The organism is Deltaproteobacteria bacterium (assembly GCA_019310525.1).
In the GTDB taxonomy this organism is placed as follows: domain Bacteria; phylum Desulfobacterota; class DSM-4660; order Desulfatiglandales; family HGW-15; genus JAFDEE01.
The window spans coordinates 1-50030 of record JAFDEE010000005.1 but is presented as its reverse complement, the minus strand read 5'-3'; the positions used below and the strand labels follow the sequence as shown (position 1 = coordinate 50030).

At 54.1% G+C, this 50030-nt stretch carries 42 protein-coding genes; 24 read left to right on the top strand and 18 right to left on the bottom strand.

All coding sequences use genetic code 11. From position 1 onward, the window contains the following. Nucleotides 1-173: 173 nt before the first annotated feature. The 3 genes from JRF57_01390 to JRF57_01380 all read right to left on the bottom strand — a co-directional run bounded on the left by JRF57_01390 (nt 174) and on the right by JRF57_01380 (nt 3833). Nucleotides 174-1523, bottom strand: coding sequence for a phosphoglucosamine mutase (locus tag JRF57_01390; GenBank protein ID MBW2302345.1), 1350 nt, complete (start codon nt 1521-1523; stop codon nt 174-176). A gap of 52 nt (nt 1524-1575) precedes the next feature. Further along, nucleotides 1576-2808 carry a UDP-N-acetylglucosamine pyrophosphorylase gene (locus JRF57_01385; protein MBW2302344.1) on the bottom strand — a complete coding sequence of 411 codons (1233 nt, stop codon included), beginning with the start codon at nt 2806-2808 and terminating at the stop codon, nt 1576-1578. A 155-nt stretch (nt 2809-2963) separates the two neighbouring features. Next, nucleotides 2964-3833, bottom strand: a complete 870-nt coding sequence (locus JRF57_01380; GenBank protein ID MBW2302343.1) for a B12-binding domain-containing radical SAM protein — start codon at nt 3831-3833, stop codon at nt 2964-2966. Nucleotides 3834-4154: 321 nt separating this feature from the next. Here JRF57_01380 and JRF57_01375 point away from each other — a divergent pair, with 321 nt between their 5' ends. The 4 genes from JRF57_01375 to JRF57_01360 all read left to right on the top strand — a co-directional run bounded on the left by JRF57_01375 (nt 4155) and on the right by JRF57_01360 (nt 9523). Continuing rightward, nucleotides 4155-6338, top strand: coding sequence for an Ig-like domain-containing protein (locus tag JRF57_01375; GenBank protein ID MBW2302342.1), 2184 nt, complete (start codon nt 4155-4157; stop codon nt 6336-6338). Nucleotides 6339-6741: 403 nt separating this feature from the next. Continuing rightward, a complete protein-coding gene (locus JRF57_01370; GenBank protein MBW2302341.1) occupies nt 6742-7467 on the top strand; it encodes an MBL fold metallo-hydrolase in 726 nt (241 codons plus the stop codon). Between the two features lie 86 nt (nt 7468-7553). Beyond that, complete coding sequence (locus JRF57_01365) at nt 7554-8318, top strand: ABC transporter ATP-binding protein (GenBank protein ID MBW2302340.1); 765 nt, start codon at nt 7554-7556, stop codon at nt 8316-8318. Continuing rightward, nucleotides 8297-9523 carry a SufD family Fe-S cluster assembly protein gene (locus tag JRF57_01360; protein MBW2302339.1) on the top strand — a complete coding sequence of 409 codons (1227 nt, stop codon included), beginning with the start codon at nt 8297-8299 and terminating at the stop codon, nt 9521-9523. Before JRF57_01365 ends, JRF57_01360 begins: the two co-directional genes overlap by 22 nt. 71 nt (nt 9524-9594) lie before the next feature. On the opposite strand, the gene JRF57_01355 is transcribed toward JRF57_01360, so the two are convergent. The 4 genes from JRF57_01355 to JRF57_01340 all read right to left on the bottom strand — a co-directional run bounded on the left by JRF57_01355 (nt 9595) and on the right by JRF57_01340 (nt 15147). Next, nucleotides 9595-11367, bottom strand: a complete 1773-nt coding sequence (locus tag JRF57_01355; protein MBW2302338.1) for a chemotaxis protein — start codon at nt 11365-11367, stop codon at nt 9595-9597. Nucleotides 11368-11606: 239 nt separating this feature from the next. Continuing rightward, nucleotides 11607-12077 (bottom strand): cache domain-containing protein, encoded by a 471-nt coding sequence (locus JRF57_01350; protein ID MBW2302337.1) that lies wholly within the window; start codon nt 12075-12077, stop codon nt 11607-11609. A 257-nt stretch (nt 12078-12334) separates the two neighbouring features. Next, on the bottom strand, nt 12335-12775 hold the full coding sequence (locus JRF57_01345) for a response regulator (protein ID MBW2302336.1): 441 nt from the start codon (nt 12773-12775) through the stop codon (nt 12335-12337). 248 nt (nt 12776-13023) lie between these two features. After that, nucleotides 13024-15147: a PAS domain S-box protein gene (locus tag JRF57_01340; protein MBW2302335.1), complete on the bottom strand. Its 2124-nt coding sequence runs from the start codon at nt 15145-15147 to the stop codon at nt 13024-13026. Between the two features lie 474 nt (nt 15148-15621). Here JRF57_01340 and JRF57_01335 point away from each other — a divergent pair, with 474 nt between their 5' ends. The 12 genes from JRF57_01335 (at nt 15622) to speD (ending at nt 29822) form a co-directional block, all read left to right on the top strand. Beyond that, on the top strand, nt 15622-16335 hold the full coding sequence (locus JRF57_01335; GenBank protein ID MBW2302334.1) for a GntR family transcriptional regulator: 714 nt from the start codon (nt 15622-15624) through the stop codon (nt 16333-16335). Between the two features lie 253 nt (nt 16336-16588). After that, nucleotides 16589-17140, top strand: a complete 552-nt coding sequence (locus JRF57_01330; GenBank protein MBW2302333.1) for a 2-oxoacid:acceptor oxidoreductase family protein — start codon at nt 16589-16591, stop codon at nt 17138-17140. Nucleotide 17141: 1 nt separating this feature from the next. Then, nucleotides 17142-18884, top strand: a complete 1743-nt coding sequence (locus JRF57_01325) for an FAD-dependent oxidoreductase (GenBank protein MBW2302332.1) — start codon at nt 17142-17144, stop codon at nt 18882-18884. Next, entirely contained in the window at nt 18881-20035 is a 1155-nt protein-coding gene (gene porA / locus JRF57_01320; GenBank protein MBW2302331.1) for a pyruvate ferredoxin oxidoreductase, read from the top strand. The genes JRF57_01325 and porA overlap by 4 nt, the downstream gene beginning before the upstream one ends. Beyond that, the gene (locus JRF57_01315) at nt 20035-20919 is read left to right on the top strand and encodes a pyruvate synthase subunit beta (GenBank protein ID MBW2302330.1); all 885 of its coding nucleotides are present in this window, start codon (nt 20035-20037) and stop codon (nt 20917-20919) included. Before porA ends, JRF57_01315 begins: the two co-directional genes overlap by 1 nt. Nucleotides 20920-21057: 138 nt before the next feature. Next, the gene (dctP, locus tag JRF57_01310) at nt 21058-22062 is read left to right on the top strand and encodes a TRAP transporter substrate-binding protein DctP (GenBank protein ID MBW2302329.1); all 1005 of its coding nucleotides are present in this window, start codon (nt 21058-21060) and stop codon (nt 22060-22062) included. Between the two features lie 35 nt (nt 22063-22097). Further along, entirely contained in the window at nt 22098-22655 is a 558-nt protein-coding gene (locus JRF57_01305) for a TRAP transporter small permease (protein MBW2302328.1), read from the top strand. Nucleotides 22656-22657: 2 nt separating this feature from the next. Then, nucleotides 22658-23971, top strand: coding sequence for a TRAP transporter large permease (locus JRF57_01300; protein ID MBW2302327.1), 1314 nt, complete (start codon nt 22658-22660; stop codon nt 23969-23971). Nucleotides 23972-25434: 1463 nt separating this feature from the next. Continuing rightward, nucleotides 25435-26724: a nickel-dependent lactate racemase gene (larA, locus tag JRF57_01295; protein MBW2302326.1), complete on the top strand. Its 1290-nt coding sequence runs from the start codon at nt 25435-25437 to the stop codon at nt 26722-26724. A gap of 412 nt (nt 26725-27136) precedes the next feature. Further along, a complete protein-coding gene (locus JRF57_01290; GenBank protein MBW2302325.1) occupies nt 27137-28210 on the top strand; it encodes a branched-chain amino acid aminotransferase in 1074 nt (357 codons plus the stop codon). Between the two features lie 19 nt (nt 28211-28229). After that, entirely contained in the window at nt 28230-29282 is a 1053-nt protein-coding gene (gene mtnA / locus JRF57_01285) for an S-methyl-5-thioribose-1-phosphate isomerase (protein MBW2302324.1), read from the top strand. Nucleotides 29283-29432: 150 nt separating this feature from the next. Continuing rightward, complete coding sequence (gene speD / locus JRF57_01280) at nt 29433-29822, top strand: adenosylmethionine decarboxylase (protein MBW2302323.1); 390 nt, start codon at nt 29433-29435, stop codon at nt 29820-29822. 293 nt (nt 29823-30115) lie between these two features. Here the strand turns inward: speD and tilS are convergent, their stop codons facing one another. After that, nucleotides 30116-31510, bottom strand: a complete 1395-nt coding sequence (gene tilS, locus JRF57_01275) for a tRNA lysidine(34) synthetase TilS (GenBank protein ID MBW2302322.1) — start codon at nt 31508-31510, stop codon at nt 30116-30118. Between the two features lie 266 nt (nt 31511-31776). Here tilS and JRF57_01270 point away from each other — a divergent pair, with 266 nt between their 5' ends. Then, nucleotides 31777-32031, top strand: a complete 255-nt coding sequence (locus JRF57_01270) for a hypothetical protein (GenBank protein MBW2302321.1) — start codon at nt 31777-31779, stop codon at nt 32029-32031. A 2-nt stretch (nt 32032-32033) separates the two neighbouring features. On the opposite strand, the gene JRF57_01265 is transcribed toward JRF57_01270, so the two are convergent. Further along, the gene (locus JRF57_01265) at nt 32034-33092 is read right to left on the bottom strand and encodes a hypothetical protein (GenBank protein MBW2302320.1); all 1059 of its coding nucleotides are present in this window, start codon (nt 33090-33092) and stop codon (nt 32034-32036) included. 393 nt (nt 33093-33485) lie between these two features. On the opposite strand from JRF57_01265, the gene JRF57_01260 reads away from it, so the two are divergent. The 7 genes from JRF57_01260 to JRF57_01230 all read left to right on the top strand — a co-directional run bounded on the left by JRF57_01260 (nt 33486) and on the right by JRF57_01230 (nt 38358). Further along, the gene (locus JRF57_01260) at nt 33486-34019 is read left to right on the top strand and encodes a DUF177 domain-containing protein (protein ID MBW2302319.1); all 534 of its coding nucleotides are present in this window, start codon (nt 33486-33488) and stop codon (nt 34017-34019) included. 57 nt (nt 34020-34076) lie between these two features. Further along, nucleotides 34077-34259, top strand: coding sequence for a 50S ribosomal protein L32 (gene rpmF / locus JRF57_01255; GenBank protein ID MBW2302318.1), 183 nt, complete (start codon nt 34077-34079; stop codon nt 34257-34259). 1 nt (nt 34260) lies between these two features. Further along, complete coding sequence (gene plsX, locus JRF57_01250; GenBank protein ID MBW2302317.1) at nt 34261-35253, top strand: phosphate acyltransferase PlsX; 993 nt, start codon at nt 34261-34263, stop codon at nt 35251-35253. Between the two features lie 208 nt (nt 35254-35461). After that, entirely contained in the window at nt 35462-36208 is a 747-nt protein-coding gene (gene fabG, locus JRF57_01245) for a 3-oxoacyl-[acyl-carrier-protein] reductase (GenBank protein MBW2302316.1), read from the top strand. Nucleotides 36209-36260: 52 nt separating this feature from the next. Beyond that, on the top strand, nt 36261-36503 hold the full coding sequence (acpP, locus tag JRF57_01240; GenBank protein MBW2302315.1) for an acyl carrier protein: 243 nt from the start codon (nt 36261-36263) through the stop codon (nt 36501-36503). 57 nt (nt 36504-36560) lie between these two features. Beyond that, a complete protein-coding gene (gene fabF / locus JRF57_01235) occupies nt 36561-37802 on the top strand; it encodes a beta-ketoacyl-ACP synthase II (GenBank protein ID MBW2302314.1) in 1242 nt (413 codons plus the stop codon). 82 nt (nt 37803-37884) lie between these two features. Beyond that, entirely contained in the window at nt 37885-38358 is a 474-nt protein-coding gene (locus JRF57_01230) for a cytochrome c3 family protein (GenBank protein ID MBW2302313.1), read from the top strand. Between the two features lie 175 nt (nt 38359-38533). On the opposite strand, the gene JRF57_01225 is transcribed toward JRF57_01230, so the two are convergent. The 9 genes from JRF57_01225 to JRF57_01185 form a co-directional block, all read right to left on the bottom strand. Further along, nucleotides 38534-39337, bottom strand: a complete 804-nt coding sequence (locus JRF57_01225; protein ID MBW2302312.1) for an ATP-binding cassette domain-containing protein — start codon at nt 39335-39337, stop codon at nt 38534-38536. A gap of 42 nt (nt 39338-39379) precedes the next feature. Further along, nucleotides 39380-40276, bottom strand: coding sequence for an ABC transporter permease (locus JRF57_01220; GenBank protein ID MBW2302311.1), 897 nt, complete (start codon nt 40274-40276; stop codon nt 39380-39382). 104 nt (nt 40277-40380) lie between these two features. Then, nucleotides 40381-41379 carry an ABC transporter substrate-binding protein gene (locus JRF57_01215; GenBank protein ID MBW2302310.1) on the bottom strand — a complete coding sequence of 333 codons (999 nt, stop codon included), beginning with the start codon at nt 41377-41379 and terminating at the stop codon, nt 40381-40383. 445 nt (nt 41380-41824) lie between these two features. Next, the gene (locus JRF57_01210; GenBank protein MBW2302309.1) at nt 41825-43402 is read right to left on the bottom strand and encodes a response regulator; all 1578 of its coding nucleotides are present in this window, start codon (nt 43400-43402) and stop codon (nt 41825-41827) included. Continuing rightward, nucleotides 43366-44046, bottom strand: coding sequence for a sigma-54-dependent Fis family transcriptional regulator (locus JRF57_01205; GenBank protein MBW2302308.1), 681 nt, complete (start codon nt 44044-44046; stop codon nt 43366-43368). Before JRF57_01205 ends, JRF57_01210 begins: the two co-directional genes overlap by 37 nt. A gap of 54 nt (nt 44047-44100) precedes the next feature. Beyond that, the gene (locus JRF57_01200) at nt 44101-44481 is read right to left on the bottom strand and encodes a flagellar protein FlaG (protein MBW2302307.1); all 381 of its coding nucleotides are present in this window, start codon (nt 44479-44481) and stop codon (nt 44101-44103) included. Nucleotides 44482-44606: 125 nt separating this feature from the next. Continuing rightward, a complete protein-coding gene (fliS, locus tag JRF57_01195) occupies nt 44607-45047 on the bottom strand; it encodes a flagellar export chaperone FliS (protein ID MBW2302306.1) in 441 nt (146 codons plus the stop codon). Between the two features lie 102 nt (nt 45048-45149). After that, nucleotides 45150-48206, bottom strand: coding sequence for a flagellar filament capping protein FliD (fliD, locus tag JRF57_01190; GenBank protein MBW2302305.1), 3057 nt, complete (start codon nt 48204-48206; stop codon nt 45150-45152). A gap of 347 nt (nt 48207-48553) precedes the next feature. Continuing rightward, on the bottom strand, nt 48554-49696 hold the full coding sequence (locus tag JRF57_01185) for a flagellin (GenBank protein MBW2302304.1): 1143 nt from the start codon (nt 49694-49696) through the stop codon (nt 48554-48556). Between the last annotated feature and the right edge of the window lie 334 nt (nt 49697-50030).

Here is a 50030-nt window from a genome sequence, read left to right as displayed (position 1 = left end):
GGGGAAAAGGGGCATTTATGGATGGACACGAAATAACCAGGCCGTGATACTCGGGAACGAGGAAAATATCTTCATGCCCCTTCAATCTAATTCGGCGAGTACTTCAATTTGATACCAGCCTCCAAAAGGGGCCATCGGTCCAGGCTCGAACCTTCCGTATCGGAGGCCAGCCTTCAGGCCAAGGCCTTTTCCACGACCCGGGCAATGCTGCGGCAAAGGGATTCGACCTTATCCTCCGTGGGTCCCTCCACCATGACACGGCAGAGATCCTGGGTGCCGGAATACCTGACAAGGACCCTTCCCCGGTCCCCCAGTTCGGCCTCGGCGCCGCGTATGACCTCTACGATCTCCGGGATCGAATTCAAGTCGGGCTTGGATCGGACCTCCACATTTACCAGTTTCTGTGGAAAGACCTCCATCCACTTAGCAAGTTCAGAGAGGGGGCGTTTCTCCCGGACCATGACCTCGGCCAGGCGCAACCCTGCAAAGATCCCATCTCCGGTGGTATGGGCGTCAAGAAAGATCAGGTGGCCGGACTCCTCTCCTCCGATAACGGCTCCTAATTTCCTCATATCCTCGAGCACGTAACGGTCTCCGACCCCGGAGGCGTGGTGCTTGATGCCGTGTTTTCGGCAAGCCGTCCTGAGCCCCAGGTTGCTCATGACGGTGCTAACCAGGAGGTCGTTTTTCAATTCCCCCCGGTTTTTAAGGGATAGTGCGCAGATAAAGAGTATCTGATCTCCGGTCAGCCGGTTTCCTTTTTCATCCACGGCGATGAGCCTGTCTCCGTCACCATCGAATGCAAGGCCCATGTCTGCGCGTTTTTCTATGACCTGCTCCTGTAAACCTTCCGTGAATTGGGAGCCGCAGTGATCGTTGATGTTCACGCCGTCGGGTTGATCGTTGATTACATGGACGTCGGCTCCGAGTTCTGAGAACACGGCCGGCGCAACCCCGAAGGCCGCTCCGTTTGCGGTATCCAGGACCAGACGCATACCTTCCAGGGAGAACCTGCGGGGCAGGGCCTGTTTGAGGAATTCCACGTAGCGCCCGGCGGCGTCTTTGAGGCGGGATTGCTTTCCGAGATTTTCCGGGGAGGGCACCCTTTCCGGGAGGGTTCCACCCAGGATGAGGTTCTCGATCTTCTCCTCCATATCGTCAGGGAGCTTGAATCCTTGTCCGGAAAAGATCTTGAGGCCGTTGTCCTCGTAAGGATTGTGGGAGGCCGAAACCATTACGCCTGCATCAGCCCTGAGACTGGTGGCGAGGTAGGCGATGCCCGGAGTAGGCAGGACTCCCACCTGCAATGCATCCCCTCCCATGGAAAGGATGCCTGCCACCAGGGCACTCTCCAGCATGGGCCCGGAGATCCTGGTATCCCTTCCAACGATCACCTTGGGCCTTGGTCCTGGCCCACCAAGGATATGGGTTACCGCCTGGCCCAGTGAGAAGGCCAGCGTGCCGTCCATGGGGTACTGATTGGCCTTGCCCCGGATGCCGTCCGTGCCGAAAAGTCTACCCATTCGTCTGATCTCCTTCAGGATGGTGATTACTACGCGGGATCCGGCCTTCGGTTCAGGATTCCAAGATGGCCAGGGCGCCCTGGTAAAGTGAATTCACAGTCTCTTCCAGCCACCGGGTCCCTTCCTGGGTGATATGCCGGGGGAGGGCCTGGATGGCGTTGATATAATCGTCCTTCAAGGCTCCTTTCCTGTGTAGGGCTTCGAGGAAACGATCCCGGAATTCCTTTCCCGCCGTCCAGGTCCGATCCAGGGTAAAATACTCGAAGATCTCTTCAGCCTTTTTGGAGAAATTCTCTTTGAGGGAGGAAAGGGAGCCCTCTTCCTTCCTGTCTTTTTGATCGGCCCCGATTTTCTCGGCCATGATTCGAAGCCGCTTGATTCTTTCCGCTACCCCGAGGGCAAGGTTCCGACGTGCGCCCTCCCACAGGAAGGAGCCGTGTTCGGTGCGGAGGAGAAAAGGTTTCCTGACGTGAAGGTACCACTGGTCCAGGGCGAGAATATTCGCGATATAGAGAAAGTTGTTTTTAAGGATACGGCCAAGCCCCCCGTAACCGCCCGGCGAATAATCAAGCACAGCTCCCCGGTGGGGCCTTGGGATGATGAGTTTGCCTCCCTGGGTGAAATCCCGCCGGAGGATTCCCCCTGCGGCCACCACGTTGCCGTACCCCATGCGGAGCGGGCCTACCATCCCCCCCTGTCCTCCAAGGAAAATGGGTGGCTGGTTGATCATGACCCCGCGGGGGACATCCCCGATTAGAGACGGAGTGGTCTTGTCGCCCTCGGGAGTGAAATTGAAATGAATATACGAACTTCCCACCTCGCTGTGGTTTTTTCGGTGAGTGCCGCCCGCCATGAGGCAGTCGCAGAAATTGATCAGGCTTCCAAGGGTCACAAAAGGGAAAAGTATCGTTTGTTTGAGCCCCACACAGTGGGCACCGCCGGACTGCTCCTCAAGGATGCAGCCTTCCCGTACATGGGCCCCCAGGCCCATGTGGGCTCCATCCAGGAACACGGATTCCTTGAAATACCCGCCCTTGAGATGGACCTTCGGACCCACCTGACAGTTCTCGATGGTCACCGGGCCCTCCAGGCCGATTTGGGCCCCTTCACAGATAACGGTCTGCGGTCCATAGAGCCTGCAACCGGGGTAGATTGTGACCCCTGCGGGTGAAATGCGAGAGACTTCAACCTCGTCCCCGATATCCAAGGTTAGGGGATTGGGGATCTTGACCCCCTTCTTGAGCAACGCCACAACCTTGTCGTATCCCCTGGGTTTTAATTCCAAGATTATCCCTCCTGGGTCCTTTCCGGTAACAGCTCGAATCAACCCGGGTCACCTGATCCTTTTGTGCCAAGTATAGCGGGAATAGTCCATCCGCCTTTCCGAATCCACGGCGAAGTGGGTAACTGCAGGCTGATTTATTGCCGGAAAGGACTCTCTCACAATGCCCGCATCCATTCCGGTCTCAGGCCGATTTCCCCCCGAAGGGCGCGGTCGATCAGGTCCAGGGCCTCCTGTTTTCCCCCGGGTAGCCTGGCCTTTACAGGAAGGTAATTGGAGGCATGGTTGGAAAAGAAAAGCCCCCTCGTGAGATTGGTATGGGCGATCATCTCCCTGAGTTCTAAGAGGAGTTCGTGTTCATCGGGCAGCACGAACTCACCCCTGCGGAATTCATCATAAAGCTGGGTTCCGGGGTAAAGCATCACCGTCAAGGCCCCGACGTAGTCGGGATCCATGGCGCTCAAGAGCTCTCCGGTGGCCCGGGCGTGTTTCAGTGATCCTTCGCGCCCGCCTATCCCCAGCAAAACCGTAACGGAAAGCTTCATGCCGGCTTCTTTCACCTTCCGGCCCATCTCGATGCAAGTCTGTGCCGAGGATCCCTTGCGGATCCTCTTCCGGAGCTCGTCGTCCCCGGTCTCCACGCCGAGGTAGAGGATCCCCAGACCCCTGGCCTTGAGTTCCTTCAGTTCTTCAGGGGTCTTCATCTTGATGCCCTTCACATTGGCGTAAGCCCCGACGCGCCGCACCCAGGGGAGATGCTCGTTGATTCGGTCAAGGATCCACAGGAGCCTCTTTTGGGGGATGATGAGAGCGTCGCCGTCCATGAGAAAGACCCTGTCCTGGCGGCGCATGTACTTGGATGCAAAAAGGATATCCTTCAGGATCATTTCGTTGTCCTTGATCCTGAACCGCTTGTCCTTGTATGTTCCGCAAAAGATGCACTTGTTGTGGGAACATCCGACCGTGACCTGTAGCAGGATGCTGTAAGCCTCGCTGGGCGGCCGGATGCAGTTCCCTTCATAATGCATGCCTTCTTCTTCCTTAAGGCTCGGATTTGTCATGTTTTCCCTCTTCATCGGGGTTTGTTTTCCATTGACAGGCTCTTACCCAGATCATTATAAGTAACCTCAAGGGAATGTCAAATTTCCCCGGCAGCCGGGGAGGGTTATGGGCTGTTCCCGGGCGCTGGCCCTCCTTTACTTTTCTGTGAATTTGTACTAGATTACATATCTTTGGATCGGCGTAAATGCATGTTTTTGCCCTGGGTGCGGTGAAAGGGGTTTTCAGATTCTTGGCGCCTGTGAATGTGTTTTTTAAGGTGCACATGATGGAATAAAGGAGGAGTTTTTATGTGCTTAACCGTGCGGACCGCCATTTTTTCGCTGCTCGTGTTTTTTGTTTCAATGTCCCAATGCATTGCCGCTCCTAGGGTTATCCGTGTTGATCTGGGGGCCGCAGTTAATGTGGACACTTATGCCGTTGTTTTTGACAATGACAAGAGCGGAAACGGGATCTGGATAAATCCCGGTTCAACGTCGGGCACATCCGTTTCGGCGATCGATCCTCCTGCAAGTTCCGATCCTCCGAGCATAACCCCTGCGGCCGCGGATATGTTCGGCGACAGTTCGGGATACGGCCAAATGTTGTTCTCCGTAAGCGCCGTTTCCCCGCAAATCCTCACCGAATTGAGCAACCTTACTGTTAATTGCCCCACTAACGCCAATTCCACCGTCTTCTCGGGCACGACGGGTCCAGTAAACAAGGTAAACGTTGATGCTAACAGGGCCGTCCCCTCGGGAACCACGGTTACTTTCACGGTAGACATGAACGGAGAACCTCCCCATTTGGTGAGTGTCCTTGGCGGGAGCATCCCAACGGTTACATATAATTCGGGTACGAGCATCCTGACCGTTAGCACCACTACCACGGGAACGACCAATGAGGCAGGCGAGGCGTTTCAGTCTATTGCGGGCCTGATGATTTTTACCAACACCACCACCTTCGGGAATGATCCCTTGAGGATTATCGGGCAGACCAACCATTGGCCGGGAGATATCTTTTCTTTGCTTCCCGGTTTTGATTCCAATGCTGCTACTTCCAATATCGGGGGGACCTCCGGGACAACGACTGCAAAATGCGGTCTGACGGTATATGGGCCATCGGGGGAACAGAGAGACATCAATATATTCTTCCCGGACGCGAGCGTTTCAAGCATCTTCGGATCAGGCGCCACAATTGCGTCCCTGGCGGCATATGTGAACAGCACTGAGGATACGAGCGCAACAATTACCACCGGGCAGAACAATTTCGGGGTTACCGGAACCCTTGCCCAGTTTAACTTCACCTTTGCATCCCCAAAGGACGGGAGCGTCGGGATAGAGACGACCAATCCCACGGTAACGGCCACAAGCCCTTCCGATGGAGATACGAACGTGGCCTTGAACAGTACCGTAAACGTCACGTTTTCAGAAGACATGGATCAGTCCACAATTACAACGAGCACCTTTTCCCTTTCCGGTGGAGGCAGCCCCGTTGCGGGCAGTGTTTCCACAACAAGCACTACGGCCACTTTCACCCCATCGGCTAATTTGCAAGACAACACCACCTATACCGTAACTCTTACAACCGGTGTCAAGGACCTGGCAGGGAACGCCTTGTCCGGGACCTGCACCTGGAGTTTTTCAACGGGGGGGACGGTTGATACGACGGCGCCTACGGTTTCTTCTGTCAGCCCAAGCAACGGTGCCGTGACCGTGGGTGTGGATTCTTCCATTTCGGTCACCTTTTCAGAATCCATGAGAAGTTCTACTATTAATACCAATACATTTACCCTTACCTATTCAGGCGGTACGGTATCGGGCACTGTTACGTACAGCGGGAAAACCGCCACGTTCACCCCTTCCGGGAATCTTGCATTCGACACACAATACACCGCTACCATTACGACAGGCGTAAAGGATGAGGCCGGAAATCCCCTGGGATCCAATTATTCGTGGGTGTTTACGACCGACAAGGATTCGGACGGTGACGGTGTGGGTGACAATATCGATGTTGTCCCGAGTGATAACACCAAGGCAAGCCCTGAGTCAAGCACCGGCACAGGAAAGATTACGGTGGATGTGGGGATAAATACCAGGGGCACCCTATCCGGTGTACGGGCGGTTTCGGATACGGCCTCCGAGATCAATCAGGCGGGGAAACCTTCTGGTTACACGTTTACCCACGGGCTCGTGGATTTCAATATCAATGACCTGTTGAACGGGGAAAAGGTGAGAGTGAAATTGACGTATCCGTCTGAGATAAAGTGGGGGAGTAAATTGTACAAGGTGGGCTCAGACGGGTTTACCGAGGTGGATTGCAATATCGTGGGTAACTCCGTTTATTACACGGTAACGGATGGTGGCGATAATGACGCCGACAACACGGAGAATGGATCGATTGACGATCCCGTAGGTATTGCAGAGCCTGATGAAGATGTCCCCCAATCAACAGAAAGCATCGGTGGTTGCTTTTTAGATTCTCTTCTGAGGTGATACGTGGAAATAATTGAATAATCGGCTGGGAAATTTAAGGGATTCAAGAAGGTCGGCAGGGATTGCCGGCCTTCTCTTTTGGGCCGATTTTGGCGGAAATGAATAATAGCATTTGAGGCGGTATCCAACTGCTTGATGGAAAAACCCCCTCTTTTCTTAAGGGGGCCCTGTAAAATCCAGTGAAATCCCAACACAATGACAAATTATTGAATCGAACCGTGTCTCAACCAAGCTGTCCGTCGATAGTGCCTCCTCCCCCTGTCTTGGCCGCTGGACAGTTTCAGGTCCCTGGAAAAATTTTGAATACCCTTGAATATCCGACCCCATTGCCCTATGGTTGATTGACGGACCCCGGTGTATCCAATGGGGCTGGGGAAGGTAAATCTACTATAAGGAGCTGCATATGCCCACAGTGACAAAAGGAGTGTATTTCATTCCCGGCCAAGATGAATTGATCCCTGATTCCCATGTCTACCTTATTGGGAAGCCGGAGACAAAGGACCTTTCCCTTGTTGATGCGGGACTCATGGGAAAAGGGGATTACAAGGTCCGGAGCATCCGGGATGCCGGTATCGAACCGGAAGATGTCAAGAGAATCATCATGACCCATACCCATCTGGACCATATCGGCTGTTTCAAGGAGATCAAGCAGGAAATGCCCTGGCTGGAACTCTGGGTCCACGAGGTGGAGGCCGCACCCCTCGAGGGTGGAGACGAGAGAACGGTTTACGGTATGGATATGTTCAAAGCGATGGTTGTGGCCCAGTACAATTTGAAGCCGGGGGATTTTACCTTTAAGGTGGACAGGATGCTCAAGGAAGGAGACCAGCTTGATCTCGGAGGCATGACCTGGGAAGTCCTCCATGTCCCGGGGCATTCCGCAGGATCAATCGCCCTCTATGAACCCAAGGATAAAATCCTCATCCCCGGGGATACCGTTTATGCCGATTTCGCCATTGGTCGGTTTGACCTCCATGGTGCCGATGCCGCCGCCTTGAAGAACTCCCTGTTGCGGCTTGCAGATCTGGAGGTGGAAATACTTCTGCCCGGGCACAACCGGATCATGAAAGATGTGCCTGGAGGCTATATCGCTGAAACGGCCAGGCAGTGGGAGGCCTATCTGGTCTGAAGACGCGACGAGTGAGGGTGGCGGGGTCGGGCGGGATGATGAAATCCGTCTCTCGAATCCTCAATACCCGGAAGGAGGTTAAAGGGATGCTTCTCATTGAAGACTTGAAGGTGAAACTGGGGGACCGGATCCTGTTGAAAGACATTCATCTGGAGATTCAGCCGGGTGAGACCCATGTCCTCTTTGGTCCCAACGGTTCCGGAAAGACATCCCTCCTGATGACCATCATGGGGTACCCCCAGTATCAGGTGCTTTCCGGAAGGATTCTTTTCAAAGGAGAAGACATTACCTATATGCCCGTCCACGAACGGGCCCAGCTTGGGATCGGCATGTCCTATCAGCGCCCTCCGACCATAAACGGCTTGAAGACGCGCCAGATGGTCAAGATATGCGCCAGGGGCGAAGTGGATGAGGAGGCCCTTGCGGCCCGGGTTAATTTCACCGAATTTCTCGATCGGGACGTGAATGCCGGTTTTTCGGGTGGAGAGATCAAGCGTTCGGAACTGCTGCAGCTCATGGCCCAGGATCCGGACCTGATGCTTTTCGATGAACCTGAATCCGGCGTGGACATGGAAAACATCTCCCTTGTGGGCAAAACAATCGCGGAATTACTACAGAAAGATCTGTCCGTGAACCACACCAAGTCCAAGATGCAGAAGAGGATGGAACGGACCAAGATGGGTTTGATCATCACCCACACGGGATACATCCTGGATTATGTGACCGCGGATAAGGGCCAGGTGCTTTACGACGGGATGCTCAGTTGCGTCAGCAATCCCAGGGAGATCCTGAGTTGTGTGGCGCAATCGGGATACAAGGAGTGCGTGAGATGTATAACAGGGACGAACTAAAGGAGAAGGCCCTCAAGGCTGTGAATAAAAAGCCGGCCATCGGGTCCGACGTGGATCTCGAGGAATTTGATGCGGCCCCGGTACCCCATTCTTATCTGGCCGATGAAGACCTTTGCGCCCTCCCCGAGGAGGAGCAGAAACAACTCATCATGTCCGGACTGGACGTCACCAAGCGTGAGCGGAGCGGGACCTTTTTCCAGAAGGATACCACGGTGATTCACTGCCATGCCCCCCGGGACGGAATCGAGGTGATCCCTATCCGCAAGGCCCTGGAAACTTACGACTGGGTGGACAAGTATTACTGGAAACTTGCGGACGTGGAAACGGACAAGTTCACCGCGGCGGCCGAACTGGAACTCCACGACGGGTATCTCATCCGCGCCCTTCCTGGAAGCAGGTCCGTCTATCCCATACAGACATGCCTGTATCTGGACAAAGAGGGCCTCCAGCAGAATGTGCATAACATTATCGTGGCCGAAGAGGGTTCCGAGCTTCACGTGATCACGGGGTGCGCCACCTCTCCCCACATGAAGCGGGGCCTCCATGTAGGCGTATCGGAGTTCTATGTCAAGAAGAATGCCAGGATGACCTTCACCATGATACACAACTGGGCGGAGGACATGGTGGTAAGACCCCGGTCGGTTGCGAGGGTGGAGGAGGGCGGACTTTTCCTGAGCAACTACATCTCTATGAAACCCGTTAAGTCCGTTCAGATGTATCCCACCACTTACCTGGTAGGGAAAAATGCGGTGGCCAGGTTCTACAGCATCATAGTCGGGAACCCCGGTTGCGAGATCGATCTTGGGGGCCGAATTTACCTCAGGGAAGAAGGGGACCGGGCGGAGATCGTGGCACGAACCATCAGCAACGGTGGCAACATCATAAACCGGGGCCATCTAATCGGCGAGGTGCCCGGGATCAAGGCCCACTTGGAATGCAAAGGGCTGCTGCTGAACGGAGGCATGATCCACGCTATCCCTGAACTGGAAGGGCACGCCGACGGGGTGGAGATGTCGCACGAGGCGGCCGTGGGGAAGATCGCCCAAGAGGAGATCCATTATCTCATGAGCCGGGGCCTGAGCGAAGAAGAGGCTACGGCCACGATCGTTCGGGGCTTTTTGAACGTAGACATCCCAGGGCTCCCGCCCCAACTCCAGGCGGAGATTGATCGGGCCGTAAGGGAGAGCGACAAGGACGTGATGTAGCCCTTCATTCCCTGGTTTTCCCAAGCCCCAAGGAATATGGCCCACGGCTTGTGTGGGGATACAACAATCTTTTAGAAGTTTTGAAATCCATCATCATCCATAGGGATGATCTGTTTCGGAGATTTTTTTTCTTCCTTCAGGTGGGTAACCTTTCGTTTTTCAAGGCCGGCGGCATTTTTTAATGGGAGAAAGGATGCCTCCTGTGTTGCCAGCTTCCTCTCTTTTGAGGAATTACCACCTCCTCCCACAAGGGCAATGAGATCATCGACTATTGATTTCATCTGTTCGGCCTGAGCGTTCATCTCCTCAGAGGCTGAAGCAGATTCTTCCGCATTGCCTGCCGTTTGTTGAACTACCCTATCCATCTCGGCGACAGCCTTATTGACCTGTTCGATCCCTCGGGCCTGTTCCGTTGATGCTGCAGCTATCTCTGCAACAAGCTCTCCCACCTTGGATGCATTTCCGGCGACCTCCCCGAATGCGGAATTGGTATGGGTGACGATTTCAGAACCTTGTTTGATCTTCTTGACGGTCCCTTCAATCAACCCGGCCGTATTCCGGGCCGCCTCGGCCGCACGCATGGCCAGGTTCCGCACCTCGTCGGCCACCACGGCGAATCCGGCCCCCGCTTCTCCAGCCCTCGCTGCCTCAACCGCCGCATTCAGGGCTAGGAGATTGGTCTGGAAAGCGATCTCGTCGATGGTTTTGATGATCTTTTGTGTCTCTCCACTGGCTTTGGAAATCTCTTCCATTGAATCGGTGAGTTCTTCCATGGATCGGGTAGCGGTACCCACCACTCTATTGGTCTCCTTCATGAGGTCGTCGGCTTCTTTGGCGTTCTCGGCATTCTGCTTCGTCATTGAGGACATTTCTTCCAGTGAAGAGGAGGTTTCCTCGATGGAGGCTGCTTGCTCTGATGCACCTTCTGCAAGGGATTGGCTGGCGGTTGAAATCTGCTCGGAGGCGGAGGCTACTTGTTCAGCTCCTTCTGAAAGCATTCCGATTTGCAATTTCAGGGATCGGTTAATCGACTTGGTAATAAAATAGCCTGGTATGAGAAGAAAAAGAATGCCTCCAAATACCGACATCAAGGAGGCCTTATTGCTTAACTTGTTGGTCCGTGTAATTCTATCTTTTGCGGTTTCGGCAATCTTTGCCGCCAATTCCGCGATTTCGTCCCCAGTCCTTTTCAGTTCAGGCGTGATTCGCTGATTTTTGCCCCATTCTAGGAATAACAGATTTATATCTTTGCCGATTTTTTCCGCTCCTGTTTTTGCGAAACGCCATTTTTCAAGGAATTCATCTGATTTTATATTCTCAAGGAGTGTTTCGATATTTTCTTGGGCGAGCTTCATTTTTTTTGAAAGCTCGCCGTTGCGTTTCTTGAATTTTTCGACATCCCTGAACAAAAACAGATTCTGGATATTTAGGGCATCTTCATCAACCAACATGCGGAAGTCGTTTAGTTCCTTTCGGAGAGAACTTTTGTTTTCGTCAATGGTATCTCCTTCCATGACAAGTTCGGCTGCCTCTGTATCTATCGAATCTATTACGGATTCAAGGGTTTGATTTACCTTTTGGACGTTTTTCAATAGGGAGAGCTGGCCCCCGTCGATTTGATTGATATTAACGGTCAATTCTCTGAAGAAGCTATCATGGGACCTTGATGCTTTTTCAATGTTTTCAAGAAAGGCCTTTCCGTTTATGTCTTTTACCACCTTCCGGAGGGACTCGAGGTTCCTTCTCAGTACTTCCTGCTCTTTCTTGTGTTGTTTAAGCAAGGCGCTGTCATGGAAGGCGATGAATTCCTCTTCAATATTCATAAGTCTGAGCACTTTGTTCATCGCCTCTCTACTGTCCGAACCGATCTGATGGGCCTGCCTGATGGATTGGTTTAGGTACCAATTCGTACCCGCCAGGAATACGATTCCGAGAATCCCCAGAAAGGGAAGAAGAAACACTCTGGATCTAATGGTAAATTTGTTAAACCGACTGATATTAAACATTTTCAGCCTCCAGGAAGCGAATATGAAAAGGGCGGCGGGCCCGCGGGGTTACGTGCCGGACCGTCCGCCCTGTAGGCCTATTCATATATTCCCGCCAACAGGGCCACTGATAATCCGGGAACTCTGTATACATACGTTTTTTTCGGGGAAGGCTTCTTTTCTCCCGGTTTCGGCCACATATAGCTTACCCATCCCTCACCACTCGATTTGGCGATCTTCAGGAATTCCGCAAAAAACATTTTACCATTAACATCTTTGATGCCCACGAGCTTTTTGCCAATCAACTTTGGCTTAATGGGATGAGCAATGACGGTTCCCTTATCGATATCGATTGCAAAAATATAGGTGTCTTTCCAGACAAAAGGGCCGTGTCTCTCATTTATTTTTACAAGGGTTGCATCCAGTCCAAGCTGGTTAACCATTTGTGCCCCCTCTTTGCACTTTGCAACACACTCATCCGCCGTGGCCTTGGTTTCGGCCATGGCGCTTCCTGAAAAACCAGTTCCAATGACCAAAAAAAGGGAAAAAACAAACATTTTTATTCTCATGATTTCCTCCTTTTTTTCGTACTTGGGTTCTTTCCCCGCTACGCTGCCATTTCAAGTAGTTTCCATCCATAAATGGCTCCTTTTGTCCGCGTTTCGCTTGGACTCTTCACCCTTCGGTTGGGTCCCAAGGTTCCTTGATCTCGTGAAAAACAGCTCTTTTCTGGATTGGAAACTTGCAAGTGCCCAAAATACATTTGTGGATGGGCACTAAGTAACGACATCCTTGAAAAGAACCTTGTCAATTTCGAGCATGATATTCACCCCCTTTCATTCTCGCTATCATTGAATATGTTGCCATTGTTCACGGATGAGATGAAGGAGGGAGTTTTCGGCTCTTTTTTCAACCTGTTGTTCATATGGTCGACGATCCTCTTCAGGTCTTTCAGGCTCAAGGGTTTGATGAGGTAAAAAGAAATGCCCTCCTGCCTGACCTCCAGTTCAAGTTCCCTTGAATTGGACCCGGTCATGGTGACGATTCCAATATCATGATTCAGGGCCTTGAGGTGGGGGATCAGTTGATGTCCCTTGCCGTCCGGCAGAAAGATGTCGAGGATTGCAAGATCGAATCTTTTCTCTTCCGCACGGTTCAGGGCCTCCTTGCAGGTATTGATGGCCTCCACGTGATGGTTCCACTTTTCCATGTTGGATTTCAGGGCGGAAGCGGTCCAGGCATCATCTTCCACGATCAGGATATCCATATCCCTTTCACCTCTTGAAATTTAAAAGCGTTCCCGTTTCTCCATTCATAAAGGCAATAGGTATGCCAGGTCGATGGAAAAGCGGATAATGCACTGAATTTATAGGATAAATATTTAAGAAGGGATATCGGGCGACAGTTAAATCAAGTCCTTGATTTCGGCCGGTTTTGACCGGATTGAGCAGGGGTGAATTGTATAACTTTTGGAAATAAAAGGGGAAATTGACGATCGGTCAAAAGTGGCCGGGATTAAGACGATATCAGCCTGAATTTTTTCATCTTCCTGTGCAAAGTCCTTGGGGGAATACCCAGCTCTGCTGCGGTCTTTCCCCGGTGCCACCGGTTTTTCTCCAAGGCCCGCTCAATACACGACTTCTCAAAGAGATCCAGGGCCCGACGGAGATTCCGGGGGTAGGTCGGAGAACCATGGGCCCCGCCTTGAGATTTGGAAGGAGAGGGAGACGGGCGTTTTCCGGTAAGGTCCAGTCGTCTGACCGTGAGGTAGCGGTTGAGAACGTTCTGAAGCTCTCTCACGTTTCCCGGCCAGTCGTAGTTGCAAAGGGCATCCATAATCTTTGCCGGAATAGGGAAAGAACTTCCCTTATATCCGCTCGACTGAATGAAATGTTCCACAAGAATAGGAATGTCCTCCTTCCTCTCCCTGAGGGGGGGGAGGTGGATGGGGATGATATGGATCCGGTAAAAGAAGTCTTCCCTCATCAGACCCTTTAGGACGTATTCATACAGGTCACGGTTGGTGGCCGCCAGTATACGGAAGCGCGCCTCTTTGAATTGGTTGCCTCCAACTGGCATGTATCCTCCGCCGTCGATGGCCCGGAGAAGTTTGGCCTGCATGGCAAGGGGCAGTTCCCCGATCTCGTCCAGAAAAAGGGTGCCTCCCTGGGCCAGGTCGAAGTACCCGTGCTTGTCGGCCACAGCCCCTGTGAAGGCACCTTTCCGGTGCCCGAAGAACTCGCTTTCGAACAGGGATTCAGGGATGGCCCCGCAGTTTACAGGCACGAAGGGCTTCTCCCGGGCCTCGCTCATCCGGTGTATGGTTCGGGCCACGAGTTCTTTACCGGTGCCGGATTCCCCGTAGATCACTACATTGACGTCTGAAACCGAGCATTTGAGAATAAGTTCATAGACCTCCTGCATGGCGGGGCTCTTGCCGATGATGTCACCGAACCTGAAGCGGTCCTTGAACCCGTTTCGGAGTCTGGCGTTTTCCTTGCGCAGGAACTCTGTTTCCTGGATCATCTCCAATTCCCGCTGTCTTGTTTCCGTAACGTCACGGATAGTGGCAAGAACAGCCGGCCGACCTTCCCAGACGATCCGGTTCAGATGCTGCTCAGTCCAGATCTCCGTCCCATCGACACGAATTGCGGGAGACTGAAACGGCGGAACATGGGTCTCCTTGCCCACCGCGAAAAGAGCGCCCTCGAATTCTTTCCTGTATTCTTCCCGTATCAGGTGGACCGGATCCATGGAAAGGAGATATTCTTTTTCGTATCCGAAGATCTCCACCATGGCGTCGTTTACGTAAGTGAACCTGTCATTGACCAGGACAGCGACCCCGTCGGCCACGTTTTCAGCGAGGATTCGGTAGCGCTCTTCGCTGCTCCTGAGGGCCTCTTCCACACGCTTGCGTTCGGTTATGTCCCTCACAATACCTTGAACGATCTGCTTTTCAGGCACAATGACACGGGAGCTGATTTCCAGATCAACCGGTGTCCCGTCCTTCCGCAGCCACTGGGTCTCGAAGACCATCGGGGCCCCGGACTGGATGGAAATGAGCCTTTGACGGGATTCAATGCGGTTTTCTTTTGCGTGAAGCTCAGGGATGCTCATCGAGAGGAGTTCCTGCTTGGTGTAACCCAGCATCTCGCAGGTTCGGTGATTTACTTCCAGGATTTGTCCCGCCCGGTGAATGATCACGCCGTCGTTGCACTGCTCGAAGAGTTGCCTGAACCGAATCTCACTTTGCCGGAGCCGCTCGGCGTTCTCCTGCCTCTCGGAGATATCCCTGATGATGCTGACCTGAATCGTGGATTTGCCTTCCAGGTGGATAAAACTCGTGTTGACTTCCACAGGAATGCGGCGGCCGTCCTTGGTGAGGTGATGATAGAGATGAGGACCCGTATGTCGGGATTCCCGGAGGTTTCTGAGCGCTCTCTCCCTTTCTTCCGGAGGATGGAGATCTAAGGGTGTCATCCGGAGGAATTCGTCACGGGAGTATCCGTATCGAATCAGCGCTTCGCTGTTGCAGTCAAGGATCCGCCCCGAATCCGAATCGACGAGGAAGACCGGGTCAGCGAACTGATCATAGATCTTCCTGAAATCGATTCCTATGTCAAACAGTGGACGTTTCATGTCTCGAGTTTTGGAAAATGGGCCTTTCCCGGTTTTCATCCTGACAGGCCGAAGGATCGGCCTTCAGTAAAATTGCCTGAATTTATAGACGGAGACAAAAAAAACTAATTGCAGAAAATGTGCCGGTTTTTTAAGAAAGGGTGAATTTTGCCGCACCTGTTTCACGGTGCCCTGAGAAAGGGGTCCTGGAAATTTCGATCTTCGTGGGACACACGGTTTTTTGATATGCGTCAAAAAATTGACTGAAATAACGTCCCCTGCTTTAAGCGGCATACCCTGTTTTGACCAAAAGTCTCAAAAAATCTTGTTTGAGGCGCCTGTTTTTTCCCTTGACAGGTGTTGAGAGGGTTCTGTAAATTGGGGTACAGTATACATAATTGCCTTTCTTTGGAATAATCCGATTCCATCAGGAAGGCTGCTCAAGGTCTTTAACCCCCCGAAACCTATATCTCAAAGAAAGGCTATACCCTGGTCTTGGAAAACACACTGAAAATCTCGATCCAAAACCCTGTATCTATCCGTGAAAAGGTATACCGGGTCATTCGGGACGAGATCCTTAACGGCAACATTGCACCCGGCGCCCGGTTGATAGAGACGCGCCTTGCAAAACAGATCAAGACCTCGAGGACCCCTGTGAGGGAGGCCCTTCACCTGCTGGAAAGGGAAGGCCTCCTTGTGGCTATTCCCCGCGTGGGATACAGGGTGAAGCAGCTCAGTTGGGACGAGGTCGAGGAGATCTGTGAAATTAGGGCCGTAAACGAGACCCTTGCTGCCCGCTGGGCCATCAAAAGAATTACCTCCAAAAATATTCGAGCGTTGGAGAAGAACATCGAAGAGGCTGAAAGGGAGGTGAAAGAGGGCAACCCAAAGGCCTTCGTGGAACGGGATGCGGAATTCCACGAGATCCTGGTCCGGGCGAGCGGCAGCGAACGCTTGATGGAACTGTGCGAGCAGTTACGCCGCCACATGCTGCGTTACCGGATCGAGAGCCTCTACCTGGCCGAGACGGCTCTTGCGGCCATTGAAGGACACAAGGGCATCCTGGAGTGTCTTAAGAAACGGGACGAAAAGCGGATCGGCACCGCGGTGCGAAGGCACCTGGAATTTGCCAAGAGGAGTATCCAGGAACACGCCTTTATAGAGAACCGAGGAAGGGTAGGGGTGCCTCCGGGGAAGAACGGGAGATAGCGGTAAGGGAAGAGAGAAGGCGAGGGACTCAAACGGGTCGTTATCGGCGGCCTGGAACATTTCCGTCATCAAGGCCTATGACACGGTTTGTCTGCAGGCCGTGCGGTAAGAGATGGAAAGGGAGCCTGGAAACGTTTGTGAAGAAAGTTTTTAGGTATTTTACTGGGGTACAGTATTCCATGATAAGGTGAAAAAAGGTCTTTTTAAGCGTTATAGGGGATGGGGCCCAAGCGCGTAACGAGGTCGCTGGAGAATGAAGGAGATCAAGCTGCACGGACGGGGAGGTCAAGGTGTCGTCATGGCCTCTCAGATGCTCGGCATGGCTTTTTTTAAGGCCGGGATGTACCCCCAGTGCTATTCCCTTTTCGGCGGCGAGCGACGAGGGGCGCCCGTTGTGAGTTTTCTCAGGGTGGATCGGGATCCCATCTTACTGAAATGTGACATCAAGAACCCTGACGAACTCCTCTATTTCGATCAAAGTCTCCTAGACGCCGAGGATCTTTCCTCCGTCGCGGGCTCTGGGTCCGGGATCCTCATCAATACACCCCGAACGGAAGCGGCTATTCCCGGTCTTGTTGGATTTCGCCTGGGACTCATCGATGCCACCGGGATCGCCGAGGAGGTCGGACTGGGGCATGTGATCAACACCACGGTACTGGGGGCCTATTGCCGTTTCAACGACGAGCTTCCTCTGGAACACGTGATCAGGGCGGTGGAGGAAATGGTCCCGGCCAAAAGGGAGATGAATCTGGCAGCCCTTGAGCAGGGATACGAGAAACTCGAAATCTTCGAACCGGAGGCATGAGATGACCTTGAGGCGATGCGTGGATCCCGAGTTGATCATCCCCATATCCCGCCACAGTTCCAAGGTCAACAAGACGGGAACCTGGGGAATCCGCAGGCCCCGGCACGAAGAGAAGGCTTCTCCCTGCCGGGTGGCCTGTCCTGCGGGGAACAACATTCCCGCGGCCCTTTACAGGGCCTCTCTTGGGGATTTTGACGGCGCCCTGGCCGCCTTTCTCGAAGAGAACCCCCTGCCCGGCACCTGCGGCCGGGTCTGCTACCATCCCTGTGAAGGGGAGTGCAACCGGGGAGAGTGGGACGGGGCGGTCCATATTCGGGCCCTGGAAAGGGCCGCATCGGATTGGGGAACGGCCCGGCCTGTCCCCCTTACGGATGCGGGGAGAGATCTTCCGGTAGCCGTCGTGGGTTCCGGCCCTGCCGGACTCTCTGCTGCTTACCATCTGGCCCGGATGGGTCATCCCGTTACCCTGGTGGAAGCGGAGGAATCCCTGGGAGGGCTTCTCCGGTGGGGAATCCCCCGCTACCGGCTTCCCTTGGAGGCCCTGGAGAAGGATCTGGAGCGGATTCTTTCTCTGGATATTCAGGTAAGGACCGGGACCCGCCTGGACCGCCTCCTGCTGGAAAAACTCTGTAATAACCACGAGGCCGTATTCCTGGCCCTGGGCGCCCAGAGGGATCTGCACCTGGGAATTACAGGGGAGGAACTGGAGGGAGTTCACTACGCAGTCAATTTCTTGAAGGAGGTGCAACAGGAGCCTAGGCAAATCGAAGGCAGGGTGGTGGTCATTGGAGGCGGAAACGTTGCCATAGACGCGGCCCTGACGGCCCTGAGGCTCGGCGCCCGAAGGGTCGATCTCGTATGTCTGGAGCAGAGACACGAGATGCCCGCGGACGAAAGAGAGTGCCTCGACGCCCTGGAGGAGGGAGTCGTATTCCATAACGGGTGGGGACCAAGGACCTTTTCGGGCCGCGCGAACCGGGTGACTGGAATCGAGTTCATCAAGTGCCTGTCGGTCCTTGACGCCGAAGGGGCCTTCCGTCCCGCTTACGACAATGCAACGGCTATGGTCCTGCAAGCGGACCTTGTTCTCCTGGCCGTGGGCCGCGCACCGGATCTCTCGATCCTTGAAGGACAGGTATCATTGGATAAGGATTCCAGAGGGGGACCCAAGGTCGAGGCAGAGAGCCTTCAAACCTCCATTCGCGGGATCTATGCCGGGGGTGACTTAGTGAACTACCCCGGGTCCGTGGTAGGGGCAATCGCCGCGGGAAAGCGGGCGGCCCTTTCCATACATCAGACCGTACTCGGCCGATCCTTCGAGGAGGCCGAAGCCCGAGTTCTTTTGGGATCGGGGAATTCTTTTTCCATCCATGCCCTGTTTCATGAACGTCCGGGCTGGCACCCGGAAATGGTTGTACGTTTCGATGGCATGGATCCGATCTTTCTCGATTCCCATCCGAGGGCCGACCTCCCCCGGCTTTCCCCCGGAGATCGCCTTGGAAATTTCCGGGAAATCAATCAATCCCTGAGTCGGAGCGATTCAAAGGAACTTGCCGGCCGTTGCTTTTTTTGCGGGACATGCACGAGCTGTGACCGGTGTTTTCTCTATTGTCCGGAACTTTCGATTCTACCCCCCGGAGAGGACCGTTTCGTGTATACGTGTGACCCCGACTACTGTAAGGGTTGTGCTGTTTGTGTCGACGTGTGCCCCGGGGGAGTAATGAGTATGGATGAGGCGAAATGAGGAAATTTCAGACCGGAAACCATGCAGTTGCTGAGGCTGTCCGTCTCTGCCGGACCCAGATGGTGGCCGCCTATCCCATTACCCCTCAGACGCCGATCTACGAGAGGCTTTCAGAATGGGAGGCAACAGGGGAATTAGGGGGAGTCATGATGCGAACCGAATCCGAGCACTCCGCAATGGCGGCCTGTTTGGCAGCCTCCCTTGCGGGCGTCCGGACCTTTACGGCCACTTCCTCCCAGGGGCTGGCCCTGATGCACGAGATGCTCCATTTCGCCTCTGGGTGCAGGGCCCCGGTGGTGATGGTCAACGTGAACAGAACCCTTGCCGGTCCATGGGCCTTTTGGAGCGATCAGACCGACAGCCTCGCCCAGAGGGACACCGGCTGGATACAGATCTACTGCGAGAATAATCAGGAGGCCCTTGACTCGGTCATCCAGGCCTTCCGGATTGCTGAAAAAGTTCTTCTTCCATGTATGGTGGTGATCGAGGGGCATTTCATTTCCCATTTCATGGAGCCTGTGGAGGTGCCGGAGCAAGGACTCGTTGACCGCTTCCTGCCCCCCGTGGACATCCCCAGGCGTTTTGACCCGGACAAGCCCGGATACGCGGTCCCGACGGTCACCCAGAAACAGTTCATGGAATACCGCCGCCTTGGCCAGGAAGCCATGGAGTATGCCCTGGAGGTTGTTGAGGAGGTTGACCGGGAATTCGTCGAGGTCTTCGGGCGGGGTTACGGCCTTATCGAGGCGGAGGGAATCGATGGCGCCGACCTGGTGCTGGTCACAACGGCGACCGTCACTTCAACGGCCCGGGTTGCCCTGGCACGCCTCAGGGAGAAAGGCTATAGGATCGGTCTCCTGAAAATCCGGGTCTTCAGACCCTTTCCTGCCCGGGTTTTGAGAGACGTTCTCGACCGGGTTTCGCGGATAGCTGTGATAGAGAGGAATATCTCCCTTGGGCGGGAAGGGATCTTTTGCTCCGAGTTGAAGGCGGCGCTTATTAACAGCCCGTTTCCTCATCAGGTCCAGGGATACGTGGCAGGGATAGGAGGTTCCAACGTGGACCCGGAATTGATCGAGCGGGTGGTCATGGATGCCCTGGAGCGGAAGGAGGCCACGGACGGGCCGATCTGGATGGCGGAGGGGGAGTAATGGAAGCGCAAGAAATCATGCGTCCGGAAGAGGTCATGCGGTCCGGTCATTCGGCCTGTCCGGGGTGCGGTGTGGCCATGGGTATGCGTATGGTACTCCGGGCCCTGGGCCGACCGGCGGTCGTGGTGGTAGTCCCTTCCTGCAGCGCCGTGATTTCCGGGCCCTTTCCTTATGCCACGCTGGACGTGCCCATGTTCCATTCGGCCTTTGAGATTGCGGCCCCAACGGCGGCGGGCATTTCCAGGGCCCTGGAGATCCAGGGTCGGGGAGACATCCCCGTGCTTGCCTTTGCGGGGGATGGCGGCACCTTTGATATCGGGCTCCAGTCCCTCTCCGGAGCCGCGGATCGAAACGAGAACTTCATCTATGTGTGCTTGGACAACGAGGCTTACATGAACACGGGCATTCAGGTAAGCTCGGCCACCCCCCGGTTCGCCTGGACCGGGACATCACCCAGAGGGAATACCCGGAGGAAGAAGCAGATCATGGAGATCATGGCCGCCCACCGCATACCCTATGCTGCGACTGCCTCCATCGGTTTCCCTGAGGATCTCGCAGCGAAGGTGCAAAAGGCCAGGGAGATCCGTGGCACGAGGTTTATCCACCTACTCTCACCTTGCCCGACGGGGTGGAAAACGGCCGAGCATCTCTCTCCCCGCGTGGCCCGCGCCGCAGTGGAAACAAACGTGTTTCCCCTTTATGAGATCCTGGATGGAATCCACTATACCCTCAACTACCAGTCCAGAGGGCTCCCCGTCGAGACCTACCTGGGCCTCCAGGGCCGCTTCAAGCACCTGGGAGCAGAAGAACTCCGGGCCATCCAGCATGAGACGGACCGGGCCTGGGAAGAACTCAGGCGACGTTCAGAAAAACAGACTTGTTGAAGGAGGGCTGGGTCCGGCCTGATGTATGGGAGTATTCGGACCGGATCTTTTTGTGGTTTCAGGGGAGACGGGAAGACCGCGGGAGCATTACCGCGGTGAGGTTTTGTTTTATAATAAACAAGTTTGAAAGGAGGAGACATGGACAGAAAGCGTTTATTCAGGCGATTCCTATGGGTGTGTATGGCGCTGATTTTGGTGGTATCGATGGCATCCGTGAGTATCGCGGCCCCGAAAAAGGTGACGATCAAGGCGGTGTCCGCATGGCCCAAGACCGTTTACGAGGTTCAGAATTTTTTGAAATTTATTGAAATGGTGAATCAAAACGTCAAGAAGCAATATCCCGGACAACTTGAGATCAAGTATGCAGGCGGACCAGAAGTAATTCCCAACCGTGAACAGGTGGAGGCCGCCCGCAACGGACTGGTGGACATGGTGTTCACCACCGACGGATATTACGTTTCGGCCGTACCGGAGGCAAACGCCCTCAGCCTTACAAAGATCCGGCCATGGGAAGAGCGGGCCAGGGGAGTCAATGACTTTCTCGATAAAATCCACAGGGAAAAGGTCAATTGTGTTTACCTCGGCAGGATGGGCAACGGTCTTCCCTTCATGGTCTACCTCACCAAATCCGTCAAAAGCGCTGATCTTACCGGACTGAAGATTCGTTGCTCACCGACCCATATCAATTTCTTGAAATCCCTCGGAGCACAGCCCTTGGTCATCCCGCCGCCCGACGTTTACACTGCCCTGGAACGCGGAGTGGTCGACGGTTTTGTATGGATTGCAGGTTTGATCGACGACTGGGGATGGCAGGAGGTCACAAAGTATATCATCAACGTACCCTTTTACACCGGCGCCAACGTTGTGCTCATCAACAAGAAGAAGTGGGATCAGATCCCTCAACATCTTCAAAAGTTGTTGATCGAAACGGAAGAGCAGGCCGAGCATTATACCATTGACCGCGCCCAGGCCCTCATGAAGAAAAAATTCGAGGCCTATAGGAAACTCGGAATACAATTCATTAACTTGCCCCCCACAGAGGCGAAGAAATTTTCTGATGCAGCTTACTCCGCTCTGTGGAATGTCGTCATCAAGAAGTCTCCGGAAAACGGGCCCAAACTGAGAGAAATGGTTTCCAAGTAATCGAAAAACGAATCATTCGGGAAGGAGGAGAAGGTTTGGTTGGAAAAATCCTGGATAGGATTTTGGCGACAATGGCGGTCATGGCCGGTCTTCTCCTCCTTTTTCTCGCCTTCTCGATCGGCTACAGCATCTTCGCACGCCTGGTTGGAATCCGAAGTCCCCTCTGGACTGTTCAGTTCAACGAGTACTCGCTTCTATGGCTGTGTTTCCTGGGATCGGCCTGGGTTCTGAAGCGCGGCAAGCACGTCTCCATGGACATCATCACGTCCCGGCTCAAACCTCCGGCGAAAAGGGTTTTCAACATCTTGCACGGTTTCATGGGTGTGGGCGTATGCTCGGTGCTCTTCTGGTACAGCCTGGTCGTGACCTGGAACCAGTTTCAACGGGGTGTGACGGATGTAAAGGCCGTGGACGTGCCTAAGTACCTCGTTCTGGTGATCATTCCCATCGGGTTCCTTACCCTGGGCCTCCAGTTCGCGAGAAATCTCGTTGCTTCTTTTCGTCGGGCGGAGACGGATAGAGGCACCAGGGGGCGATCGGAAACGCCGGGCCCGGGCGGAGTGGAAGGAGTACCAGAGGAAAGGAGAGGGTGATCATGGAGTGGTGGGCCGTTCTAAGCTTCTTCATCCTGGGGCTGATAATCCTGCTCGCCACCGGGTTCCCAATCGCCTTCGGCTTCCTGATGATCGATATACTGGGGATCCTGATTTTCATGGGCCCCATGGGGCTCCACCAGGTTACCCTCCAGATCTTCTCCTCACTTTCCACCTTCACCCTGACCCCGATTCCCCTGTTCATCCTCATGGGTGAACTGATGTTCCACTCGGGCATCGCCAATAATACAATAGATGTCATCGACAAGTGGCTGGGCCGCCTTCCCGGGCGCTTAAGCCTGCTGGCCGCAGGCGCCGGCGTGCTCTTCGCCGCCCTGAGTGGTTCGACCCTGGCCAACACCGCGATGCTGGGAACCGTGCTGCTCCCTGAAATGCGGCGGAGGGGATACAAGACTTCCATGGCCGTCGGCCCCATCATCGGGGTCGGGGGATTGGCCATGCTCATTCCGCCATCCTCTCTTGCGGTAGTATTGGCGAGCATCGGGCATATATCGGTGGGGAAGATTCTGGTGGGCGGTGTCATCCCCGGGCTTCTCCTGGGAGGGCTGATCGCCTCTTACATCATCATTCGGTGCTGGTTGAATCCCTCTCTGGCCCCCCGTTACGATGTCGAGGCCGCGTCCTTTTTCGAAAAGGTTGCGGCAACCGTCAAGTATGTGATCCCGCTCGGATTCATCATCTTCATGGTCCTGGGGCTCATGTTGCTGGGGGTGGCGACTCCGACGGAGGCGGCCGCTTCGGGGGCCCTGGCCACGATCCTGGTCACTCTTGTTTACGGGAGATTGACCTGGAGGATGCTCAAGGCCTCCATTATGGGGACCCTGGAAATCTCGGTCATGGTGTTCATGATCATCGCCGCCTCCAACTCCTTCAGCAGCATTCTGGCCTATACGGGAGCGACCCAGGGGCTCCTTGGGCTGGTGGAGGGGCTCCATGTGCCGCCCCTGGTGATTTTAATCGGGATGCAGGTCATAATATTCGTGATGGGGACATTTATGGAGACCATCTCCATCATGATGATCTGCATGCCCATCTTCATGCCCATCGTTAAGATGCTGGGATTCGACCCCGTTTGGTTCGGTGTCCTGATGCTTATCAATTTCGAGACCGGATTCATTACGCCCCCCTTTGGGATGCTGCTTTTCGTCATGAAGGGGGTAGCCCCGGCGGATATCAACATCAAGGAAATCTGTTATGCGGCGGTACCCTTCATCCTGTGCGAAATAGCCGCCATGACCATGATCATCGCCTGGCCCGATTTGGTCCTCTGGTTGCCCGGGCTCCTCGGCCGCTGATTCACAGAGTAAACTGCTTCAAGTAAAGAGGCTCTGGATGTTCTCCTCGCTACGAGACCTTTGTGAAAAACATCCTCTTTTGCCCAATCCAGGGCCCTTGCTTTCCGCTGCCTCCCGGGGTATTTGAATTCAAGGGTCGTTCCCCCATCTTCTCTGTTTTTTTTGTAGCTCTGAGGGAATATAACTCCCCATGAGGTCAACAGATTAAAGGCCGCTCGCACCACCGGAGAAGGATCCCATGCCCCTTCATTCTAATCCAATGGATATTCGAAATACTTCAATGTATGGGTGCCTGTCCCGCTTGGTAATCTAAGCGGGGTAGTTGAAATTTCCATGTTTTTCAAGGCTCTCTCGGAATATAAGATATAACACCATGGAATTAGGGAAAGATCCCTGATATTCTTTCAATCTGATTTGGTGAGTACTTCAATTCGATACCAGCTTTTGAAGGGCCGATGGCGCCTTTTCTTTCGTTCGGAGGCTCCCGGGCTGGTGTTTTCAGCGGCTTATCAGCGGGGGACACCGGCCCCCTCCGCATTCTCCCGCTCCAAAAGAGCGGGAGCTGCGGCTTCCCCCACTGATAATCCCGCCGGTCACTTCAGAAAAGGGGCCATCGGCCTTTGTTCAAACCATTCTTCCGAGGAGAAAAAAACTGAAAGCATTAATCCTTGGCACTCGAGAATTTCAACTGTAACGGACTCTCTCGAACCTGACTGACAAAGGGCCTTTTTCCAGGCCCTTTCTGAATCAAGTATTTCATATGAAAACGAATGTCCGCACCACCGGGGGAAGGGGCATGGAGATCTTTTCTGAAGTGACCTGTTGGGAGGCCTTCGTTATTTCAAGGGGTTAGGGATGGGGGAAGCCCCGGCTCCCGCTTGTAAAAGCGGGAGATCGGCGGAGGGGGCAAGAATCCCCCGTCACTAACCCCTTGAAATAACCAGGCCGTGAGACCGGGAACGAAGAAAAGATCCCCATGCCCCTTTTGATCTAAGCTAGTGTCCATCCATAAATGGCCAATTTCCGCAATCTTCCGTCTTCGCTATGGCTACGGCGTGACAAGCTGCGTCAGGCTCAAACCGGGGACCCGCCCGAAGGGTGGGGAGTCCAAGCGCAGCGCGGACAAATTTTAATCCTCAAAATACTTCAATGTATTCCTGTGGTTAAAATTTTCGCCTTCCTTGACCTTGCACAAATTTTTTCATTTATGAATGGACACTAAGCTAACGTTCCCGCCATAATTCCGGGGGGCAAGCCCGCCAAACAGCCAGCGGGCAAGCGTTCAAGCACCTATGAAAAAGCCTGCTGTCAAGAAAGAAGTTATATGTGATAGATTGTCCGCCCGACCTGAGCCACACCTTATGCATGTGGCGGAGGGAGGGCGCCTGTTTGATCGAGTTGTGTTCATCGCCAAACACCTATAATTTGGATTCAACCCCTTTCCAAACGCAGGAGGAGGATTTATGAACAGGAAGTCTTTCGTGAACTATGGGGAGAAAAGGATCGAATTCACGCTCCCAGAAGGCTGGAGCCTGATTTCCGGGGAGGATCGCCCCCCTGTGAAAGGCGTAGAAGACCCCCTGCAGGAGGTCAGGCGTTCTTTGGACCACCCGGTAGGGGCCCCCAGACTCGAGGATTTGGCCGGGCCGGGGATGGAGGTAACGCTCCTCTTTGACGACCTTCAGCGTCCCACCCCCGCGCACCTTGTGCTGCCGGAAATCATGGACCGGTTGAATCGGGCCGGTGTGCCGGACGAACGGATCAGGGGTGTGTGCGCCCTTGGAACCCATCCCCTCCTCGATCTCGAACAACTGAAGAGCAAGGTGGGGGAAGCGGTCTTTTCCCGTCTCGAAGGGAGACTGTTTTGCCATGATCCCCACGCACCGGACAACGTCATCATCGGCAGGACCCGCCGGGGAACCCTCGTTGAGATTAATCCCCACGTGGCCTCCGCGGATCTTGCTGTGGGAGTAGGTGAATGCATGCCCCATCCCATCGCCGGGTATGGGGGAGGGTTCAAGCTTATCATGCCGGGGGTCTGTTCATACCGGACCATCGCGGACCACCATTTCGTTTGGATGCGCCACCACAATTGCCGGGTCAACTTGTTGGAAAAAAATTATTTCTGGGAGGAAATCGTGGATGCGGGGCGGCTTTCCACCATGGTCTTCAAGGTGGATCTGGTCATGAATGAGAAGAAGGAGATCCTCAGGGCCTTTTCCGGGGACCCGGTGGAGGAACAGAGGGCTGCCGCCGCCTTTGCGGAGAACCTCTATAAGGTGTCTATCCCGAGGCTTGCGGATGTCACCGTCATTTCGGCCTATCCCTTAGAGATCGGCGTTCAATCCACCAAGGCCCTCGTGATGGCGGGTTTCTGTACACGGTCGGGCGGCACCATCATCTGGGTCGCGCCCCAGACACAGGCCGGACCCATCATGCCCTTGATCCGGGAAATGGGAAGCGACGAGACGGCAAGTGATTTTCACCGCAGACTGCTCTCGGGGGATATCCCCGAACACCTCAGGCAGTTCGGGATCTCCTACATCATGCAGGTGGTTTACTTTAAGGAATTGGCCGAAAGGTTCCGGGTCATCCACGTCACCGAAGGCCTTAGCAAGGAACAGGTGGAGATGATGAAATACGAGTATGCCGCAAACCTTCAAGAGGCCGTAAACCGCGTGGCGGACGTGATGCCGCAATGTGATGTCGCGGTCTTCCCCTCAGGAGGCAACATCATTCCCGAGATCCAATAGGCCGGGATAGGGATGGGCAAGGCGAAAAGTTGCCGGGGTCTCCCGGAGGAAATCCGGAGGAACGGGGAATAAATTCGCGGGTTGTCATCTTCTTGTCCTTGTGATATCAACCCAGATTATGCATGACAAATTTTGAAAGATGTTATTTTTTTAGTCATTATAGGTTGTTGGGTGTGCTTCCAAATCAGATTGCATTCACTAAAAAGATGCGGTCCGGAAACATCGAATCTATTCAAAATTTGTCACCATACGGGATTGCCGATTTTGCTGAATCTGCTGCGTTGCAAGGCGCTTGAAGTACTAAAAGTACGTCTTCGCGCCTTGCGGCCTTGCATCTTCGGCAAACTTGGCAATTGCATAATCCGGGTTCAAGGCATTCGTAACGCTAACCAAGACGGGAAGGAGAAAGGTCATGGAGATCAAGGTGACCCCTGCACGGAAAGAACAATTGAAACCCAAACCCGAGGACGATTCGAAACTGGGTTTTGGTGACATCTTTACCGATCACATGTTCCTGATGGATTACGAGGCGGGAGCGGGCTGGTTCAATCCCCGCATTGAACCCTACCGGGACCTGGCCATCGATCCCGCTGCCATGGCGCTTCATTACGGCCAAGAGATCTTCGAAGGACTCAAGGCCTATTGCGGGAGGGACGGCGGATTGTATCTGTTTCGCCCCGAAGAGAATATCAAGCGGATGAACCGCTCCGCGAGGCGGATCTGCATGCCGGAACTGGATGTGGACCTGGTGATGGAAGGGATGAAGCGCCTTGTTCTGTTGGATCGGGACTGGGTCCCCAGGAGCAGGGGGACATCCCTTTACATCCGGCCCACCATGCTGGCCACTGAACCCCACTTGGGGGTTCGTCCTTCCAATAACTACCTTTTTTACATCATTCTCGGCCCCGTGGGAGCTTACTACAAGGAAGGGCTGAACCCGGTCAAGATTTACGTGGAAGACCGGTATGTTCGGGCGGTCGTCGGGGGCGTGGGGGAATCCAAGACGGCCGGGAATTACGCCGCCAGTCTCCTTGCTGCGGAAGAGGCCAAGGAGAAGGGATTCACTCAGGTGCTTTGGCTGGATGGCGCCCACCACCGGTACGTGGAAGAGGTGGGCACCATGAATATGTTTTTCGTGATCGACGATGAAGTCATCACGGCGCCCCTCACGGGAAGCATTTTGCCTGGAATCACCCGGGATTCCGTGATCCACATGGCCAGGGATTGGGGGATGAAGGTCTCGGAGCGCTCCCTTGCCATTGAAGAGGTGGTAGAGGCCGCCACGAGCGGACGTCTCAAGGAGGCCTTCGGAACGGGAACCGCCGCGGTCATTTCACCCGTGGGCCAGATCACATACAAAGGAGAGGACTACCTGGTGGCCGGCGGCAAAATGGGGGAAATCTCCCAGAGGCTTTATGATGAGATCATGGCGATCCAGTACGCAGAAAAGGAGGATCCTTACGGGTGGAGGGTGAAGATCGACTAGCGCTTTATTCGGAGACGATATGATCCCTACCATTGAGTGGCATAAAGACACGATCAGGATGATCGACCAACGCAAGTTGCCCTCACGCGTTCAATGGTACGTGTGCAGGAGATACTGGGACGTGATTCGGGCCATCGAGAATATGGTCATCCGGGGGGCCCCGGCTATCGGGGTGGCGGCAGCCATGGGCTTGGCCTTGGGGGCTGCGTCCATTGAGGCTAAAACTTACGGCTCCTTCCGGAGGCGCTTTGTACGGATAGCGGACCGTATGGTCAAGGCCCGCCCCACGGCGGTCAACCTGAAGTGGGCCGTCGTAAGGATGTCGGCCCTTGTGGACAGGATGACCTCCCGGCCCCCGGATGAGATCAAGAAGGCTCTTAGGGAGGAATCAGAGAGAATTCTTGCCGAGGATATCGCGATCAATCGAAAAATCGGTGAGAACGGGGCGACCTTGGTCCCTGAAGGGGCCACCATCCTGACCCATTGCAACGCGGGATCCCTTGCAACGGGGGGGTATGGAACGGCTTTGGGTGTCATCCGGGCGGCCCACGAGGCGGGGAAAAACATCCAGGTCATCGCCGATGAAACCAGGCCGTGGCTTCAAGGGCTCAGGCTCACGGCCTTCGAACTCATGGAAGAGGATATTCCCGTCACAGTCATCGCCGACAGTGCAGCCGGCTCCCTGATGCGCCAAAACAAAATCGACCTGGTGGTCACCGGGGCTGACCGAATCGCCGCCAACGGAGACGTGGCCAACAAGATCGGCACATACCAGGTTGCCGTATTGGCGAAGGAAAATGGGATACCCTTCTATGTCGCCGCTCCCTTGTCCACCATTGATCCCGATATCGCTTCAGGGGACTTGATTCCGGTGGAGATTAGGTCACCTGAGGAGATCATCAGGATCGGGAAGAGGAACATCGGGCCAATGGGAGTCAGGGCCTTCAATCCGGCCTTTGATATCTCACCGGCCGCCTATGTGACCGCGATCATAACCGAGGTTGGGGTGATCAGACCTCCTTACCAAGAATCCATCCGGAAAATCTTCCAGGATCCCGCAATATCATCTTGACCCTGTAGGAAGATTGGCTTATACTCCGCCCGCGTTCGCTTCCGGGCGAAATTTTTCCGGACAACCGGACGGCTACCGAATATACGGGGGCCGCAAAGAAAGGAGTTGGGAACTTCGACACCTAATCTTACATGAAAGGGGGTGGGAACATTGTATTCCTTGCTGGACCTTGTTCTCATTGACCTTTACGATTGTGACCACGACAAACTCCTGGATGCCGATCGCATCAGGGAGGGTATGCTCAAGGCGGCGGAAGTGATGGGGGCGACGGTAGTGGCCGAATCCTTCCACACTTTCAAGCCCTGGGGCGTAAGCGGAACGGTCACGATCGCGGAGTCGCACTTGGCCGTTCATACATGGCCCGAATTCAATTTCGCCGCCGTGACCTTCGAAACCTGCGGTCAGCACATGGATCATAGAAAGGCCTATAGATTTTTGCTCGAGTTTTTCGGATCCAAGAACCCGAAGGTCACGCATCAGAAACGGGGATTCATGAAGATCGAGGAAGGGACATTTCATTATAAGCAGGAAGCCGGTTGACTGACGAATCGGGCTTCTGTGCGGTTGCCCTGTTCAATCCTGCCTGTATTTATTCCAGGGGAGGACTTCCAAGGTTTGGTCGCCCCAATGGATAGGTCTGCCTGATCTATATCGCACGCCTCTTAGTTTTTCCTTTAAATTCAACCTACTTATCGTTCCCGAGACTTTTGAAAAACGCCCCCTTTTGCCCAATTTCTGCGCCTGCCTGTGCCGGGCCTATCTGCCGTTCCAACGGGACAGGCAGGCACGGCAGACAGGTCAGGCTCAAACCGGGGACCCACCGGGAAGACGGATCAGTGCCGGATGGTTACCATCAGGATTCTTCGGGTGTGTGGAGTGATCTTGAACCGGTCGTCGATCCTGTAACCGCAGACCCATACCGGAATATCTCCGCAGCAGAGGAGTGGAGTGCGGGAACGGACTGTGGAGGGGACCTTAAGGTCAATGAAGAAGTCTTTGATCTTTCGATGTCCCTTCATCCCCAGGGGAACGAACCGGTCGCCGGGCCTGGGATTCCTGACTACGAGCGGATATCGGATTCTGGAGGCATCCAGGAGGGCCGTATCACGTGAGGAGGGAAAGGCCGGGGCTTCCTCCCTGTCCATCTCGACCAGGTCAAAAGTCAAAGGGATTTCAGGCAGGGTGAAGATCCCGGGACCGGGAATGGTGATATGGAAGGACGGAGGTGCCTCTTCTCGGGCCGTGGTGAAAATCAGGCGGTCGTATCGCTTTTTGACCCTCATCTCCCCGGGGAGATGAACCGCCCCTTGGGGAGCCTGGGATGAGGCCAGGCGGCAAACGGCCTGTACATGTGTCCGGCCGATCCTCAATAGATTCCCTTTCACTTCCCCTGTAATGAGCCTGGTTACCCGCCTTTTAAGGGCGGGGGAGAGGGAATTGAAGGTGGAAACCGGCAATGAAACTTCCCTTTCCGCTTCCCGCATCCCCTCCCGCTCGACCCATTCCCTTGCCAGGGAGTCCATGAATTGATCTTCTTCCCGTAGCAGTTGGGCCGTTTCTCCGAGGCGCTCGATCAGGCGCGGCTGTAACCTGCGCAGTAAGGGCATCACCTGGAGCCGGATCCGGTTTCGGAGGTAATTCGCCTCCAGGTTGGAGCTGTCCGTCATATAGGAGAGGCCGCGTCTTTCCAGGTACGCGAGGATTTCATTGCGGGCCGTCTCCAAAAGAGGCCTTACGATCCGGCCATCCCTGCAGGGAGGAATTCCTGAAAGCCCGGTGGCCCCACTTCCTCTCAAGAGTCTCATCAGCACGGTTTCGGCCTGGTCGTCAAGGGTGTGAGCAACGGCGATCTTCTGGGCCTTATTTTTTCTGGCCACCTCCTCAAGATACAGATATCGAGCTTCCCTGGCCTTTTCTTCGGAGGTGGACCGCCCCTTGGCCCTGTTCAACCAGCGGGCCGTCTCAAAGGGAAGATTCATGGAAGAGGCCAGTTTTCGAACGAACCGGGTCTCTCCCTCGTCTTCGTGGGGCCGCAACCCGTGGTCGAAATGGGCGACGATCAGTTCAATTTCGAATTCGTCCCGGAGGTGCCACAGGATATCGAGGAGACAGACCGAATCGGCCCCCCCGGAAACGCCAACGATCACACGGTCCCCGGCCTCCAGCATCCCGTGCCGGGAAATGGTGTTCCTTACTTTTGCGAGGATTTCGTTTTCTCTCCTCACCATATCCCCCGGGCCCACATCGAAAGGTAGGTCACACTTGAAACACCCTAACACAATCCTCCCTCTCCTGTTAAGCGGGTCAAGGATACAGGGCTCCCCCAAGTGAAAGAAAAGAGCTCCGAACGGGCGGATGCACCGGAGATTCGGGTTGCCTGCCAAACGTCTTGATTAAATCGGAGCGATGGTCCACTATTACAAGTGGGTGGGTTTTCTCAGGACAACACTCCCCGCCTTCTCTTGGTGGAGAGAGCCATAGGCAGGAGCCGCGCATGTCTGATAAGGACCTTCCAAAGAAGATCAAGGTGATGGCCTATTCCGGGTACAAGGCGAACGAACGTCCCCTTTACTTTTTCCTGGATGAGAAAAGAATCACCGTCAAGGAAGTGATTGACCGGTGGTACGGCCCGGAGTGCGACTATTACAAGGTGCTCGCCGATAACGAAACGGTCTATATGATCAAATGGCATCGGACCTTGGGCGTGTGGCTCCTCGTGAAGATCTTCGAGAAGATCGGCAAGCATTAAGGTTATTCGGTTTTGTAAACCCAGTTGAAATTGATGGGCCTCAAGTTGAGATAGGAATCCCTCGGGTGAAGAAACTCGTCCCTGAGCTTGAGCCAATTATATGCCGGTTTCAGTTTTCTGAGTTTTCCGTCTTCAGGGGGTTTGGAGTAACTGGTGTGATCATAAACGGCTTCCGATATACCCACGTAATAGCCATCCGCCGGATAAAGGAAGGCGTTTTTGAATTTTTCAACATCCATGGATTCCCGTTGTGCCAGGGCATTGATCTGCTTGTTCGTCAATTGTATCAGGTAGAATTTTGAAACGCCCCGCTCTGAATACTTCACCATCGAACGGGATTCCGAGCTTGATACAAAAACGGTGGCGATAAAATCCAGCTTTCTCAGGAGTTGAGCGGCGATGAGTCCGGCCGTGCGCCTCCCCCCGACACTATGGTGGCATCCGTAATATTCGAACAACTTATTTTGAAGCGCCCGTGCAAGCTTGTCACCCTTTTCATAGAGGTTATTCTGGATGTATCGGAGTTCCTTGGCTAGATCCTCGGCAGCATCCGCTATGGGCCAGTCTATCTTCACGTGGAAGTGAGTGAGGGCGTAACGGTTTTTTTTCTTTACTGTTGGATCCTGTTGGATCAAAAGGGCATAGTCGATATCCAACAGCCTTTCGAGAAAGTCCAGGAAGACCGGCCGATCGAAGTATCGAAGGTTGTGGTGGAAGTTCTTGTAAAGGACGAAATTGGAAAGGTACTGCACATTTTTTTTAATCATCTTGTTTTCCGGAAAGAACCGGATATAGTTTTTCAAACTGGGGCTGACGATTCCTTCGCAGAAAATTACGATAAAAGTATTGAAAAGCTCTGATTCCTGCTCCATTTTTTTGCTTTTCGGCTTTAGTTCGCTTTTATCGAGAAAGCTATACTCTACACCGCTTTTCAGATAGTTGTAAAAAGAATCGATAAGGGAGATCTTCATAAGTTTCAGTTCCAGGGTATCGCGGAGAATTTCATAAAGGGATCTCCTGAGCTTTTCGTAATAGTTGAGTCTTTCTCTGTACGTCCACATCAGCCGCCGTCCTTGTGGTTTTCTGTATTAGGTTTTTTTGGGGAAAAGCCCTGTTTTGCATGAAGGCGGATGGCCTTTGGGGATGGGCGAATTTGGCTAAACTATTCAAATTTATCAGATAGATAGTCAATATGTCAAGAAAAAGGAGCCTTTTAAGGAACCCTGGTCTTCTCGGGGCCCCTGCCTTCCCGGCGGGTCTCCGGTTTTAGCCTGACCTGAAAGATTGTGGGAAAGGGGCATTTATGGACGGGCACAAGGCGAAGCCCCGTTTTCTGGGTGAGGTTCTCCTGGAATTTTCTTGACAAAACATGGTGCTCCTTTATAGTGATTCATTTATTTTTCCCGGACCCGGGGAAACGTTCTTAGGCCTTTTCATTCTTCTGAGTGAATCTGATGATCATTGATCTTAGAAGGATTTCCCAGGAATCGAAAACCTTTACGTTCGTTTTAAAGGAAGGGTGGTGGGAGCCCAAGGATCCCTCTGACCAGATTTTGTCCCTGGATGGCCCGTTGAAGGTGGTGGTCACGCTCTATTCGGCAGGGGACAAATATGTCATGGATGGTCGGCTGAGGGGTGGGTTGAAGGTGCGTTGCGACAGGTGCCTGGAGTCTCACCACAGGGACATCCAGACCGAATTCCAGACCTACCTGGCCCTTCCTCCGCCCGGGTCCCAGGAAGAGAGTGATGTGGAATTAACCGAAGAGGACATGGACGTTGACTTCATCCGGGGTGAAGAGATCGATCTTACGGGCATTATCCGGGAACAGATCTACCTTTCCCTTCCTATGAAGGTCCTGTGTTCGGCGGAGTGCAAGGGCCTTTGTCCGAGGTGCGGAAAGAATTTGAACGAGGAAATCTGTTGTTGCCTCAGGGAAACTGGTCACCCCGCTTTTTTGAAACTGAACCAACTGAAGATCCAACCATGATCAACCGATGGATATGAAACCGTCGGTGATTAAGGCCACAAATTACAGGGGAAAAAAATGGCAGTACCAAAGAAAAAGAAATCCAAGTCCAAGAGGGACATGCGGCGGTCCCATCATCACGTCAAGATGCCCAATGTATCCCTCTGCCCACAATGCCACGAACCCGTACGGCCCCATCATGTCTGCCCCCAGTGCGGGATGTACAGAGGAAGGGAAATCATCAAGGTAGAAGAGAGCTGAGATGAAGATCGCCGTGGACGCCATGGGGGGGGATCGGGCCCCCGAGGTGGTCGTTCAAGGTGCACTTGAAGCCGTATCCGAGTACGGAATCGAAGTTGTGCTGATGGGGGATGAGCAGGCCCTCAGGAAAGGGGCCGGAAACGACCTTGATCGTCCTGGGATAAAGGTCCATCATTGCGACGACGTGGTTTTCATGGAAGAACAACCCATGAGGGCCGTACGAAGGAAGAAAAACGCCTCCATCCGGGTCGCCTTCGAGGCCGTCAAGGGGGGGGAAGCCGATGCTGTCGTAAGTGCCGGCCATTCAGGGGCCATGCTAGCGTCCGCGATTCTGACTCTGGGCCGATTGCCCGGGGTCGAGAGGCCAGCCTTTGCGAGCATTATTCCAGGGGCGAAAGGTGAAGTGATTCTCATAGATGTCGGGGCCAACGTGGATTGCCGCCCCGTGCATCTTTTGCAGTTCGGCGCCATGGCCCATGCTTTCGCGAAGGCTTTCCTTGGAATAAAAGACCCGCGGGTCGGTCTTTTGAGTATCGGCCGTGAAGGGGGAAAGGGCAATGAGCAGGTCCGTCTGGCCCATAACCTTTTCAAGGCGAGTCCCCTTCCATTTGCGGGTAATGTGGAAGGCCGCCAACTTTTCGATGGGAAGGTTCAGGTGGTCGTGTGCGACGGATTCGTCGGGAATGTGGTGCTCAAGGTCCTGGAGGGCATGGCCGAGACCGTGACCGCCATGCTTGCGGATAGTAAGAGCGTGATCGAAAGGGCGGGATGCGGTGAGACCAGTTCGATTCTGACAAAACTCATGAAAAAAAGATTGGATTACGAAGAATACGGGGGGGCCCCGATCCTGGGAATCAACGGCGTTGGGATCGTATGCCACGGAGCCTCCTCGTCCAAGGCTGTCAAGAAGGCCATTAAAATGGCCGCAGAATACAGAGAAAAGGATATTCCTGAAAAGTTGGCTGAATACCTGGCCCGGTTCCAAGGGACGTGAAGGTGAGAGACCGGGGAAATTGAACGGTTGAAACCGAAAGAACCCACCGGGTTTGCTCAGCGGACCAGTGTTTGTTTTAATGCCCCATTCCGGGAATGGGAGCACCTTGGCCCTTAAAGCTATCGGCTTCAGTCGATAGTAGTTTATGCTTTACCGGGTTGATAAAAAAAGTGGGGATCGGGACAGGAGAGGAAAAAAGAGGATAGACATGGAAGATTCGGAAAAGGTGGTGGTCATTACCGGCGGATCAAGGGGTATCGGGCGGGCCATCGCGATGAAATTCGCCGCCGGGAAATCAAAAATCATCCTTGTTCATTATGACAAGGATAACGAGGCTGCCGACGAGACCCTTCGGATGATCCATGAAAAGGGCGCGGTGGCCGAGAGTCATCGGTGCGACGTTTCCGATTTCAGCAAAGTGGAATCCCTTTTCAAGGATATCCTGAACCGGTTTAAAAAGGTTGACATCCTTGTCAACAATGCCGGAATCGTGCGGGATCGCCTTTTGATGAGGATGTCGGAAGAGGATTGGGATGATGTTATCCGCGTCAACCTGAAGAGTGTTTTCAACTGCACCAGAATGGTCATTCGGCCCATGACCAAGCAGAGGTGGGGCAGGATCATCAACACCTCTTCGGTCGTCGGTCAGATCGGAAATGCGGGGCAGACCAATTACGCCGCTTCAAAAGCGGGTATCATGGCCTTCACCAAATCCCTTGCCTATGAAGTGGCTTCTCGAGGGGTCACCGTGAATGCCGTGGCGCCCGGTTTCATTGATACCGATATGACCAAGCCATTGCCTGACAAGGTCAAGGACTACTTTCTCCAGAAGGTGCTCCTGGGAAGAATCGGCCAACCGGAGGATGTGGCGGAAGTGGTATACTGGCTTTGTTCTGATGCGGCGGGTTACATGACCGGTCAGATCATACATGTGAATGGTGGTATTTTTATGTGAACCGTTGGTGTTTTTCAGAAAAGAAATTGCTAAACAAAAGGAGGGAGCTTCAATGGCGGACATTGCCCAGAAAATCAAAGAAATCATCTGTGAACAGTTGGACGTGTCGGAAGAGGATGTTGTTCCAACGGCTTCTTTCGTTGATGATTTGGGGGCCGATTCACTGGACCAGGTCGAATTGATCATGGCCATGGAAGAGGAGTTTGAGATATCTATCTCCGATGAAGATGCTGAGAAAATCGCTACGGTCGAGGACGCCATCAATTATATCAAGAACGCCCTGGGAGAAGAGTGATCGAAATCGAGGCGTTCCATAAAAAACCCGACGTAATCAATAAAACACGGGGGTAATATGAAAAGGCGTGTCGTGGTTACCGGCTTGGGCATGGTGACTCCATTGGGCACGGGTGTCGAGAAAAATTGGGAGGCCTTATGTGCCGGAAAATCGGGTATCGGAAGGATTACCAAATTCGACCCTTCTCCCTTCCGGAGCCAGATAGCAGGAGAGGTCACGGACTTCCGGTCAGAGGATTTCATGGCCAAACAACAGGTCAGGCGTTTCGATATCTTTGTTCATTACTCGCTGGCCGCTGCAAGGATGGCGATGGAAGAATCCGGGCTGAAGGTCGATTCCTCGAATGCGCATCGTGTGGGGAGCATCACTGGGTCCGGCTTGGGAGGGCTTTCCATGCTCGAGCATTACCACAGTGTCCTTCTCGAAAAGGGTCCGGACAGGATCAGCCCTTTTTTCATCCCGGGAATGATCGCCAATATGGCCCCTGGCCTCATCGCCATAGAATTCGGGGTGAAGGGCCCCAATATCTCGGTGGAGACCGCCTGTGCAGCGAGCTGTCATGCGGTGGGCGAATCCTTCAGGTTGATCCGGGAGGGTAGGGCCGATGCCATGATCACAGGTGGAGCCGAGGCGGTGGTGACACCTCTCGCCCTGGGGGGATTCTGTTCCATGAAGGCCCTTTCCACCCGGAACGACGAGCCTGAAAAGGCCTCCCGTCCGTTTGACAGGGATCGGGACGGCTTTGTGATGGCCGAGGGAGGAGGTATCCTCATCCTTGAGGAGTTGGAGCATGCCCTTGAGCGGGGAGCCCCCATCTATGCCGAGATGATCGGTTACGGAATGTCAGGAGACGCCTATCATGTGGCGGCTCCGGATCCGGAGGGGATCGGTGCAATACTCTGCATGCAATCCGCCCTGGAAGATGCGGACCTGAAACCCGACGAGGTTGACTATATCAATGCCCATGGAACCTCCACTCCCCTCAACGACATCTCGGAGACAAAGGCCATAAAGGCAGTGTTCGGGGACCATGCTTATAAACTGGCCGTCAGCTCCACCAAATCCATGACTGGACATCTTCTTGGAGGGGCGGGCGGGGTCGCGGCCATCTATTCGGTCCTGACCATCAAGCATGGTATCATACCCCCGACCATCAACTACCAGAATGCGGATCCGGAATGCGATCTGGACTATGTGCCCAACGTGGCGAGGAAGGCGGAAGTCGGGGTGGCGATGGTCAATGCCTTTGGGTTCGGCGGCACCAACGCCAGCCTCATATTCAAAGCTTATAAGGATTGAAGGTCCTTTTCGGGGAAACCTGCCAGTAAGGAATATACATTTGAGTATAGGCGCTAGGTTAGGAGAAGGGAGGAAAATGAGAATGGGGTCGAAGACAAAAGCGGGAATGATTCTCTGGACGGCGATGGTGTTTGTCCTCTTGGGATTGGTTGGAAGCATGAGGGCGTCTGGAGAAGAAGGGGTCACGAAAGACCCGAAGGCCGGTTCGGAGAAAGGCAAAAAATTTGATGTCATCGTTATTGATAATCCCGACTATGACCGGGACCGGAAAGGACCCGTCATCTTCAGCCATAGAAAACACGCCCTGGATTACAAGATCCTGTGCTGGGACTGCCATCATGAATATAACAGTGAGGGGGTCAACGAGTGGAGTCCATGGGCGGATGAGACACAGCAATGCAAAGAGTGTCATGACGCAAACGAGGAGATCGACGACGTCATGAAGCTCCAGACGGCCTATCATATCAATTGCAAGAACTGCCACAAGACTATGGCCAAAGAAGGCAAGAAGACCGGACCTTATCGAAAGTGCCTCGAATGCCACGAGAAAAAGTAGTTGTTGTGCCTGGGATGAAAAAGTGACGCCTCTATTTTAGAGTTATAAGTCAGGCCTGTTAAAAACGGGGGAATCGGTTTCTTAACCGATTCCCCCGTTTCGTTTTTTCCTTTCTAGCGGAACGCCTCGGTCTCGGGGTCTTTGTACCGGACTCTCACCCGCGAATGAGACGTTCTCAATGATGGCTTAACAGAACATTGTCGTCTGTAAATTGCTCTCCGGCAGCTCGCTCGAAAGACTGGATCAGGTCTCCGATAGTCAGGGTTTTCTTTTTCTCCCCGGACAGGTCCACCACGACTTTTCCCTTGTGCATCATGATCAGGCGGTTGCCGTACTTTAATGCGATTTCCATGTTGTGGGTGACCATCATGGTGGTCATTTTTTCTCTTCTGACGATCATATCCGTGAGGTTGAGGACCGTCTGGGCGGTCTTGGGATCGAGGGTGGCGATATGTTCATCCAGGAGAAGGATGGAAGGCTTGCTGATGGTGGCCATGACCAAGGCAAGGGCCTGTCTCTGGCCTCCGGAAAGTGTGCCCACCAGGGTCGTCAATCTGTTTTCCAGATTGAGCCCCAGAGGCTTGAGGGCCTCCCGGAAGAAATCCCTCCGCTTCTTGTTGATCGCGAATTTCAACCCTCTTTTCTGGCCGCGTCGAAAAGCCATGGAAAGGTTTTCTTCGATGGTCAGGTTACGGGCCGTGCCCACGCTGGGTTGTTGCCATACCCTTCCGCAGTAAGCGGCATGGCGGTATTCCTGAAGGTTCGTCACATCATCTCCGTTGATGATCACCTGGCCGCCCCTTTCCGGTGGGAAGACCCCTGCGACGATATTGAGGAGGGTGGATTTTCCGGCCCCGTTGCTTCCTATTACGGTAATGAAGTCCCCTTCGTAAACCTTCAGGTTGATGCCGTTTAGTGCTGAAACCTCGTCAATCGTACCGCGGGAAAAGATTTTTCTCACATCCTTGAGTTCGAGCAGGATTTTTTTCTGGGTTGTGTTCATATTGGAAGGCCTCCTAAATCACATCCTGGCTGCGGGTGGCACCCACTCATGCCGGAGTCTTTTCTTCAGGTAGGGAATCGCCAATGCAAAAATTACGAGAATAGAGGTGATCATTTTGAGATCACCGGGCCTCATTCCCGCCCTCAGGGCGATGGTAATGAACAGTCGGTAGATAAAGGTCCCGGCGAAACAGACCATCAGGATCTGGGCAATCCCCCTTGGACGGAACAGGGCCTCTCCGATGATGATTGCGGCCAGAGCCATGATGATCATCCCGATGCCCATGCCCACATCGCAAAAACCCTGGTTCTGGGCCACGAGGGCGCCCGTAATGGCCACAAGGCCGTTGGAAATAGCGCAGCCGAGGATCACGTTTTTATCCGTATCCGATCCAAGGCCTCTTACCATTTGCTCGTTGTCACCCGAAGCCCTGAGGGCCAGGCCGATCTCGGTGCGCATGAACCAGTTCAAGACCAGAAAGAAGATGACAGCCACAATAGCGGCAAAGGTGATCGAAAGGCTCATCCCCCGGAGACCCAGGAGGCGTCCTGCGAGATCGAAACTGTTGCTCTCCCGCAATAAGGGGATATTGGCTCCCCCCATTATTCTCAAGTTGACCGAATAGAGCCCGACCATCATTAAAATGCCTGACAAAAGGGCGCTTATCCGAAGTTTGGTGTTGAGCAATCCAGTCACCATTCCTGCGCAGACCCCCGCGAAAAAGGCGATGAGGGTCGCCAGGAATGGATTCACTCCTTTAACGATCAGTACAGCGGCCGTGGCGCCTCCCAAGGGGAACGTTCCGTCCACCCCCAGGTCGGGAAAGGCAAGCACCCGAAAGGTCAGATAAACACCGACCGTAAGGAGACCGAATATCAACCCTTCATAACAGGAAACCGACAAGACATTGAATATGGCGTTCACAAACACCTCCCTCGTAAAACGGCATGATTGAAGATTAAGCAGAGGAAAGGGGGAGGTATTAACCGCTCCTCCCCCCTCTTTTCAGACAAGATGGATTACTTGTCGATCACTTTGGTGGCCTTTTCCATTACGGACTGGGGAATGGTCACCCCCATTCTCTTTGCTGCGGAGGGATTTACGTACAGATCGGTCATCTTCCCTTTGGATACGGGGATATTGGCAGGGCTTTCCCCGCGGAGGATCCGCGCAGCCATCTTGCCGCTCTCTCTTCCCACGTCGTAGAAGTTGATTCCTGAACTGGCGATGACCCCGCGCTCGACCTGGTTGGTATCGGATCCGAAAAGAGGAATTTTGTTGTCCTCGCAGACCTTCACCAGGGCCTCAAGCGCCGAGACGACTACGTTGTCCGTGGGAAACCAGATGGCATCCACCCTTCCGACAAGGGATCGGGCCGTAAGCATGACGTCTGCGGTCGAGGCGACATTCGCCTCCACAATCTCTTCAATGCCGAGGGCGGGAGCTGCTTTCTTGAGTTCTTTGATCTGCACACGGGAATTCGCCTCGCCAGCGTTGTAAATGGTCCCCACCCTTTTCACATTCGGGCAGACCTGTTTGATGACGGCCACCTGATGTGCCACGTCAGCCCAGTCACTGGCTCCGGTAATCTGGCCTCCGGGCTTGTCCCAGCTCTTCACCACCCCGGCGGCCACCGGATCCGTGACACAACTAAAGACCACGGGGATGTTCGTCCCTTCCACCGCTGCCGCGCAAGCCTGAACGATCGGTGTCGTGATTGCAAGGATCAGGTCAACCTTTTGGGTGACGAACTTCTGGGCGATTGAAGCGGCAAGACTCATGTCACCCTCGGCATTGGCCATGTAATACTTCACGTTGACCCCCTCCTTGAATCCTTCCTTGGCCATTTGGTCCAGGAATCCCTTGCGGGCCGTATCCAGAGCAGGGTGGGTGGCTATAGTGCTGATTCCGATCTTATAGGTTTTCGCTTCACAGGTTCCGGCCCATGGCAGGAGAAGTGCCACGGCGATGAGGATAAAGGTGAAAAGGGACGATTTGAGCGTCATGCTTTTTTCCATTGCCATTTCTCCTTTCTGGAATTTGAATTTGGGTGGCATTTTGATAACAGATCGAATGTATTATTTCAATACATTTTTATCCGGTCGTTATCATTCCCACAGGAATCGGTGACCGCCTGTTGATAGCAAACTGCTGTCGAATGAAGCCGACAGTTGTAAGAGCCGAGGGTTTCGGGGTTCAAGGGTTCAAGTGAAAATCATTTTACCTCGAATCCTTTTTTTCACTCGGCACCTGGACCCCTTGAATCCTTGACCGCTGATTAAAAAATGATCGAACCGAAGTCCTTGTCTGAAGGCCGGAGGTCCTCTTACTCCCCGAACGGGACAATGGGAAGCTTTTTGATGTGAGAAGAACTGTTTGCTTTTAAAAAACGGAATGAGGGAATTCTTATACGGAGAGGCCGGCCTTTGGAGAACCCCTGAACCAACGGCCGGAATGGCTTGCTCAATCGCTCGTTCCGGATTGAGATTCCCGCTGTGAAAGCACTGGAATGGCGGCTTTCACCACCTTGGGGTCGAACTGGGATCCGCTGTTACGTCTTAGCTCATCAAGGCATACATCAAAGGGGAGGGCCTTTCTGTAAGCCCGATCTGAATTCATGGCGTCAAAAGCGTCCGCCACGGCGAGGATTCTTGCAAGTTTTGGAATCTCTTCCCCTTTGAGCCCATCAGGATACCCTTTCCCGTCCCATCTTTCATGATGATGCTTGATAATGGCGGTCTCCTGTTCGTCGAGACCCAGAGGAGCGACGATGTTGACTCCGATGGTCGGATGGGCCCTGACACATTCTGTCTCCTCCTCGGTAAGGGGGCCGGGCTTGTTCAGGATGGAATCGGGGATTCCGATCTTCCCGATATCATGGAGGGGTCCCATGGTCTCCAATCGGTTGAGGTCCATCTTTTCGCAGCCCATGTTCCGGGCGATCTTGAGGGCGTAAGTCGTCACCCTTGTGGAGTGCTGTTGGGTATAGGTATCCTTTGCTTCAATAGCGGTTACGAGGGCCATCAAAGAGGCCAGAAAATTCTGTTTCAGGTTGTCATAGAGGGCGAGGTTTTCGATGTTCAAAGCCGCTTTTTCAGCGAGAAATTTGAGGATGAATTCATCTTCACCGTCAAAGGCCTTCCCACCTTCTTTTTCACTGACCAGGAGGACTCCGAATGGTTCGTCCCGTATGTTGAAGGGAGTGGCCAGAAGGTCATGAGTCCTGAAAGGCCGGTCAAGAATCAGCTCCTCCTCCGGAGAACAAGAAAAGTAGTTGGCGATGAAATCCTTTTCCAGGATGGGACTCCCCTCTGAGTTTACCAGGAAGCGGGCCTGGGTCCCGGGATTCATCTTCTCGAATCCCTGCTGGGCCAGGGTCAGCAGATGGGAGTTTTCCTGGTCGTAGATCAGGAAACAGGCCCTTTTTGCATTGCATGATTCGATCGCCTTGGTAATGACATAACGGTAGAGGTTTTCAGATCGGTTGATTTTGGAGAGGGAATCCACGATATGGTAAAGGATGCCCTGGAGCCGGATCTTTCTTTCAAGCTGATTGTTTAGTTCCTCCACTTCTCGCTTTTTCAACAGCTCTTGGTTGAGGAGGCAGTTTCTCTCCATCAGGAGGTGGAGCCTTTGGATCCTTTCAAGGGCGATTTTCAAGTCCTCGAAACGGAAGGGTTTGACCAGGAAATCCGAGGCACCATTGTGCATGGCGTCGATTACCACATCCATCGTGGGATAACCCGTCATCAGGATGACGGTTGTGAGTTGGTCTGATTCGTTTATCTTTTTCAGGACGTCTAGGCCGCTCACCTCCGGCATCATGATGTCAAGGAACACGAAGTCGAAGTGATTTTCCTGGAACATCCGGAGGGCCTCCCTTCCGTCATTGGCTATATGGATGTCCCTGATCCCCAGGTGTTCCAAGTAGAGTTGGAGGCTCTCGCTGATGACGCGTTCGTCGTCCACCACGAGCACCCTCGAAGACTTGAGGCGCTGGAGTGTCAGTTCTGTAGGTTCTTCAGCAACTTGGATTTGCACAGCTTGAATTCCTCTTCTGTAAGGAAACCCCGGTCCCTGAGGGCCGAAATCCGTTCCAGGTCGGAGAGAAGGGGGGGATGAAGACCCGGCCCTGTCTCCACGTAATAATGGGAGAGCATGCTTCCCGCTATAAAAGGTTCGGTTCTCTTCGGATCTGAAGGATTTCCCGATTCACTCCGCTCGGAGTCCGATTCAGCACCCATGATCCGTTTCACCATCCGGAGCTGGGTATAGGCTTCCTGAAGTTCGGAAAGAAGCCGGCGGTTTTCCCGTGTCAGACGTATTTTCTCGCCGGCGTTGTGAACAACGATCTTGATCTCTTCCAGCTTGAAGGGCTTGGTGATGTAATCGTAGGCGCCCTCCCTTATGGCCTCGATAGCGGATTCGATGGAAGCGAATCCCGTGATCAGGATTACTACAATGTCCGGGTAGAGTTTTTTGGCCTCTTTAAGGACTTCGAGGCCTGATGCGCCGGGCATCATCAGGTCTGTTATGAGCAGGTCGAACTTTTCCTCCCTGCACTTTTCGATGGCGTCCAACCCGTCATGACAAGGGACCACCTCGTAACCTTGTTCCGTGAGAAAGCCCGAAAGAGCGGAGAGAAATCTCCTGTCATCGTCGACGATGAGCATTTTCAGGTTCATCGAGCATTCCGATCGGGAAAAATGTTTCAGGCCCCAGGGGCTTTGGGTTCCGGATCATACGTTTTCATTGAAAAACAGGCCGGTCATCTCTTCCATCTTGGCCGCCAGGTTCAGCATCTCTTCCGGCGGGATTTCCCTGATGACCTTGCCGTCTCCGGATAAGACCTTGATGATGATACAGCCCGTGGGCTTGTGGACCTGGATCTTGAGGTTTGTTTGCATGGACTTGAGGTACTTGTCCATGGCCTCGGCAATGCGTTCGATCTTGCCCTTGGTCTCTTCGGATACCGCGGTGTTTTTTAATTCATCAGATGACTGAACCTTGGAGGCGGTGGATGACGTTCCACGCCGGGTATCCAGTCCTTCGGGGCCGGTTTTCAAGACGGCTTCGGCCTGCCCGATTTCGCTCGACTTGATTGAACCGACTGCTTCCATTTTGTTCACCTCGTCTTTTTCTCCCTTCCTGCCTTAAAAATTTTTCTTCCCGTTCGACCTGTTTATGCTGTTGTATTTCCCGTATCCACCCTCTTGATCGGCAGGCAGGGGTGATACCTTGAATGTCAGGCTGCGACTTGAGCGGACAATGCTTTGGGTTCGACATTGGGCGCCTGGGGCATCTCATTCCTTTTTTCCCTGGTGGCAATCTCTTCCCAAGCCTCTTTCAGTTCCGACAGAAAGCGAACAGCCTCTTCGAACGCCGATAAGTCCTTCTCCACGTCACCCTGGATCAATCGCCTGGTGAGGTAGTTATAAATAGCGTCCAGGTTCTTTGCGATTTCTCCCCCTTTTTCGAAATCGAGGCTGCTCTGGAGTTCGTTGATGATATCCAGGGTATTTTGAAGGAGCTTCGCCTTTCTCTCGTAGTCGCCTGTCTGGTAGGATTCCTTGGCCTGTTTCAGGAACTGGATCGACTTATCGTAACACATCACGACCAGGTTCATCTTTCCGGCGGTGGCGATCTCAGTCTTTCGATACTGGCTTAAGGTCCTTCCGTATCCCATGGTTTCCTCCCGTATGCTGGTTTTCTCGTTTTCGGCTTTTGGGGCAGAATCCGTTTAGACCGACCCGTGATGGAGCGGGTGGAACGGACACCGTAGTACAGATTACCAATTATAACTCATGGCGTTGATCTGTCCGCTGAGCCATTGGCTTTGTGCCTGGATATTGCTCAAGGCCAATTCCATGGCAACGAAGCGGTTGATCATCATTTCCATCTTCTGGTCCAGCCGGGCCTCCATCTGTTCGATCTTGAGCTCATAGTCATCGATGGTATCCTGAAGGGAATCCTGCTTGAAGCCAACGTACCCCTCCAGGGGGTCGGTGATACTGTACAGGACCCGGTCGAACAGTTCAGCCGCGCCCAACGTAATCTTGACTGTTCCAACATCCCCCGTGGTCGTACCCGTGTACTTTATAACCAGCCCGTCGATGTTGGCTTCGCCGTCGTCTCCCGTGAGGAGCTGTCCTGATCCGGTCGCGCTCTCCCCGTTAATGGTGCCGGCCACGTCCACCCCGTTGTTTACGCTTACGGGGGTCGTCTGGCTTCCCGTCCAGAGCCCGGTGTCCGTGCTTTCCTGGATGGTGAAGGAGTAAGAGCTTCCGTAGCTGTCGTGGGTCAGTACAAGGTGGTCGCTCCCGTCGTTGGAGGCCGTTATTTCTATGGCGTATCTCCCCTCCTGGCCGCCGCTGTTGGTCGTAAGGACCGATCCGAAATCCAGATCATGGGCCTGGGTGTAGTCGAAGGTGATGGAGAGCTGGCTGTTTCCCTCGTACTTGTCGGTGAGGGTGAGGTGTCCCGTGCTGTCGATGGCCGCGGTCACCGAGTTTCCGAATGCGGACTCTATTTCCGACAGGAGATCCTGCACCGTGTCAGAGCTCGCGTCGCTGATGGTGTAAGACCCTGAGACCGCCGTGCCGTTCCGGGTGGTTCCGCTGAAGGAGATCACGTCTCCGTCGACCAGGTTGGCCCCATCGATGCTTCCCCATGTGGTACTCGATGTAATGGGACTGCTGGAGGCCGTAAGGGCATTGGCGCCCACCAGCTTTTCCGTGTAAACCGTATCCAGTTCCGTATTGATGGCGTTGATTATGTCGGAAATGGTCATGGAACTGGTGAGACTGATGGTGGCGGTCTTGTCACCTTCCGTGATGGTGAGGGTCTCGTCGCTGCCCAGGGTGCCGCTTACGGCCGTATCGCTGGTGGAGTTGCTGCGGGTGGCAGCCTGGGTGATATTGACCGTGTACTCCCCGGCCTCGGTGTCCCTCGAGTAGGAGACGTATTCAAGGGTTCCCGTGCTGGTTACCCCGTTTGCTGCGAAAAGGAGCTTTATATCGTTGAAGTTGGTCCGGAGGTATCCTTTGAGTGTATCGCTGTCGATGCTGAGCTGGCCGTCGTTGTCGAGGTTGATCCCCACCAGGCCGAGGGTGGAAAACTCAGTCGATACCCCCCATACATTCTGGACCAGGGTGGAGGTCAGGTCGTATTCGACCGAGTTGAGGGTCCCGTCCCCGAAGAGCACTCCACCGGTTTCCTGTTTGTCTTCATCGTAGGACTGCTGCTGGTTTATGTAGGAGGCCACGTCATTGTATGCGTTCACGAAATCATTGATCTTGTCCACGATGGCGTCGATATCCCGTGCGATGTTCAGGGTGACGGTCGTGCCTGAGTCGGAATCCAGCAGGTTGAGGGTTACCCCGGGGATCAAGTCGTCTATGGTGTTTTCTGAACGGGTCACTGTGACGCCGTCAACCGAGAGGGTGGCGTCTTGGCCGGCCGTCAATTGCCGGTTGCGCACGGTACCCAGGGCGGTGAAGGTTCCCCAGTCCAGGCTGCCGTCAGAGATGCTGGAGGTAAGGGACACTGACAGGGAACTCGAACCTGTCTCCAGGTCGGCCACCTCGATTTTGCCATCCGAGGTTACGTACACGGAGACCTCGTCGCCGCCGGCCTCAAAGGCCGTTTCAATGGCATTCATCAGGTCCTGTACGGTGGAAGAAGAGGTGATGCTGAAACTGTCGTTCACCGCGTTTCCACTGTGATCCGTGCCGGAAATGGTGATGGAATCCCCTGAAGTCCAGGAGTTGTAACCGTCGATGGAGGTGAGGAGGGTGGAGGCCGAAATGTTCTCCCCGTCGGCCGTCATGGTGTTCCCTGAGGTGGTCCCCTGGACGGCGCTGACTCCGTTTTCAAGTATCCCGAGGGTCTCGAGAATGTTCTGGTCGTCCGTGAAACTCTGGGTGCCGTCGATCTGGAGCCGGTACTGGGTGGTATCCCCACTTGTATCCGTGATGATGCTGGCTGTAACACCAGGGATGGACGCATCGTTGATCTTGGTCTTGATGCCCTCGAGGGAGTCTGTGGAGAAGTCGATGGATATATTCTGACCCGCGATCTGGATCGTCCCGGACTGGGTGGTGGATAGCCCCAGGAGGGTTTTTATGTCCTGGGTGGTGCTGCTGAAAAGGTCTGATTGGGCACCGCCCGTGATGCTGTTTTTAAGAGAAGTGCTTTTGTCTTTCCATCCGAAAAGCTCGACCAGGTCGGTACTCGATGCGTTCTGGAGGCTGATGCCTTCCTCCCCCGTGCTGTCGCTGGTCAGTGTGAGGCGGTAATCGTTCGTCCCGTACGTGATGATACTGGCGGTCACCCCGGTGGGGTTGTCTCCAGCGTTGGCGTTGTTGATCTTGTCGCGGACATCGGAGAGGGTGTCCGTTGCCGTAATGGTGACGGCCTTCCCATTGATCAGGAGATCCCCGGCATAGCTGCTTCCCAGGGCGGTGGTGATGCTGGAGAAGGAGGCGGAAGAAAGCTTTTGGGCCGTGGCGATATTGGTGATCTGGATGCTGTAAGACCCCACCGAGGCGGAGGAAGAGGCTGATACGCTCAGGAGGTCCGATGCATCCACGTCTGCGCTGTCTGATGTCATGTTGGCCGTGTAGATGTTGAAATCGTCAGGTTCCTGAAGGGCCTGGGCCGCCGTCCTCAGGGCTAGCAACTTGGTATTGAAGGACTGCCATTCGGAAAGTTGCGACTCGTAGTCGGACTTTTTCTGCTCAAGAAGATCAACGGGCCGCCGTTCGATGGCCATCAGTTTATCGACAACACTCCTCCAGTCAAAACCGCTGGACAATCCCGAAATGAGATTGGTGCTCAGTGTCATGGTTGCTTCCTTTTTAAAAAGTTGGTTTACGGAAACCCGGGAGAGTGGTTCCCGCGGTTACCTTACATATCGGAAAAACGGGGCCTGAACTTGAACCCTTTTACAAGGGAATGAGAGCTTTGAAAAACGTTCAATTTTGTTCAAGGTCAAGGAAGGCGAAAATTTTAACCGCAGGAATACATTGAAGTATTTCGAGGATTCAAATTTGAGCCTGACGCAGAGATTGGGCAAAAGAGGACGTTTTTCAAAGGTCTCGGAATATAAGGGATGTGGGGAGGCGGGATCATGGAAAAGCCCCGTTCCCGGGGCCGGGAACGGGGCCGTTGAGGTTAAGGCGGTCCTGAGATCTATCCGCCGAGCAGGGAGAGTACCGACTGAGGCGCCATGTTCGCCTGGGCCAGCATGGCGGTACCGGCCTGCATCAGGATCTGGTTCTTGGTGAAGGTGGTCATCTCTGCAGCCATGTCCACATCGCGGATGACCGATTCGGCCGCCGTGACGTTCTCGATGGTCGTGGCAAGGTTCGCGGCGGCGTAAGTCAACCGGTTCTGGGCCGCACCGATATCACCCCTGATCTTTGCAAGGTCCGCGATGGCGTAATCCACCGTGTTAAGGGCCTTCTGGGCACCGCTGGCCGTTGAGAGGTCGATACCGGAAATGGCGTAACCCGATCCTCCCTTGGTCTTCCCGAGGTATTCCTGCGTGGCGTTACCCAGGGAAATGGCGATCCTGGAGGTTCCGGCATTCTCCGCGCCGACCTGGAAGGTTGAGGAACCGCTGGATGCGGCGGTGATTTTACCTTCCAGTTCATCGGTGGTATCAAAGGCGCTGTTGATGGTCAACTGGATCCCCAGGGCGCTGAATTCCACGTTTTTGGTGGTGTCGCCCGAGGTCGTGGATGTGGTGACCGTCTGGCTCACATCACCGGTCGTGATGGTGATGGTGGCAGAAGAACCGCTCACCGTGGTGGCGGAAATCGTGTAGTGCTCACTCGCCTTCATTCCAGTGATGCTGACGTAACCAGCGCCCCCGCTGATAGTGTCTGTCTTCGAACCGACGCTCACCCCGAAGCTTCCGTCTATCAGTTTGGTTCCGGAATATTCCGTGGATTCCGCGATCCTGTCGATTTCGTCGATCAGCTTCTGGGCCTCGGCGTCGATCTTGTCAAGGTCCGAGGTTGCGTTGGCCGAGGATGCCTGGGTAGCCAGTTCCTTGAGCCTTGTCAGCATGTTTCCGATCTGGTCCAGGGCGCCCTCTGCGACCTGGAGCAGAGAATTGGCCTCGGTGGTGTTCCTTGAGGCGACCTTGTAACTGGCGATATCCGCCCTCAACCCTTGAGAGATGGAGAGCCCCGCCGCGTCGTCGGCCGCCCGGTTGATCCGGTAACCCGAGGAGAGGCGTTCAAGGGATCTTGCCAGTCCCATGTTGGAAATGGTCAGGTTTCTGTGGGCGTTAATGGCCGCAATGTTGTTTTGAATCCTGAGTCCCATAATCAAAAATCCTCCGTGATATTTGGTGTTTTATCCTCCGGCGAGTCTGTATCGAACTCCCCGGGGTTGATGCCCGGGTCAGTCCTTTGGCCCGGGCCTGCCCGGCGTCCCTGCCGGGTTGTAAAGACCTGTTCGGATCCACCTCCTTTCCTTAACTGGAATCGTACGTTACCCGTTTGACCATTGATATCGGCAGGAGGGTCCCGGAACTTTATTTTTTTTAAGGGAAGGCGGGGGAAGGATCTGCCGGGGGTTTTACGGCTGCAAGGACCCGCGCCGTATCCAGGCAGACACGGGCGAGGGCGGGGGCGGACCGAGCCGTCAGGGATTCCGC

What these genes read in the sequence shown, in the direction of transcription:
- JRF57_01390 (MBW2302345.1), bottom strand. Translation starts at nt 1,523, where the DNA reads ATGGGTAGACTTTTCGGCACGGACGGCATCCGGGGCAAGGCCAATCAG.
- JRF57_01380 (MBW2302343.1), bottom strand. Translation starts at nt 3,833, where the DNA reads ATGCATTATGAAGGGAACTGCATCCGGCCGCCCAGCGAGGCTTACAGC.
- JRF57_01375 (MBW2302342.1), top strand. Translation starts at nt 4,155, where the DNA reads ATGTGCTTAACCGTGCGGACCGCCATTTTTTCGCTGCTCGTGTTTTTT.
- JRF57_01370 (MBW2302341.1), top strand. Translation starts at nt 6,742, where the DNA reads ATGCCCACAGTGACAAAAGGAGTGTATTTCATTCCCGGCCAAGATGAA.
- JRF57_01365 (MBW2302340.1), top strand. Translation starts at nt 7,554, where the DNA reads ATGCTTCTCATTGAAGACTTGAAGGTGAAACTGGGGGACCGGATCCTG.
- JRF57_01360 (MBW2302339.1), top strand. Translation starts at nt 8,297, where the DNA reads ATGTATAACAGGGACGAACTAAAGGAGAAGGCCCTCAAGGCTGTGAAT.
- JRF57_01355 (MBW2302338.1), bottom strand. Translation starts at nt 11,367, where the DNA reads ATGAACAAAGTGCTCAGACTTATGAATATTGAAGAGGAATTCATCGCC.
- JRF57_01350 (MBW2302337.1), bottom strand. Translation starts at nt 12,077, where the DNA reads ATGAGAATAAAAATGTTTGTTTTTTCCCTTTTTTTGGTCATTGGAACT.
- JRF57_01345 (MBW2302336.1), bottom strand. Translation starts at nt 12,775, where the DNA reads ATGGATATCCTGATCGTGGAAGATGATGCCTGGACCGCTTCCGCCCTG.
- JRF57_01340 (MBW2302335.1), bottom strand. Translation starts at nt 15,147, where the DNA reads ATGAAACGTCCACTGTTTGACATAGGAATCGATTTCAGGAAGATCTAT.
- JRF57_01330 (MBW2302333.1), top strand. Translation starts at nt 16,589, where the DNA reads ATGAAGGAGATCAAGCTGCACGGACGGGGAGGTCAAGGTGTCGTCATG.
- JRF57_01325 (MBW2302332.1), top strand. Translation starts at nt 17,142, where the DNA reads ATGACCTTGAGGCGATGCGTGGATCCCGAGTTGATCATCCCCATATCC.
- porA (MBW2302331.1), top strand. Translation starts at nt 18,881, where the DNA reads ATGAGGAAATTTCAGACCGGAAACCATGCAGTTGCTGAGGCTGTCCGT.
- JRF57_01315 (MBW2302330.1), top strand. Translation starts at nt 20,035, where the DNA reads ATGGAAGCGCAAGAAATCATGCGTCCGGAAGAGGTCATGCGGTCCGGT.
- dctP (MBW2302329.1), top strand. Translation starts at nt 21,058, where the DNA reads ATGGACAGAAAGCGTTTATTCAGGCGATTCCTATGGGTGTGTATGGCG.
- JRF57_01300 (MBW2302327.1), top strand. Translation starts at nt 22,658, where the DNA reads ATGGAGTGGTGGGCCGTTCTAAGCTTCTTCATCCTGGGGCTGATAATC.
- larA (MBW2302326.1), top strand. Translation starts at nt 25,435, where the DNA reads ATGAACAGGAAGTCTTTCGTGAACTATGGGGAGAAAAGGATCGAATTC.
- JRF57_01290 (MBW2302325.1), top strand. Translation starts at nt 27,137, where the DNA reads ATGGAGATCAAGGTGACCCCTGCACGGAAAGAACAATTGAAACCCAAA.
- mtnA (MBW2302324.1), top strand. Translation starts at nt 28,230, where the DNA reads ATGATCCCTACCATTGAGTGGCATAAAGACACGATCAGGATGATCGAC.
- tilS (MBW2302322.1), bottom strand. Translation starts at nt 31,510, where the DNA reads ATGGTGAGGAGAGAAAACGAAATCCTCGCAAAAGTAAGGAACACCATT.
- JRF57_01270 (MBW2302321.1), top strand. Translation starts at nt 31,777, where the DNA reads ATGTCTGATAAGGACCTTCCAAAGAAGATCAAGGTGATGGCCTATTCC.
- JRF57_01265 (MBW2302320.1), bottom strand. Translation starts at nt 33,092, where the DNA reads ATGTGGACGTACAGAGAAAGACTCAACTATTACGAAAAGCTCAGGAGA.
- JRF57_01260 (MBW2302319.1), top strand. Translation starts at nt 33,486, where the DNA reads ATGATCATTGATCTTAGAAGGATTTCCCAGGAATCGAAAACCTTTACG.
- rpmF (MBW2302318.1), top strand. Translation starts at nt 34,077, where the DNA reads ATGGCAGTACCAAAGAAAAAGAAATCCAAGTCCAAGAGGGACATGCGG.
- plsX (MBW2302317.1), top strand. Translation starts at nt 34,261, where the DNA reads ATGAAGATCGCCGTGGACGCCATGGGGGGGGATCGGGCCCCCGAGGTG.
- fabG (MBW2302316.1), top strand. Translation starts at nt 35,462, where the DNA reads ATGGAAGATTCGGAAAAGGTGGTGGTCATTACCGGCGGATCAAGGGGT.
- acpP (MBW2302315.1), top strand. Translation starts at nt 36,261, where the DNA reads ATGGCGGACATTGCCCAGAAAATCAAAGAAATCATCTGTGAACAGTTG.
- fabF (MBW2302314.1), top strand. Translation starts at nt 36,561, where the DNA reads ATGAAAAGGCGTGTCGTGGTTACCGGCTTGGGCATGGTGACTCCATTG.
- JRF57_01230 (MBW2302313.1), top strand. Translation starts at nt 37,885, where the DNA reads ATGGGGTCGAAGACAAAAGCGGGAATGATTCTCTGGACGGCGATGGTG.
- JRF57_01215 (MBW2302310.1), bottom strand. Translation starts at nt 41,379, where the DNA reads ATGGAAAAAAGCATGACGCTCAAATCGTCCCTTTTCACCTTTATCCTC.
- JRF57_01205 (MBW2302308.1), bottom strand. Translation starts at nt 44,046, where the DNA reads ATGAACCTGAAAATGCTCATCGTCGACGATGACAGGAGATTTCTCTCC.
- JRF57_01200 (MBW2302307.1), bottom strand. Translation starts at nt 44,481, where the DNA reads ATGGAAGCAGTCGGTTCAATCAAGTCGAGCGAAATCGGGCAGGCCGAA.
- fliS (MBW2302306.1), bottom strand. Translation starts at nt 45,047, where the DNA reads ATGGGATACGGAAGGACCTTAAGCCAGTATCGAAAGACTGAGATCGCC.
- fliD (MBW2302305.1), bottom strand. Translation starts at nt 48,206, where the DNA reads ATGACACTGAGCACCAATCTCATTTCGGGATTGTCCAGCGGTTTTGAC.
- JRF57_01185 (MBW2302304.1), bottom strand. Translation starts at nt 49,696, where the DNA reads ATGGGACTCAGGATTCAAAACAACATTGCGGCCATTAACGCCCACAGA.